This is a genomic window from Streptomyces sp. NPDC004752 (assembly GCF_053601275.1).
In genome coordinates this window covers 26293-82954 of the sequence record NZ_JBSGBN010000017.1, presented here as the reverse complement: position 1 = coordinate 82954, position 56662 = coordinate 26293, and the positions used below count along the sequence as shown (strand labels likewise).

Here is a 56662-nt window from a genome sequence, read left to right as displayed (position 1 = left end):
CTCATCGGGTGAAGGCGAGCACCACGTTGTGTCCGCCGAATCCGAACGATGTGGACAGGGCCGCCCGTGCGGTCGTTCGTCGCGGCCGGTCTGTCACCAGGTCCAGCTCGATTCCGTCCGCGGGCTTGTCCAGATTGCGGATCGGCGGGATCAGCCCGTGTTCCAGGGTCAGCGCGGTGAAGACCGCCTCGACCGCGCCGGAGGCACCGAGCAGATGTCCGGTGGCGGACTTGCAGGCCGTGACCGCCGGATGCGAGCCCACCGCCTTCCCCACGGCCCGCGCCTCGGTGACGTCCCCGACGGGGGTGCCGGTCGCGTGAGCGTTCACATGGCAGATGTCGGTCCTGGTGAGGTCGGCATCGCGCAACGCGGCCTTCATGGCCCGCACTTGGCCTTCGGTGTCGGGCAGTGTCACATCGAACGCGTCGGAGGTGACCCCGGCACCCGCGAGCGTCGCATGGACCGCGGCGCCGCGTGCCCGTGCGAACTCGGCACGTTCCAGTACGACCATGCCGGCCCCCTCGGACATGACGAAGCCGTCGCGCTCCTGGTCGAACGGTCTGGAGGCCAGGTCAGGGGCGTCGTTGCGCAGCGACAGGGCGCGCATGCGGGCGAACGCGCCGAGCGACAAGGGATGCAGACAGGCGTCCGTGCCTCCGGCGATCACCACATCGGCGCGGCCCGCCCGGATCAGCAGGGCACCGACCGCGAGCGCCTCGGCGCCGGACGCACAGGCGCTGGTGGGGGCATGGGTACCTGCCCTGGCCCCGACCAGCAGACCGACCGCCACGGCGCTGCCGTTGGGCATCAGCCTGGGCACCGTGTAGGGGGACAGGGCGCGCTGGCCCCGCGCCTCCATGCAGTCGTCCTGTTCCAGCATCGTGAGGGCGCCGCCCACGCCGGTGCCCACCACCACGGCGAGCCGTTCCGGTTCGACGTCGGGCTCACCGGCGTCGGACCAGGCTTCCTCGGCGGCCACGATTGCCGCCGCCTGACTGCGGTCCAGCCGCCGCAGTCGGACGCGGTCCAGCCGTCCGCCGGGATCCTCGTGCATGATTCCGGCGATACGGACGGGCAACTGCTCGGCCCAGGCGGTGCTCAGCCGGGACACGCCTGAGCGGCCGGACAACAGTGCTCGCCAGGTGGAGGCGACGTCGCCGCCCAGGGGAGTGGTCGCGCCGAGCCCGGTCACCAGCACTTCGGCCGCCGTGTGGGGGCCCTGGCCGTCGGGCCAGGTCGTGTCATCGGTCACGGGCAGCATGGCCGATTCCCTTCATGTGACCTTGCCGGCCGGCGCGTGGAGTCGACGGTCGCGGCGCAGCCGCTGCCGCCGTGTGCACCAGCGTGACGATGGACACCAGCAGTTCGCCGGTGGTGAGCAGACGGATCGCCCGATGGGCGCTGGAGAACTCTCGGGCGTCAGAGACGCCCCCGGTCTCTTCCACGGTGCCTCCTGGATTATTCCGAAACAGTGCCCAATTTCCGTTGACGGCGTTGAAACAGTCCGGATGATCGCCGTCGTTTCGGTAATTGACAATTTACTCGGGTGAGGGGTTCGGATCTTCACCCGTTCTCATGAATTACGCAGCCCGGCAATCAAGGCCAGGGCTCATACTTTCTGGTCAGCCGGGCAGTGCCTGACATTATGGTTGTATGACGATGTTTCTGGAGCGGTGTAGGTGATGGCCTTGTTGCGGGCGCAGCGGCGGCTGCTGCATAGTGAAAGTGAAATGGTGCTGGGCGGGCAATCGAGGATTTCAGCGGTGCTGAGGATTCGGATTCCCTGCCATTGGGAAAAGGGGAATTTTGTGCCGGAGTACGGCGCGGGGGAATTTTTCTCGGTCGGCGACGCTGTTCGTGTGGTGCGGTGGCCGGTCGAGATGAAGGAGTTGGAGGAGTTGCGCCGGCGCGGGATCCCTCGCCTTCTCGTGGTGGAGAACGGCGCCACGGCGCCGATACCGCCGGACTCGCGCGAGGACTGGGTGCGGGCGCCCGTGAGCAAGGCGGACTTCGCGGCGCGTATCGCGGCCCTTCGGGCCCGGGCCGACGTGCACCACGTCCCGATCCTGGACCAGGACGGGCTGCTGCGCCACGGCAGCGGGATGGTGGTGGTGTCGCCGACCGAGATGGACCTGTTGCAGCCGTTGGTCGAACGATTCGGCGGTCTCGTGGCCCGGTATCAATTGATCGCGCTGCTTCGCACGCGCCGCGGAAAGGCGAGCCAGAACGCGTTGGACCTACACATGATAAGAATGCGACGCAAGGTGGCCCGGGTCGGACTGTGCATCCGGACGGTCAGCGGTCGGGGATACCTTCTCGAATCGCATGACTGAGGCCCTTGAGCGTGTGAACGCCCCCTGAGACAGGCCCCGTTGGACGAATCGTCCAACGGGGCTCGTGCGTGGTGCGGAAGGCTCACTGGAGCACGGGCGGGGCAACTCGGGCCAGGCCGCCGACAGTTCACGCCCGTGCGCGACCCCAGAGCCTCACGGAACGTTGTCGCGGTGCCCGCGGCGCAGACTCGGGCATGGAGGCGGCATCAGGCCGCTTTGATAGGCGTGGATGACGGCGTGCACGCGATTGCGCAGGTTCAGTTTGTCCAGCAGACGCTGCACATGGGACTTCACGGTGTTCTCGCTGAGCACCAGCGCCACAGAGATTTCGGTATTGCTCAGGCCGTGGGCGAGCAGTTGGAACACCTCCCGCTCACGCCGGGTCAGCAGCCCGATCCCCGCACCGTCCTCTGCGGCGGCGCGAGGGGGGACCGCAGTCTCGGGAACCCCGTCGACGGCACGCCCCCACACCTCACTCCCGGCACAGAAGATGCGGTAACCGGCCGCCACGACATGGACCGCAGCCCGTAGCTGCCCCGGCGTGACCCGGTTGAGAATGATGCCGCCGGCTCCCGCCCGGAAGGCGTGCAGAGCCCATGCGCTGGGTTCATTGGTCATGAAGAGGACGTCCGGAGCCCTCCCGCGGGAGCGGACGGCGAGTTCGGCGACCAGGTCCGCGGTGTCCAGGGTGTGCGGCTGCACACCGGCCAGCAGCAGATGCGGAGCGAGGGCGCCTGCCCCGGCGACGGCATCGACCACATCGGACGTCTCCGCCACCACCTCGATGCCCGCGTCCTCGTCGAGGACGGACCGGATGCCGGCGCGCACGATCGCTCTGTCGTGCACCAGGAGAACCCTGATCGGTGAGCTCATCTCTCGTCCCTTGCTCGGACAGCACCTGCGCCTTCTCGACTGCTCGGACCGCACCTGCCGCCTTCTCGACTCGTCCGGCCACGGCCTCATCCGTGATCGTTCACGGACACCGGGACCGCCGCCCCGGGCGCCGGGGACCCATGGACGCGGGGCCGCCGGGGTGTCACCAGCACGGCGAGGACGCCGACCCCGATGAGGACGACACCGGTCCACACCGCGGGGACCATGCCGTCCGTGAACCGGTCGGCGGTGGTGAGGTCCCCGTGAGCGGAGAAGACGGAGGCGAGCACCGCGATACCGAGGACACCGCCCAATTCGCGCAAGGCGTTGATCGCCCCGGACGCCATCCCGCGGTCCTCGGCCTCGACCGCGCTCATCACCATGTTCGCGGTGGGGGAGAAGTAGAAGGTCATGCCCAGACCGCACAGGACCAGCGCGGGGATGAGCGAGGGATACGAGACCTGGGCAGACACCCGCCAGGCGATCCAGCCCAGCCCGCACGCCTGGAGCGCCAGGCCGGTCGAGACGATGACCCGGCCGCCGACACGGTCGGACAGCAGACCCACGAGCGGCGCCACGACGATGGGCACCGCCGTCCACGGCAGGATACGCAGCCCCGCCTCCAGCGGTGAGTAGCCCCTCGGGCCCTGGAAGAACTGAGTGAGCAGGAAGACCGAGCCGAACATGCCGGCGAACATCAGCAACCCGGCCGTGGTCATCGCGCCGAAGGTCCGGTTCCGGAACAACCGCATCGGGAACATGGGGATGTCGGTGCGCAACTCCCACAGGACGAAGGCCGCCAGGACGACGGCGCCACCGTTCAGCGAGACCAGCACCCGCGGGCTGCTCCAATGGTCCGCGTGGCCGTGGATGACGCCGAACACGATGCCGAAGAGTCCGATGCCGGCCAGTGCTGTCCCCACCAGGTCCAGCCGGGGCCTCGGCCCGTGACTCTCGGCCAGCTTCCAGCGGGCGAACGGCAGCACCACCGCCCCGATCGGCACATTGATCCAGAAGATCCACTGCCAGCTCAGGTGTTCCACCACCGCACCGCCGAGCAGGGGGCCCATGGCGATGGCGACACCCTCCACGGCGCTCATCGCGCCCAGCAGCGCCCCCCGCCGGTTCGCCGGCGCGGCCTCGGTGAGGAGCGTCAGGTTCAGCGGCATCAGCAGCGCGGCACCCAGGCCCTGCACGGCCCGGGCGGCGATCAGGGCGCCGATCCCCGGCGCGAGCGCCGCGCCGCCCGACGCCGCGGCGAACACGGCCATGCCGATGCCGAACATCCGGCGTCTGCCGAACCGGTCCCCGAGGGCGGCACCCGGCAGCATGAACACGGAGTAGGTGAGGGTGTAGGCATTGACGGTCCACTCAAGTTCCTGGATGTTCCCGCCGAGATCATTGCGAATCGCCGGCAGGGCGGTGATCACGACCAGGTTGTCGAGCGACACCATCGCCACGCCGAAACCACAGCAGAGGAACGTCCACAGCACGCTCCGCTTCGGAACAGTCATGTCCATCTCCATGATGGTGTGCCGCCCAGGGCGGCTGCGCCGGACGCGGCACCGAGACCCGAGGGCCGTCGGGAGCGCTGGCTCTGGCCCGCGGGGCTGTCGGTGCATGCGTCCTTGAGCCGTCCTGGGCGGGTCCGCGGTCAGGGGGGTCAGGGGGGTCAGGAAGGGGGATCGGTCCGCGGTCCACGGGCGTTCGCGGTCCGCGGTGTCCGATCGCCGGGATTCCGGATCATCCGGAGGAGCTCTGGCAGCAGCGCCCCCAGTTCCATCGGCCGGCGTGCGCGGGAGCGCCACTGCTCACCGAACGGCCTGACCTTCTGGTGGACGTCGAGGCGGATCTGTTTCCGCACCCGGTGCCCGGCGAGCAACCGGACCACCATGTGCGCGCTGATGACGCCGAACGCCATGGCCGTGTAGGCGACTTGGGGAAAGCTGTAGTCGTCCCGAGCGTGGTTGGCGCGGATCTCGGTGAGCATGTCGGTGGGCACGTATCGCAGCGGGACCGCACGGCGCAGGAGTTCCCACATGTCCAGCCGGGCGGCGTCCTCCTCGCGGATGGCACCCTCGAACGTTTCGCGCACCTTCCGGTAGTCGTAGCAGCGGACGTACTGGGTGCCGGCCATGTCCCATCCGGTGATGAGCGGAAGCCTCCTGTGCAGGGCGTGGCGGTGCAGAAGGTGTTTGGCCTGCCAGCCCTCCCGCGTGGTGACGTCCACCCCGTCGATGATCACCTGGCACGAAGCGGTCAGCGCGGGTACCGAGTGCGGGGTGACTCCGTCGGTGAACACCTCCACCGAGGCATGGGGGTTGATCTTTCGGATCCGGTCCCCGGCCACCGACGCCTTGTTCCGCTCGATGTCGATGACGCCCGCCGACTGCCGGTTGAGATTGTTCAGCTCGTACGTTCCCGGGTCCGCCAGGACGAAGTTCTGTGCGCCGAGCCGGGTCAGCGGCTCGACCGCCGCGCCCCCGATCGACCCGCAGCCGGCCACCAGGATGGTGGCCGCGCGGAGAGCCGCCTGATCGGACGATGCCACCACTCCGGTGTTGCGCGTGGTGAACTCGGTGTAGAAGTCGGAGCCCGTCCCGGGCCGCGCGGCTGCCCGAAGCGTCTGCTTGTCGCCGTCGGTCGTCACGTGTGGTCCTCCTGCTTCGCGCGCCGGGCCTGAAGCCGTCCGGTGTCCTTGCGCCGCCCGGCGAGGGCGGTGATGAGGGCCTTGGACGAGGCGAGGTCGCTCGTCCCTTCGAGATGGGAGCGAACGATGTCTCGCTGCCATGTGATGTTCTTCGGGACCGGGGCCGCGAATGGCTTGGCCACCACCGCCTGCCGGTAGATCGGCGCCATGGGATCGGCTGCGGACAGGCATGGTGACGAGTCGTCGACGATGTGCAGGTCGAAGCCGACGAGGCGCAGATGGCGCAGGGCCACATGCTCCTTGGCGTCGCCGAGTACGATGCGCACGGCGTCGCCCAGCGCGATCAACGCCTCGCCCATGCCCAGGATGAGATGCCAGGGAACACGGTCGTGCTGCTCCCCGCGTGGCATGGTCTGATCGCGCAGGAAACGTTTGAACTCGAAGGCGTGATGGGTGCCCACGCCGGCTGCGGCGTACTGACCGAGCAGATCGACACCGTGTGCCGCCTCCGTCGGGAACGGAACACGGCGCGGCGAGTCGAGAGGGAGGCTCTCCGCATCCGCGGAGCCCGCCATTCCCACGTATCCCCGGATCCTTCCGGTGTGCCGGCAGAGGGTGACAGTGTGCACGTTCTCCACGCCGCTCGGGCGGGGCAGCGGTTCGTGGAACGCGGCGATCCGGTGGACGATATCGGCGGAGATCCAGCGAAGCCGGAGATACTGCGCGAGACGGAACCCCAGAATGGCCTTGAGATACCGGGGAGGAAAGAGGCTGTCGCGGCCCGTGACGGTGATCAGCCCGCTGATCGGATCATCGATCAGGGACAGCGGTTCCCCCGTGAGTTCGGCGGGCAACTGCCGGTAGCTGAGCCGCTCGTGGAGCTTGATGATGTCCCTGGCATACCGCCGGGCCAGGCGCTCCGGCCGGCCGCCGGAGTCCGGCGTCGCCGGTTGCCGGAGCAAGTCCTCGGGGACGGTCGGCAGATCGGTGCTCACCACTCGCCCTCCTCGGCATAGAGGTGGTCGGTGACGGCGAGTGCCAGGACCTCGGGAGTGCCCTCGTAGATACGTGTGCCCAAGGCGTCGCGCATCATCTTCTCCACGCCGTAGGACCGCAGATAGCCGCGCGCGCCGATGAGCGAGAGGGCCGCGTCGGCGACGTCGATGGCCGCTCGGTCCGCGAACAACTTGGCCACCGCGGGTTCGTAGACCGGCGGTGGCAACTCGTTGTCCACCTTGTCCGCCGCCCGCAGGTACAGCAACCGAGCGGCGTCGACCTTCGCGGCCATGTCGGCGAGCTTCGCCGCCGTGAACTGCTGGTGCCGCAAGTGCAGCCCGCCTTGTACCCGTTCGCCGCACCAGGACGTGGCCCGCTCCAGCGCGGCGCGGGCCACCCCCGTGGAGATGCCGGCCACCGCGGCACGGGCCATATTGCTCTGCGCCATGTTGATGGCCATGCCCTCGCCCTCACCACCGATCATGTACTCGGCGGGCACCCGGACCTCGTGGAACTCCAACTCGCCGCCCAGGCAGGCGCGATACCCCATCTTGTCGGCCACGGGACCTCGCACCACGCCGGGCAGGTCCAGGGGGACGATGAAGGAGGTCAGCCCGGTGGCGCCCACACTGCCCTGCATGTTCGCGAAGACGGACGCGAACGCGGCGACCTTGGCGTTCGTGATGAACCGCTTCCGTCCCGTCAGCACATAGTGGTCGCCGTCCCGGCGGGCGGTGGTGACATTCCGCGCGTGCCGCGCCTGGGCGGGGATGATCAGGTCGCAGCCCGCGTCCTCCTCGGTGACCGCGTTGCATGCGAGTACCGGCTCGTCACCGGAGAACAGGGGCAGGAAACGGGCTTGCAGCCGGGGATCGCCGGACAACAGGATCGGCGCCTGGCCCAGCAGGGTGGCCCCGAAGATCAGCGCTGTCCCCGGGCAGACGGCGGCCACCTCCTCCAACGCGGTGGCCACCCCCAGCATTCCGACGCCCAGGCCACCGTATTCCCGTGGTACGGCCGCGCGGGTGAGGCCGATCCGATGGCCGCGCCCGACGAGATCCAGGTCGAAGTGGTCTGCCGGTGCCTGGTCCAGTTCCTGGACGCGTGGACGGACGTCGTGCTGGGCGAAGTTCTTCGCGGCATCCTTGAACTGCTGGACTTCGGGCGGCAGTACGGTGAAGTTCAGTCCCGCCATGGATTCGGACAAAGCGGTGTTCACGGGGTACGACACTCCTCACAGGTTGTTTCCCCGGGGCCCGGCGCTCCGCGGAGAGTCAGGCATCGACGCCGAAGCCGGCGGCGATGTCGGGGTAGCGGTCGAAGGCGGGTCGCAGCATCGGCACCAGTTCCAGCACCTTGGCGACCTTGCCGCGGATCCTGAGCCGGCCCGTGGCGATGGCGACGGGCACCATGAGCCGTCCCATCCACAGCGCATGAGCCGTGTCGCAGGACATCTTGAGAGTGATCGCCGCCGTCTGCGGGCCACCCTCGCCGACGATGACCTCGTCCGGCGACACATACAGTCGGCAGTCCGGCTTCGTGTGGACGAGACGGACGGTCAGCTGCTCCCGCCGGGCCCGCGTGACGAATTCCTCGTCCTTGAGCAGCACGGTAAATAATTGACCAAATACTTCTGCGGCCAATTCGCCGGAGGAAAAGGTTGACATTTTCCCTGGACCTTCCTGTTGTACACCCTCGGGTGCGGACGCTCGCTCGGTTCCTACAAGAAGAAGTTGGGCATTGCGGCCCCCGATACCCGCGAGGCGACATAAGGCTGAAGGAATCCGGAAAGGTACCGGAAAGGGCGACCGGTGCTTGCTCGAATATATCGGCGGTAATCGAAATCTCATCGAGTAAGAGCTCCGAACAGAATGGGAGTCCGATCAGCCGTGCGTGCCAGGCGTCGCGCGCCGGGCGCCCATTCTGTTCGGGGCTCTAAGGCCCTGTGGAGGCTGTTTCTGGAGTGGCTGAGGGGCGGCCGGGCGATTCCTTCGCTCCGCTCCGACAGGCTGATCGGCATGCGACGGCAGGGCGTGTCCGCAGGCCCTGCGCCCGCCTCGGAGGGGAGGCTTCACGCATGCACGCCGTACTGCACGCGCTGTCCATCGCCGGGTCCATGACCTGGGAGATCACCTGGGCGCTGATCCTGGGCTTCGCCCTGTCCGCCGTCGTTCAGGCCGTGGTCCGCAAGTCCACCGTCGTCTCCCTGCTCGGTGACGACCGGCCCCGTACCCTCGCCGTCTCCGCGGGCCTGGGTGTGGCGTCCTCGTCCTGCTCCTATGCCGCGGTGGCGCTGGCCCGTGCCCTGTTCCGCAGGGGCGCGAACTTCACCGCCGCGATGGCCTTCGAGATCGCCTCCACCAACCTCGTCGTGGAACTCGGCGTCATCCTGGCGTTGCTGATGGGCTGGCAGTTCACCGTCGCCGAATTCGTCGGCGGCCCCATCATGATCATCCTGCTGGCGGTACTGTTCCGGCTGTTCCTGCGTGACGAGTTGCTGCGCCGGGCCCGCCGACAGGCGGAACGGGGGCTTGCCGGGTCGATGGAGGGCCACGCCGCGATGGACATGTCCGTCCGGCGTGCGGGCTCCTTCACCCGCCGGCTGTTCTCCCGCGAGGGCTTCACCGCCACCAGTCACGTGTTCGTCATGGAATGGGCGGCGATCCTGCGCGACCTGGTCGCCGGCCTGCTCATCGCCGGCGCCATCGCCGCCTGGGTCCCGGACTCGTTCTGGCGCGCCTTCTTCTTCGAAGGGCACCCGCTCGCCGCCAAGCTGTGGGGACCCGTGGTCGGCCCGCTGGTGGCGATCGCCTCATTCGTGTGCTCCATCGGCAATGTGCCGCTGGCGGTGGTGCTGTGGACGGGAGGGATCAGCTTCGGCGGCGTGGTGGCGTTCATCTTCGCCGACCTGCTGATCCTGCCGATCCTCAACATCTACCGGAAGTACTACGGCGCCAGGACGGCCGCCTTCCTCCTCGGCACCTTCTACCTCGCGATGGTCATCGCCGGATATGTCGTGGAGTTCGCCTTCGGCGGCCTCGGCCTGATCCCGGACCAGGCGGCCGCGAAGGTCCCCATGGAAGGCGTCAGATGGAACTACACCACGTGGCTCAACATCGTCTTCCTCGTGCTGGCCGCCGTGCTGCTGGTGCGGTTCTCGCGGACCGGCGGGCCGACCATGCTCCGCATGATGGGCGGCTCACCCGAAACGGGCCCCGGCGACGCCGACCATGCACAGCACGGGCACCGCACGGGGGACGCCCCCAACGGACCCCACTGACCTGTCGGTGCTCTTGGCGTACGCGGGCGGCCTTGAACTCGGCGGAGGGCGACACAACGAAGAGTTGTGCCTTCCCGGGCGGTCGGTTGTTTGATCGGACGACCTGGTCCCCGCTTGGATGCCGATGGTCAGCGGGTGGTGTTCGGGTCGGAGAGAGGTGCGTGTGGGTATGCCGGGCGGGCGCTGGGGCGGCGGTTCCGGTGGTTGTGGGCGGCGTATGCGGTCAGCTCGTACGGCTCGGGGCTCGGGTTCGGCGCGTTTCCCCTGATCGCGGTTCTCGTGCTGCACTCCGGGCCGACCCAGGTGGCGGCGCTGTCTGCCGCGGGCCGGGCGGTGGGCGCCATGGTCGCGGTGCCGCTGGGGCCGTGGGTGGAGTTCCACCGCAAACGACCCGTCATGATAGCGATGGACCTGACCCGGTGCGCGGCGTTGATGAGCGTCCCGGCCGCGTTCGCGCTCGGCCGGCTCAGCTTCGCCCAACTCCTTGTCGTCTCCGTCGTCGTGGCCGCGGCCAATATCGCCTTCAACGCGGCCAGCGGTGCGTTTCTGAAGGCGCTGCTGCCGCCGGAGGACCTGCTCGTCGCCAACGGCCGGTTCGAGTCCACGACATGGAGCGCCACCATGGTCGGACCACCGCTCGGCGGCGCCGCGATCGGGCTGTTCGGCCCGGTGACGACCATGCTGGCCGACGGGGTCAGCCATCTGCTGTCGGCGCTGGGCATCCGCGCGATCGGCGGGAAGGAACCCTGCCCCGTGCGCACCGGTGCACCGCGGCTGCGGGCAGGCGATCTGCTCGAAGGCTGGCGCCACATCCTCACCCACCCCGGGCTGCGCCCGCTGTTCTTCAACACGATGACGGTCAACGGGCTGATCATGGCGTCGGAGCCGCTGCTCGCCGTACTTCTGCTGGGCCGGCTCGGGTTCGCTCCCTGGCAGTACGGTCTCGCGTTCGCGGTTCCTTGCGTCGGCGGCCTCATCGGCTCCCGGCTGGCACGCCGCCTCGTGGCACGGTTCGGGCAGCGCAAGGTGCTGCTCACGGCCGGGGTGCTGCGTGCGTGCTGGTCCGTCGGGTTGGCGTTCGTCCGGCCCGGTGTTCCCGGGCTCGTACTCATCATCGTCATCGAATTCGGGTTGGTGACCTGCTGTGGTCTGTTCAACCCGGTGCTGTCCACCTACCGGCTCGACCACACACCGGCGGACCGGGTCGCCCGCACGCTGTCCGCGTGGTCGGTCAGCACCAGCGCTGCCATCGCGGCCCTGACCGCCCTATGGGGGCTGCTGGCCGCCCTCAGCAGCCCGCGCATCGCGATCGCAGCCGCCGGAGTCCTCCTCCTGGCCACCCCGCTGCTGCTCCCATGCCGCGAGAACGCCCCCCAGAACACCGGGGAACCGGCCGCGAGCCTCCCCTGACGCACCGCCACCCGGCAGTGTTCGCTGCCGTCGGCCCGGATTCCTTCGGCTGCACCCCGGTCCGGGCGCTGCCGCCACGGCACGAGACCGGACGACTGACCGCGGCAGGAATCCGGCCGACGGCGACCACGCCGATCAGGTGAGCTGTACGCCGCCGTCGACGTCGACCACTGATCCGGTGGCATAGCCGTTGGTCATCAGGAACACCGCCGCCGAGGCGATGTCCTCGGGCAGGCCGACGCGTGCGACGGGCACGCTCGCCACGTACTGGTCCATCAAGCGCCGCCGCACATCCTCCGGCACATCCACGAAGGCGGGAGTCTCGACCAGACCGGGGGCGATGACATTGACCCGTATCGGTGCCAGGTCGACGGCGTTGGCCTTGCCGAACGCCTCCAGGGCGGCGTTGATCGCGGCCATCGTCGGGCGCCCGGGGCCGTGCTTGCGGCTTGCGATACCCCCGATCAGGACGATCGAGCCGTCCTTCGCGATACGGTCGGCCGCGGCCCGCACGCCCTCGTAGGCGCCCCAGAACTTGGTGTCCATGAACGCCCGTGCGGCGCCGGAGTCGAGTTCCCGCACGGTGCCGAGGGCCGTGGTACCCGCTGATATCACCAGGTGATCGAAGGCCCCGACACGTTCGAGCAGCGACTCGATCGAGGCCGCCGAGGTGATGTCGGCCTGCTCGGTCGCGATGTCGGCGGGCACGGTGCCCGCGGTACGCCCAGGGTTGCGGCTGGCCGCGGTGACCCGGGCCCCGGCGGCCAGGGCGCGCTCGGCGATGGCGAGGCCGATGCCGGAGGTGCCGCCGATGACGACCACGTGCTTGCCTGCCAAGGGGCTGAGGATGCTCATGGGCGATGTCCTGTTCTCGGGTGGGCGGTCATTCGGGCGGACGGTAGTTCCCCGCGCCTGCGGATCGGTTTAGCCCCGTCACGCCAGGCGGGCATGGTCGGGCCGTTCGGGCGGCGTCGGTCGGAATCGGGGAGTGTGGCGCGAAGAGCCTTTGTGACCGCGCCCCGCGGCATCCGGGCCTTCCTGGGGAAGGCCCGCGCCCTGCGGGTTCCATCGGACGCCATGCGTCGGGTCGGGGCGGGGCCATCCGGCAGCCTTGGTACCGACCTGGGTGGTGCTCACCACTCGAACCGCGCCGCACCTTGCCGGATGTAACACCTGCTACATTTCCCGGTGTGGTCGATGGTGATTCCGCTGGTCGCTGGCTTGTCCTCGTGCTGAGAGTCCCTGCCGAGCCGTCCCGACACCGGGTGGCGGTGTGGCGGGAGCTGCGCAAGATCGGTGCGCTGTCGGTGGGCCAGGGCGTATGGGCCGTGCCTGACGTGCCGGTCTTCGCCGACGGTGTCGCCCGGGCCATCGAACTGACCGAACAGGCCGACGGCCAGGCGCTGGCCCTGACCGCGGCCGGGCGCAGTCCCGAGGATGCCGCCCGCTTCCAGGCGCTGTTCACCGCCGCACGCTCCGCGGACTGGACGGAGTTCCTCGCCGACTGCGGCAAGTTCGAGGCCGAACTCGCCAAGGAGATCCGCATCGCCAAGTTCACCCTGGCGGAGCTGGAGGAAGAGGAGCAGTCACTGGAGCGGCTACGGCGCTGGCACCGCGACCTGACGGCGCGGGACGTGTTCGGCGCGCCGGAAGCCGCCGAGGCCGGTGAACGTCTGAGGCAGTGCACCGTCGCGTGCGAGGACTACGCGGAACGCGTCATCGCCGCGCTGCACGGGATGCCGGGAGAAGCCGGATGACCCGGGCGGCGGCGGTGCGGACGGCCCCGGCCCGTCAGATGTGGCCGCTGTATGCGGCGGGCTTCACGACTGCCTTCGGCGCGCACGGCATCGCCGCCAACCTCGGCGGATTCTCCGAGGACGCGGTCACCTCCCTGCTCGTGCTGGGCGGCCTGCTCGCCCTGTACGACGGCGCCGAGGTGCTGCTCAAGCCGGTGTTCGGCACCCTGGCCGACCGGATCGGCGCCCGACCGGTACTGCTGGGCGGTCTGATCGCCTTCGCGGCCGCGTCCGCGCTCTACGCCCTCGCGGACAGCCCGGGCTGGCTGTGGGCGGCCCGTCTGGGCCAGGGCGCTGCGGCTTCCGCGTTCTCCCCGTCGGCCTCCGCGCTGGTGGCGCGGCTCAACCCGGCGGCCAAACACGGTCGCGCGTACGGCAGTTACGGCTTCTACAAGTCGATCGGCTACACCCTCGGCCCGCTACTGGGCGGGGTGTTGGTCTGGGCCGGCGGCCTGCGGCTGCTGTTCGCGGTCCTGGCGGTGCTGGGCGCGGCCGTCGCGGTCTGGGCCGCGGTGGGCGTCCCTGTTGTTCAGCCGCTTCCCAAGGCCCGGCAGACGTTGCTGGATCTGGGCCGCCGCCTTGCCGATCCGGCCTTCCTCGCCCCGACCGCCGCGCTGGCCGCGGCCACCGCGGCGCTGTCGGTCGGCGTAGGCTTCCTGCCGGTGTCGGGCCGGGCCGCCCACCTCGGCACGGTCGCCACCGGGGCAGCGGTGTCCGTGCTCGCCGCGTGTGCCGCGGTGGTCCAGCCGAGGGCCGGACGCGCACTGGACGAGGGGCGCCTCACCACCCGTACCGGAATCGCGGTCGGACTGCTGATCACCGCGGCCGGGTCGGCGTGTGCCATGCTGCCGGGCCTGGCCGGTCTGCTGTCGGCCGCGGCGCTGATCGGCATGGGTACCGGCCTCATCACCCCGCTGGGCTTCGCCGCGCTTGCGGCGGGCACCCCCGCCGAGCGGCTGGGGCAGACCATGGGCGCCGCCGAACTCGGCCGCGAACTCGGCGATGCCGGAGGTCCCCTGCTCGTGGCCGGCATCGCCACCCTTGCCACCCTGACCTACGGCTATGCGGTCCTGGCGGCCCTGCTCGCCGTCGGACCGGTGATCGCCCTCCTTGGCCGGGGCGCACGGGCAACGGACGTGCCGGACTCCACGACGTGACTCGGGTTGACGTGAGGTGAAGTGCTCCGTCGCAGGCTGCGGGGCTGCGGGGCTGCGGGGCTGTGGGGCTGTGGGGCTGTGGGGCTGTGATGCGTGGTCCGTGGTTCGTGGTTCGTGGTCTGCCCGCCGGGCAGGTGGCACCCCGCAGGGTCGCGGTGGCGATGCGGTACCCAGGTATGACCTCGCATACAGGTCCCAGGTAGGACGCCGGTGGCCGGGCCATGCTTCTAGGCTGATCGGGCCATGAACGCCTCACCGCCGCGCACGGAGCCGCCCGAGGCGCGTCGCCGTGGCGTCCTCGCCCACTGGCTGCGCGCCGTCGTGCACGACCTCACCCGCCCCTCGCACCCCCCGACCGCACTGCTCTCCCACGCCCACCGCCCTTTCGTGCGCAGGACGCCTTACCTGGTGGCGATGGTACTCACCGTCATTCTGCTGCCGGTCACGGTGCAGGTGTTGTCCCAGGACTACGGCGTCGACGGAGCGGTCGCCGGTGCCCTGGCCATCGGGCAGACAGCGCCGTTGCTGTTGGCCGTGAGCCGCCCCCTGCGGGCGTGGCAGATCGTCTTCACGGCCGATGCCGTCGGCGCGTTGACGCTCCTCACGGTCCCTTTCCCCGCGATGGCGGAGCGTTCCTGGCCGTGGACACCCATGAGCGTGGTCGGCTACCTGCCGCTGATGGTCGCGCTCGGCCTGCGTGAGCGCCGCCGGACCCTGGTCGCCGTCTGGCTGCTCACCGGCGTCACCGGACTGGTCTTCGAGCTGGTGTCGCAGCAGCGCAGCGACGGCATTCATATCCTCTTGTTCGTGCTCAGCGGAGTGGCGCTGGCGTTCGGCGGAGTGCTGCGGGAGCGGCAGGAGACACGGCGGCGGCTCGCCGAGCAGGAGACCATCAGCGAGGCCGAGCGCGCCCGTCGCACGCTGCTGGAGGAACGCGCCCGGATCGCGCGCGAGTTGCACGACGTGGTCGCCCATCACATGTCGGTGATCACGGTCCAGGCGGACAGCGCCCCCTACCGGATCCAGGGGCTCCCGGCAGCGGCGGAGGGGGAGTTCGGGAGCATCGCGGCGACCGCCCGTTCCTCGTTGTCCGAGATGCGGCGCCTGTTGGGAGTGCTGCGCAACGAAAGCACGGACGGTGGCGATCTCGTCCCGCAGCCCGGGTTCGACGACATCCCGAAGCTCGTGGAAGCGACCGAACGAGCGGGGGTGCCGCTGGAGATGCGCGTCACCCGGGCCGGATACGCATTCCCGAGAGCCGTGGAGCTGTCCGTCTACCGCATCGTGCAGGAGGCCCTCGCAAACGTCGTACGGCACGCGCCAGGGGCTGCCACCCGCGTCCACGTCGGTCCGGACGGCTCAGGCGAATTGACGGTCTCTGTGGTGAACGACGTATCGCCGCTGCACTCGGCGCCCCTGGAGACCACGGGCACCGGGCACGGACTCGTCGGTCTGCGCGAGCGGGTGCGGCTGCTCGGCGGCACGCTCCAAGTCGGCCCGACGACAGGCGGCTTCGAGGTCCGTGCACGGTTCCCTCTGGACGAACTCACAGACAAGGATTTTCCCGGCGTATGACGATCCGCGTGCTCATCGTAAACGACCAGGCCATGGTGCGGGCGGGCTTCGCCGCCCTGCTCGCCGCGCAGCACGACATCGACGTGGTCGGGGAGGCGGGCGACGGCAGGCAGGGCGTCGAGATCGGCCGCCGCGTACAGCCGGATGTGGTGCTGATGGACGTACGGATGCCCGAGATGGACGGCTTGGCGGCCGCCCGGCAGCTGCTCGGGCCTGGCGCGCAGGACACGCACCGGCCCAAGGTGCTGATGCTCACCACCTTCGACGTGGACGACTATGTGTACGAGGCGCTGCGGGCGGGCGCGAGCGGTTTTCTGCTCAAGGACGCGCCGCCCGCGGATCTGATCTCCGCGGTACGTATCGTGGCGGCGGGCGATGCCCTGCTCGCGCCGTCCGTCACACGCCGGCTCATCGCGGACTTCGCGTTGCAGCGCCCCTCACCGCGCAAGGCGCCGCATCAGCGCCTGGGGCACCTCACGCCGCGCGAGACCGAGGTGCTTGAGTTGGTGGCACGGGGGCTTTCCAACGCGGAGATCGCGCGGGAGCTGGTGCTTGCCGAGCAGACCGTGAAGACCCATGTCGGACGGTTGCTCACCAAACTGTCCCTCCGTGACCGGGCACAGGCCGTGGTGTTCGCCTACGAGTCGGGCCTCGTCACACCCGGTGACCGGTAGGCACGCGGTTCTGCGCGAACCGACGCCCCGGCCCGGGGTCGCACGGCCACCGTCGCCTCCGTCCTGGACGCCATCGCGCCCGTCGCTCCACTCGGCTCCGGTTGCGACAGCGCCGATGAGTCGCTGAACTGTCTCAATGACGCCGACGCCATCACCGACAACGTCAGATGAACGCACTCAGGCGATCGCGGCCGACGAACTCAAAGACGTCTGCACGCCGTAACCCGGCCGGGCCGCCCCCCGTACCCACGGACAGCCTCCGGCACCGACTGGGGACCAGCACGAAGGAAGCGCCATGACCAGCAGCATCGCCCGCCGGACCTCCCTCGCACTCGCATCCGCGGCCGTCGCGGTGACGGCATTCCTCGCCACCGCAGGCTCCGCCTCGGCGGCGACGGCTACGCCGGGCAACGACTCTCCGGCCGTCTCCACCGCCGACCGCACCCCCGGGCCGCAGCACTGGGAAGAGATCTGCAAGCAGGTGAATCGGCTCGGGGGAGTCACGGTCGTCCCCCGTGCCGATCAACAGGGGCACGCGGGTGACACCGCCCGCATTCGCTGGATCTCGGACCAGATCGCATGGCTGTGCGCACACGTATGACCCCGGTAGATGTCCGGTGTGCCCGTCCGATGTGTCGGCATCGTCGCTCACGGTGAGCGGTGGCGGCGCCGTGCCGCCGCTTCAGGCCGTCCGGTCCGGGGCCATCAGTAGATTTCCCCGGTGGATCGTGCACATTGGAGTTATGGACGTCGCGCAGTACCTCGTCCGTGTGTGGCAGCGGCATTCCAGCCATGCGCTGGTGGCGATCCCCGTTGCCCTGATCGTGGTGATCACGTTTGCCGAAGTCCAGTCTCCGTACGGTGTCAGTCTCGGCCCGCTGCTCGTCGCGGCCCCTGCCATCACCACGTCGTTCGCCGGCCCCCGGCTGACCGGACTGATCGGAGCGCTGGCACTGGGCGCCCAGACCTTCCTGGCCGCACGGAGCGGCGGGGTGGCCACCTCGAACCACATCGCCCAGCTCACCGGACTCGCGGCCCTGTCGGTCTTCGCGGTCCTGGTGTGCTGGGTGCGTGAGCGTCACAAGGAGGAACTGGCCCAGGTGCGGTCGGTGTCCGAGGCCGCGCAACGGGCCCTGCTGCGTCCGCTGCCCGAGCGCCTGGGTCCGTTGCACATCGCCTCCTCATACCTGGCCGCGGAGAAGGAAGCCCACATCGGAGGCGACCTGTACGCGGTGGCCCGCACCGACGCACGAACCCGCGTGATCATCGGCGATGTCAGGGGGAAAGGACTCTCCGCCGTCGGGGAGGCGGCCATGCTACTGGGCGCGTTCCAGGAGGCCGCCCACCAGCACGCCACGCTGAACGTCCTGGCCGGCGCCCTGGACCGCAGCGTCCGCCGCTATCTCACGCAGGTCCCCGCAGCCGACGAGGAGGCCCAGGAGCACTTCATCACAGCGCTGCTGCTGGAGATCCCCGACCACAGCCCCGTCGCCCGCATGACCGTGTGCGGGCACCCCACGCCCCTGCTGATCAGACACGGCACGGTGATGACTGTGGCAAGCCCGCAGACCGCACCGCCCCTGGGCACCTGGGAGCTGGGGCCGGACGCCCGCGCCGTGCACGCCTTCTCGTTCCTGGCCGGAGACACCCTCCTCCTCTACACCGACGGCGTCGTGGAGGCCCGCGACACAAGCCGCACCTTCTACCCGCTGGAAGAGCGGGTCGCCCACTGCGCGAAGAGCAGCCCCACCGCACTCGTCCACCACGTCCAGCAGGACCTCCTCGCCCACGCGCACGGCACTCTCGACGACGACGCCGCCATCCTCGCCATCCAACGCGCACACGCCGCACCACTCAGCGGGCTCCACTTCGGCCATCTCATCCACGGCGCCAGCCGTCACGGACGAGCCCACGAAAGACACGAACAGGCCGTCTAGTACCCCGGCAGGCAACGTTTGCCCGTTGAGGAGCGGCGTCGTGGGGGTCCCCCTGCTCAAGCGGAGCCGAGAGCATGGGGGAGCGTGCCGGGCGTCGTGACGGGGCGAACGTTGCCTGTTGGGGCACTAGCTCAAGGGCCGGGCAGCCCGGGTTTCCCGGCTGAGTTCCGAGTGGTGCAGGCAGGGCAGAGGACTTGCGCATGCCGGCCGTACCGGTGGGTGAGCCCTTGGCAGCGCGGGCAGTAGCCGATCTCATCCGGTGAGCAGCCGAGCAGAATCGCGGCGGCAACCCGGTCCGTCGAGGGATCGATGCGCTCGGGCACCTCGTCCATGTGTCCGAATCTACGTCCGGTACCGCGCCCCGGCAGGACAAGGAGGCCGCGCCGCTCACGCCAGGTCGCTGCCCGAACCGGTCCCCGACCCTGGCCAGACGGGTCCCTCGGGCCGGCGGACTGCTCCCAGCGCCCGTGCTTCGGGTGGTGTCTGATCTACTGCCTGGACGAACCGGAGGCTGGGAGCAAAACGATGGGTGTTCTGACCGACTACTTCCGCGCGGCGGATGCCGCATCGGTGGTGCGGGCGCTGGAGCAGACGGACGGCGGGTCCCCACTCGTCGGCCCGGAACGTCCTGTCTTCGACGGAGTCGAAGCCAAGCGCGTGGACCCGGCCGTCATCCTGGCTCAGTTGATCGCTGCCATCCAGCAGATTCCCTGGCGCGTGGATCTGGTGGAGGAGACGACCGTCTGGCCGGCCTCCCCGGCCCCCGGCCCGGACGACCTTGAGGACGAGGACAACCCGTGGGTAACGGGGCCCTGGGTATCAGAACTCCATCCTCTGGCACGGGACATTCTGGCGGCAGTGCGCGACTCCGAAGTGCCCGCCATCGTTGCCAGGTGGGTGCAGGCAGAGGAACTGCACGGAACGCCCGCCGAAGAGATCCAGCCGCTGGCCGAAGAGCTCATCCTGCTCGCCAGGCGGGCTCGCGAAGCCGGCGAACAGCTCTACTGCTGGATGTCTCTGTGAGGCTGCCCGAGCCGGATGTCCGCGTCACCCCGGCCGAGCGGACTGTGTCCGCTGACGCTCCGTCACAGGACCTGGATGACGTGCTTCCCGCGTACGCCGCCCGCCTCCAGAGCGCGGTGTGCGTCCGCGATCCCGGACAGTGGATGAACGGAGTCCACGACGGGGCGCACGGCACCGCTCTCCACGTACCGGGTCAGATCGTCGAGCAGGTCGCTGCGCGGGTCGCCGCTGAAGAACCGTACCCGGCGTGATCCATGGACGGTGGATGCGAGCAGGTAGGAGACGAAGGGGAGGGCCTTCCTGGGGTCGAAGGAGATGGCCACCATCCGCCCGCCCGGCCTCAGCAGCCGCCGGTAGGCGGGGAGTTGTGTGCCGACCGTGTCGAGAACGACATCGAAGTCGCCCATGCCGGTGGGGTGGGTGGTGGTGTAGCTGAGGGCCTCGTCGGCGCCCAGCTCACGGATGAAGGCCAGGTTCGCGGGACCGGCGAGCCCGGTCACCTGAGCGCCGAGCGCCTTGCCGAGCTGGACGGCGACGTTGCCGACGCCGCCGCCGGCACCGCGTACCAGGAGACGTTCCCCCGGCTTCAACCGCGCTTTGCCGACCAGCGCGGTGAGCGCGGTCGTCCCCGTGACCGGGAGGGCGGCGGCCTGCACCAGGGATACGCCCTCGGGAGCGCGGGAGAGCTGCCGCGGCCGGACGGCCACGTACTCGGCCGCGCTGCCGAACCGGAAGCGCGGCAGGAGTCCCCACACCCGGTCGCCCTCCTGCAGCCCGGTCACGGGGGCATCCGCAGCCGAGGCGATCTCCCCGGCGAAGTCGATCCCGACTCGCTGGGGAAAACGACGGCCGGTCAGCAGACGGGCGTGTCCTGCCCTGCCGTGCAGGTCGCCCCCGTTGACGCCCGCGGCGTGGATCCGGACCAGGACCTCGTCCCGCCCCGGGGAGGGCACCGGGACCTTGCCCTCGTACAGAACCTCCGGAGGGCCGTAACGGTCGTAGAGAGCAGCGCGCATGTCGTTCATGAGGCCAGGCTAAGCACGTAACCGGATGACACCTTCCACTTACGCTAAAGTGAGAAACATGCCGGTTCAGCCCTCTCAGAAGGCATCCGTCGAGGTGTCGGGAAAGGCGCCGGACGATCCCTCCCGCGAACTGCGCTCCGACGCCCGGCGCAACCGCGACCGCATCCTCGCGGCCGCACGCGAGGCATTCGCCGCCCGCGGCATCGACGTACCCGTCACCACCATCGCCCGCCGGGCCGGTGTCGGGGTCGCCACCCTCTACCGGCGCTTTCCCACCCGTGCCTCGCTCGTCACCCAAGCCTTCGCCGAAGAGATCGCCGTCTGTGCCACGGTGCTCGACGAAGCCCTGGAGGACCCCGACCCCTGGCACGGGTTCTGCACGGTGATCCAGAAGGTCTCCGCGATGCAGGCGCGGGACCGCGGTTTCACGGCCGCGTTCCTGTCCCAGTTCCCCGACAACCCCGACTACGCCCGCGAACTGACCCGAACCGCACGGAACTTGGCCCGGCTGATCCAGCGGGCCAAAGACGCCGGCCGGCTCCGTGACGACTTCGACATCACCGACATCCCGCTCCTGCTGCGGGCCGTCGGCGGCCTTACCGACTGCTCCCCGGAGGTCTCCGCCCCCGCTGCGCGCCGTTTGGTCGCCTACCTTCTCCACTCCTTCCGCGCCGACACCGCCGACCACGCCGGGCCGCCGCTGCCGCCACCGGCGCCCCTGGGACTGGAGCAGATCTACCAACCGCCCGGGTGAGCAGTGGTCGTGAGGGAGCGGGAGCGGCCGGCATCACTAGTGCCGGGGCACTAGCCGAGTTCGCTGGTCCCTTGGCGGGACTGGGCGGGAATCCGCTCCAGGACCCCGCCCGCGAAGACGTCGTACAGGGGCAGTGTCTCCAGGTGGACATATCCGATGTGGCAGTCGCAGACGGCCAGCGGGCACACGCGGGGACGCAGTGCCCGCCGATAGGAACCGTCGTACAGGTTGCCCAGCTCCGACCGGACGAAGTGGCAGCGGCGCACCGTGCCCTCGCCGTCCACCGAAATCACGGACTCTCCGGTACGGCAGGGCAGGCCCGCGCTGCGGTGCGGGTGGCGGCTGTACGGGAAGAACGGGTCGAGGGCGGTCCACCGGTCGGCCTCGGCGTCGGTGTACGCGTGCCCCTCGGCGGCGTTGACCCACAGGTACACATGGGCGGGGAGGTCGGCACGCAGGCGGCGCGCGTGCTCCAGATGCTCGGGAAGGCCGACGACACCGACGCTGTGGCGGACACCGCGCCCGGCCAGGTCATGACACTTGGCCAGGAAACGGTCGTACGGCGTCTGCCCGGGGTGGAAGGTGCACCACAGGGCGAGGGTGTCCGGGTCGGCGGTGTCCAGCCAGTCCGTACGGCAGCTGAGGTTGGTCTGTATCGCCACTCGGCGGATGTGCGGCAGCCGGCTCAGTTCCGCGAGCGTACGCCGGTACCAGGACCGCACCAGGCCCTCGCCCCACGGCGTGAACAACAGGGAGAGCCGGTCGTCCCGCTGTGCGGCCGCCCAGGTGGCGAACCGCTCCAGCGCGGCGCGGTCCGCGGACAGTTGGGCGCGAGTGTCCCGGCGCTTGGCGAAGGGGCAGTACGGGCAGTCGTAGTCGCACGACGCCAGCGGGCCACGGTAGAGGATGGTCAGGTCCATGCGGACTCCGTCACTTCGGGTCGTAGGCGGCCATGCGCTCTCGCACGGCGACGGAGAACAACTCGGGACCCACCGCGTCGGAATGGGCCAGGCCCTCCGGGGAGAGCCGCAGCACCTGTGGGCCGGCGGAGTCGTCCAGCCAGCCCCGGTCGCGGAACCGGTCCAGCTCGGCGGCGAAGTCGTCGCCGGGCGCGCCGCCGAAGCGGGCCCGGTACTCCGCGACGCGCATGCCCTCGGCCTGTAGCAGGGACTGCAGCAGATGACGGCGCCGGGCCTCCTCCGCGGTCATCTCCCAGCCGTGGTCGGCCTGTCGGAAGTCATCGGCGGAGCGGGCGCAGTAGTCGTCGATGATCCCGCGTATGCGATGCATGTCCACCGCGTAGTCGAAGGAGTAGTGCAGCGTGGAGGTGTACGAGCGGGCGCCGCAGCCGAGGCCGACCATGCCGTCGGTCTGGCACGCGTAGTCCTCTTCGCCCGTGGCGGGGGCGCCGGTACGGCGGAACATACGCATCGACACCTGCTCGTAGCCCCGCGCGAGCAGGTGGTCGCGGCCGTGCCGGTACAGCCGCAGCCGCTGTTCGTCCCACTCGGCGTCGCCCTGCGCCCGGCCGGGATGTCGGCCGAGACCGGTGAGCGGGCGCACGTAGAGAGGGTAGAGATACAGCTCCTCCGGCTGCCAGGCGAGGGCGGCGTCGAGGGAACGACGCCAGGACTTCTCGGTCTGGCCGTCGATGCCGTAGATCAGATCGATGTTGAGGACGGGAATGCCGGCGTCGCGAATCCGGGCGAGGGCCGCTTCCACGTCCGCCCGGCGCTGCGGACGGACGGCCGTCCGCGCCTCGGCGTCGACGAAGCTCTGCACGCCCAGGCTCAGCCGCGTGGCGCCGCGCGCGGCCAGCACGGCCAACCGGTCGGCGGTCGCCGTGGCGGGCGACGCCTCCACCGACAGCGGGACGGCGGTCAGATCGGCGCCCAGGCCGCGCTCGGCGAGGTCGCACAGCCGTTCCAGCTCCGCGGCCTCCAGGAAGGTCGGAGTGCCGCCGCCGAAGGCCGCGTTGGCGAACCGCGCTGCGTCGCCCAGCGCCTCACGCACCGCGGTCGCCTGCCGCTCCAGCGCGTCCAGGTAGGCGGTGGCCAGGCCGTCCGGCGCCCCGATCCGGGTGAACAGATTGCAGAAGCCGCAGCGCACTTCGCAGAAGGGGATGTGGAAATACAGCGACAGGGCGTCCTTCGGCTCGTCCGCCCACATGTCACGCAGGGACGCGCGCTCCGGGGACAGCGGGCGGTACGCGGTCTTGTGCGGATAGGCGTAGACGTACTGCTGGTACGGGCGGACGGCGGGGGTGGCCGCCGCTTCGATGATGGTCATCGGGCCTCGTCGACGAAGAAGTGGGCATAGGGAACGGTCCAGACGACGTCATGGCCGATGCGGTGGCCGCGGTAGCCGTCCTCGCCGTACGCGGTGCCGTGATCGGAACAGACGATGGCGAAGCAGGGGCCGCGGCTCGCGGCGGCTGCCAGGAGCCGCCCGATGTGCCGGTCCACATACTCGAGCGCCGATGCGTGGGTGGCCCGGGTGTCGCCCGACTCGCGGGTGGCCCCGGCATGGTGGAACCAGTTGGGCTGGTGCAGGGCCGACACGTTCACGAAGAGGAACAGGCGCTGCTCACGGGGAAGTCCGGCGACGACCTTCGAGGCGCAGGCCACCTGCGCCTCGAACGAGGTGGGGGAGGCCACCCCGAACTCCGGCTCCCAGTGGCTCTCCTGGAACATCCCCGGGAGGACGGAGCCCAGCGGCCCGTGCTTGTTGAAGAAGCCCACGCCGCCGATGCAGACCGTGTGGTAGCCCACGGCGGCCAGACCCGAGATCAGATCGGGCGTGTCATGGACGAAGGTGCCGCTCGCGGTGGTCTCACTGCCCGCGAAGCGGGCGGCGAAGAGCCGCGGATGCGGACCCGGCGCGGCCGGTGTCGGCAGGAAACCCGCGAACATCGCCTGGTGCGAGGCGTAGGTGAAGCTGCCGGGAGCGTGCCGGCGCTCCCAGACGCCGCCGGGCAGATGCCGGGCCAGGTTGGGGATGCGTCCGGCCGCCGCCAACTCCTGTGCCACGTCGTAGCGCAGGGTGTCGAACGTGACCAGCAGCAGATCGTGGCTGCCCACGACCTCGTTCATGTCAAGCGGTGGTGTCATGGTGGTGCTCCTCGTGTTCCGCTCGCCGAACGGCCGCCGATGTCGCGGCGACCTGCGCGGCGTAGGTGTCCAGGCCCTCGGCGCCGCTGCCGGGCAGTCCGGTCAGGCGGGGCAGCAGATCCCCGAAGGCGTTCACCTCGCCGACGGTGAAACGGCGCCACCCGGTGGACGGCAGCACGTCGACCCCGACGCACAGCGTGCCCGGGAAACACGCTGCCGCCCGCTCGGCCACCTCCAGCACGTCGGCGAAGTCGCCTCCCGCGGCCCGGATCGCCACGCGTGCCGTGTCCAGGTCGCCGCGGGCGCCACCGAGATGCAGATTCGTCATGGGGTGCCGACTGGTCCGCACCACGGCATGCGTGGCCCGCCCCGCGACCACGACCACCCGCAGATCGGCGGCCCGGCCGCCCTGTGATGCCTTGGGCAGCCACCGCTCGACGTGGATCCCGTCCGGGACCAGGGCATCGACGAGGGCGGCGACCTCGGTCTCCGAGGTGTAGTGGCGCACGCGCAGGGAGTTGTACAGGCGGCCGTCGCAAGTGGTCTCCACGGACGTCGTCGCCCTGACCCGGCCGGGTCCCGCCACCGACAGTGCCACGACACCGGAGGCCGACGAGCCATGTGCCGGCTTCACGAACGCCCGTGAGATCCGGGCGGCCTTCAACTGCTCCCTGAGCCCGTCCCAGCCGCCGATCGGGCCGGTCAGGGCCGGGGGGACCGGTACGCCCGCGGCGGCGAGCCGGGCATGGCAGCGCCGCTTGTCGAACATGACCGCGACATCCTCCGGGTCGGCGGACGTCACCGCACCCGCGCGGTGCGCCGCGCCCGTCACCTCCCGGACCACAGCGGTGAAACGGCGGTGCCACAGAGCCGTTCCCTCGACCCGGGCGGGATCGTCGGTGCCCCGCAGCAGCCGGTCGACCTCGGCGTTCTCACCGGGGGAGTCGATCCGTACGAACTCGCCCGGCGTGAAGCTGTGACGTCCGCTCAGCACGTCCCGCCAGGCGAGCACGCGGGGCGGGGCGTGGCCGGCCGAGCCGACGGCGGCGGCGAACAGCGTCGTCCGCCGGTTCTCGGGATTGCCGACCACGGCGAACCGAAGGCCGCTACCGGGCGTCGGTCCGCGGCGGTCCGCACCGGGCGCCAGCCCGCGACGACCCGCACCGGGCGCCGGTCCGCGGCGGTCCGTATCGGGCGTCGGGCTACTCGGAGACAGCGACATAGCGCCACTCCTCGCCCTGCCAGCGGTGTGGAGTCTGACGGTCCGACAGGTCCACCTCGGTGCCGGCGGAGCCGAAGGCCGCATGGATCCGGTCGGCCATGGACTCGCTCAGGAAGTGATGGTGCAGGTCCAGCCGTTCGAGATGGGTCAGCGGCTGACCGTGGAGCAGGGCCTCGGCACCGGCGTCGGTGAGGGTACCCATGGACAGGCTCAGCGATTTCAGCTGTGCGACGACCGGCGCCGAGGCGACCGCCGCCGCGATCTCGTCCTGCAACTCGCTGTCCTTAAGCCCGAGATGACGCAGTGCCGGGAAGCGCCCCCGGGCCAGGACCGGCGCGAGGTCGGCCACCGTCGCGTCACCGCCGAAGTGGGACACGCCGAGCCACAGCTCCAGCCGCTCCAGAGCGGGCAGTTCGCACGCCCCGACCGCCCGTGCCACCTGCCCGGGCAGGCCACCCGACTCGAACCGCAGCACGCGCAGCGCGTCGTGGCGCACCGGACGCAGCGACAGGGGCTCCTCGCCCAGCCCGTGCGAGCTGCCGCCGCGCACGCCCAGCTCTTCCAACAGCGGGAAGCTCTCCAGGACGGGGGTGACATCGGTGAGCCGCAGCCAGGAGATCTCGCACTCCTCGCCGGTGACGTCGGCGAGGAACAGGGCGCGCAGCGCGGGGAAGCGCTCCGCGTCGGCCAGGATCAGCTCCAGCGCCGGACGCAGTTCGCTGTACTCGTCGTGCCACCAGGGCCCGATGACCAAGGCCCGTACGTCTGTGCTCGGCACCCGGTCCACAAAGCCCTGCCACAGTTCGGCGAACGGCGTCTCCCAGGAGCAGTCCAGCCGCCAGGCCACGTCGCCCGCGGCCGCAGGCGCTTCCTCCTGCGGCTCGGTGAAAGTGACGACGGGCAGCCCGTGAAAGGTCTCGAAGTGACTGGCGAAGGTCATGACGTTCTCACTCCGCGACGGCGGTGAAGCGGTGGACGACGCCGTCGTTCTCCCAGCTGTCGCCGGGCTCGGACAAGTCGACCTCGACGCCTGACGGCTCCAGCGCGGTCCGTATCCGCTGGGCCACCGGTTCGGTGACGAAGTTGTGGTGGAGATCGAGCCGGGTCAGGTGGGTGAGCGGCTGGCCGTCGAGCAGCGCCGTCACGCCCTCGTCGGTGAGCACTCCGAGGGACAGGTCGAGTGAGGCCAGTTGGGCGACGACCGGGGCTCCGGCGACGGCGGCGGCGATCTCGTCCTGGATCTCGCTGTTGCGCAGGCCGAGGTGGCGCAGCGCCGGGAAGCGTCCCCCGGCCAGGACCGGCGTGAGGTCGGCCACCGTCGCGTCGCCGCCGTACCCCTCCACGCCGAGCCACACGTCGAGGTGCTCCAGCGCGGGGAGTTCGCTGGCGGCGACACCGCGCACGACCTCGCCGGGCAGGCCACCGGCCTGGAAACGCAGCGTACGCAGGTGCTGGTGCTCGATGGCCGGGAAACGCAGTCCGGTGCCGCCGCGGACCCCGAACTCCTCCAGCAGCGGATAGGCGTTGAGAACCGGCGTGACATCGGACTGCTCGATCCAGGAGATCTCCGCCTCCTCCATTTCGAGATCGCCGATGAACACGGCCCGGAGAGCGGCCAGCCGGTCACGCGCGTCCACCAGAAGCCGCACGATGCAACCGGAGTCGTCGTCGTACACCTCACCCCACGGGCCCACGACGATCGCGCGGACACCGGCGGGATCCACGGCTTCGAGGAAGCGGTCCCACTGCTCACCGAACCCCTCCGAGGAGTCCCCGTAGGGATCGACGGCCAGCCGCCAGGCCACGGTGCCCGCCTGTGGCAACTCCTGCCGCTCCCCGGGGGCGGGGAAGTCGAAGGCCGGGAGACCGTTCAGTTCCTTCAGATGCTCGACATGGGACATGGGCGCTGGCCTCCTGGGACCTGGACATGAAGAAGTGATCGCGAAGAGTTGTACCAAGCCGCACTGACATCGTCGGCAACGGGCCGGGCTGTGGGCGGTCCGAGGGGCATTGTCAGACCCCCGGCGTAGCGTCGTGGTCATCGGTCGGCGAGGCGCCGACGGGGAAGGGAGACACATATGTATCGGCAGGGGGACGTCCTGATCGTGCCCGTCGCGGAGGCCGCCGTGCCGCCGGGCACCGACGGGCTGCCGCAGCAGCCGCGGGACGCGCGGGGGAGACTCGTGCTGGCGCTCGGCGAGGTCACCGGACACGCCCACGCGGTGGTCGGGCCCGGGACGCTGGTCCGCGAGGCCGGTTTGTTCGGAGCCTCCTACCTCCATCTCCCGGACGGCGGACGGGTGGTGCACGAGGAACACGCGGCGATACCGCTGCCCAAGGGCTGGTACCGAGTGGTGCGACAGCGTGAGTACGTGCCCGGCGCGGTCCGCGTCGTGGCGGACTGAGACGGCGGGAGAACGGAGCGGTGACGACACCTATGGATACCGTGCAGGCGGACACGACGGGGAAGTGGCGTGCGGTGGCGGCGGCGACCGGCCCCGCGGACCGCGCGGCTGCTGAGGAGGGTGTGCGCCTCGCCTACCGGCTGGGGGGCCTGCCCGAGCCGGAGCGCATCGTGTGGGTGGGCTCGCCCCACGAGGGCGTGGCAGCGGCCGCACGGCTCACGGCGGAGGGGACGGCCGGCCGCAGCGTCCGGGACGCGGTGCGCACCCGGCCGTGGGCCCTCGTCCGAAGTTGCGTCCTCGACCGGCTCGGGCCGGCCGGCTGGGCCGAGCACTGGGCCCTGACGGGCGCTCAGCTGTGGGACGGCACGGTCATGCTGACCGAGCGGATACGGACCGGCGTGGTCGAGGCATCGGCCGGTGCGGCGGGGGGTGAGCAGGCCGTCCGGCTCCTGCTGCTCGACGCGGTCCTGGGCCAGCACGACGCGGCCTGGCTGGCGGCCTTCGACGGCCAGGACGGCGGCGAGACGCTTGAGGGGATCGCCGCCGTCGCCGGCGCCGCGGGCTGGTGGTGGCCCTACGAGAAGACCGCGATCATCTCGGAACGCCCCGTGGAACTGCACCGGGACGAGGCGGGCAGGCTCGACCGCGGGGACGGACCGGCGCTCGCCTTCCCCGACGGATTCGCCCTGCACGCCTGGCGCGGTATGCCGGTCCCCGCCGAATTCCTCGGACAACTCGCCGGCCTGACCCCGCAGCGGATACGCGACGAGGAGAACGCCGAACTGCGCCGCGTGATGCTTGAGCATTACGGCTACGACCGCTACCTGGAGGAGTCCGGCGCCGAACCCCTCCAACGGGACGAGACGGGTGTGCTCTGGCGCATCGAACTGGAGGGGGATGAGCCGCTGGTGATGGTCGAAGTGGTCAACTCCACCCCGGAGCCGGACGGCATCCACCGCACGTACTGGCTGCGGGTGCCACCGCGCACCCGGACCGCACGGGAGGGCGTCGCCTGGACCTTCGGACTCGAAGCGGCCGAGTACGCACCGCAGAGGGAGACATGAGCAGACTCGGGCGGCCTCCGCGAGCCTGTGCAGGCGATCGGTCGGTTGTGAGCGCGGGGGCGGGGCCCGTCCGCGCTACCCGTCGTGGTTGTCGTGGGACAGCGCGTCCAGGTCTCCCATGAAGTCCTCGGCGTTCAGGAACAGCAGGTCCTGTGTGCCGGGCGGCCGGCCCGGGCGGTCGTTCGGGCCGAGCAGAGTCTGTTCGGTCCAGATGCACTTGCCTCTCGGCGTGTACCGCGCACCCCAGCGCTGGGACAGCTCTGTGACCAGTTGCAGCCCGCGGCCTCCCTCGTCGGTCTCCGTCGTGTGACGGATACGGGGCATCGTCAGGCTGCCGTCGAAGACCTCGCACACCAGCCCGGTGTCATGGAGCAGACGCAGCCGGACCGGGCCCTTCGCGTGCCGTACGACGTTGCCGACCAGCTCGCTGGCCAGGAGTTCCGTGGTGGGTGTCAGCTCGTCCAGGCCCCAGGTGGAGAGCTGTGCGCGGACATGGCGGCGGGCCTGACCGGCCGCCTTCGGGTCCTCGGGCAGCGGCCAGGAGGCCATTCTGTCGTCGGCAAGGGCGTGGAGGCGGGCGACGAGGATCGCCGCGTCGTCGGCCGCCGCGTGCTGGCCGGAGAGCAGTCCGGCGATCAGGGATTCGCACAGCGCCTCCAGGTTCGCGTCGACGCCCTCCTCGTGAGCCGTGCGCAGAATCCGGGCCAGGTCCGACATCCCCTGATCGGCCTCCCGGTTCGCGGATTCGATCAGACCGTCGGTGTAGAGCACGAGCAGGCTTCCGTCGGGCACGGTCAGCTCGACCGTCTGGAAAGGGGGCTTCGCCGCGCCGAGCGGCGGATCGGGGGCCGGCTCCGGGAAGTGCACGGTGCCGTCGGGGTACACCAGGGCCGGGGGAGGGTGCCCGGCACGGGCGACGGAGCAGACCTGGGTGGTGGAGTCGTAGAGCGCGTACAGGCAGGTGACGTACGAGTCCTCGCTCATGCCGCCGACGATGTCGTTGAGGTGACCCATGATTTCGTCGGGGGGCAGTTCGAGGTCGGCCAGGGTGTGGACGGCGGTCCGCAGGCGGCCCATGGTGGCCGCCTCGGGCAGGCCGTGGCCCATGACGTCGCCGACGACCAGGGCGACCCGGCCGCTGGAGAGCGGGATGACGTCGTACCAGTCGCCGCCCACGTCCATCCCCTGCCGGGCGGGGAGGTAGCACGCGGCGGCCGTGCACGCGCGCAGTTCGGGCAGGTCCCGGGGAAGCAGACTGCGCTGGAGCGCGCGGGACCGGGTGTGCTCGGCATCGTAGAGCCGGGCCCGTTCCAGGGCCTGTGCGACGAGGGCCCTGATCGTGGTCAGGAGCGTGCGTTCCTCCTCGGTGAAGTGGCGCGGCCGGTCGAAGGCCACGACGCACACGCCGAATGTGCGGCCGGACGCCGTCAGCGGGAGGAACGCCCGTGCCTGCAGCCCCGCGCGGGCGCTCAGCCGGGCCCGCCGCGGGGCACGCGCGGCGAACTCGTCCGCCGACGACAGGAACAAAGGGCTGCCGGACGTGATCGTTTCCCAGGCAGGCTCGCCCGGTGCCCGGAGCCGGCCGTCGAGGTCGGCGAGATAGTCGTCCGGGTAACCCACCGCTCCGACGTTGTGCAGCCGGTCGCCCTCGATGACCTGCACCAGGAGCCCGGTCGCGGCGAACAGCGGCAGCACCCGCCAGGCGACCGCGTCCACCACATCCCTGGAGGTCGTCGCCTTGGCGAGGGCCGCGGTCAGCTCCGTGATCTGGGCCGCCCGCTCGGACGCGGCACGGGCGGTAGCCTCGCGTTCTTCCTGCATACGCCGTTTCTCGGTGACGTCCGTCAGATAGATGGCCCGGCCGACGGGTCCCGGGACCAGCCGCAGCTGGTAGCGGCGCCCCGTGTCCTGTATCCGGACATCAAAGCTGGCGGGTGTCTCCTCGGCGGCGGCTCTCCGGCAGCGGCGCTCCAGGTCCGGGATCTGCTGCATGGCCGGCACGTCCCAGAGCGCACGCCCGGACAGTTGCTCCTGGGAGCGACCCAGCGTGCGTTCCGCTTCCAGGTTGACGAAGGTGATGCGCCACGCGGCGTCCACGGTCAGAAAGCCGTCGCTCATGTGGAGCAGTGCGCCGCTGAGCGCGTCACGGGCGGAAGGTGACTCGTTGTTCTCCCACCGCACGCCGATCATGCGCAGGGGTATACCCCGGTCGTCGTAGATCGTCTTGCCGCGGGCCCGCGTCCAGCCGTACGTGCCGTCCACGCGCCGTACCCGGTACGTGGCATCGTAGATCGAGTGCTCGCGGATCGCCCGCTGCGTCTCCGTCAGCGTCGCTGCCAGATCGTCGGGGTGGAGGGTCCGCATCCAGTCCTGGATCTTGCAGTCGTATTCGCCCGGTTTGTTGCCGTAGAACTCCATGACCGCCGCGTCCCAGAGCAGATCGTCGGTCTGGAGGTTCCAGTCCCACCATCCGATCCTGAGATCCGGCACGCTCCCCTGTTGCCGCTCGTCGTCGGACTCCGCCGGTTCGGGTGTCGTCGATCTCGGCGCCTGGACCATGCGCTCCTCGGTCCAGGCGACGACCGCTCGGAGGAAGTCCCACTCGTGCGGGGCGGGCTCGCCCCGGTCGCCCGTCAGTACGGTGAGGGTGCCCATGATGCGGCCCCCGGCGGACACCGGCAGGGCGGCGACGCCCGTGCCCGTGCCGGGCCATGGGGCTGCTGTTGCTTCTCCTGCTTGGGCGGCGGCTGACCCCGCGGGGTCGGTCCGACCGCCCTGTCCGTCCGTGGCGGCCGGGGCAGTGGGAGGCAGCGGCATCCATACGGCGCTGCCCTGGCGCAGGGCGCGCGCGGGGGCCGCCTGACTCTCCTGGTCGATGATCTCCCAGGAGTGGGGCATGTCCGGAGGCAGGCCGACGGTCGTCACCACGCACAGCGCGGATGTGGGTCCACAGAGGTGGACCATGCCACCCAGAGCGCAGAGTTCACCCGCGGCGTGCTGCAGCGCCAGCCGGACGACGTCGTTCTCCGGGAGACCGGGAGGCACCGCGCTGAGCAAAGTCAGCCGCGCATTCATAATAAAAATTCTATCATTACAGCATAAAGCTAGGATATACAATAGGTTGTATTCAGGTTGTATTCGCGACTCCGGGGTGACCCTATTCCGCTCGCGGGCCGCCTGCGAGAATCCGATGGCTCCATTCGAACACGCCGTGACAGCCTCCGCGCACTGACGACGCCGACCGCCTTGATCCACGGGCGTGACCTGCGCCAGGACGGCCGCGCCTCCGGCAGCGCCTGCTCGGGCGCGTCCGGGCCGCCGTCCCGGACGCGCCGAAGATCAGCCGAAGATCAAGCGACCAGGGCCTGCCAGGTGGCGGGTCCGACGACGCCGTCCGCGGCGAGGCCGTGCGCGGACTGGAACGAGCGCACCGCGGAGTCGGTCGCGGGTCCGAACGCGCCGTCCGCCGTCAACGCGGAACCATGCGCGTTGAGTTGGCCCTGCACCGCCTGGACCGCGGGTCCCGACGATCCCTGTCGTACGGTGACGATGAGGGCCTGCCAGGTGGCGGGTCCGACGACGCCGTCCGCGGCGAGGCCGTGCGCGGACTGGAACGAGCGCACCGCGGACTCCGTCCCGGATCCGAACGCGCCGTCCACCGTCACACCGGAACCGTCCGTTTTGAGCAGGTACTGCACGGTCTTGACCCGCTCACCGCTGGATCCCTGTCGCACGGTGGGCCAGCTACTGGTCGGCGGCGGGTTGGAGCCGCCTCCCTTGGCGAACGCCTGGAGGTCGGCGAGGGTGCCGTTGAAGGTGTTCTGGTCGCCGGGGAAGGTTCCCGAGTCGGCGTACTGCCAGATCGTCTGGGCCGACCAGCCCGCGGGCAGCGTGCCGGGGCTGCCGGCGTAACGGGCGATCCACAGCGGGTTGGTGGCCCCGAAGCTGCTGTTGTTGCCGGTGCAGGTGGTCCACCAGTCGGTGGTGGTGTAGATCGTCGGGTAGCGCCCGGTCTTGGCGTGTACCTGGTTGCTGAAGTCCCGGATCCAGGACACCATCGCGCTCTGGCTCAGCCCGTAGCAGGTGGCCCCGTAGGGGTTGTACTCGATGTCCAGGGCGGGCGGCAACGTCCTGCCGTCGGCGGTCCAGCCGCCGCCGTGGCTGACGAACCAGTCGGCCTGTGCGGCACCACTGGAGTTGCCGGGCAGCGCGAAGTGGTAGGCGCCGCGGATCAGCCCCACGCTCTCCGCGCCGTTGTACTGCTGGGAGAAGTAGGGGCTGGTGTAGGTGGTGCCTTCGGTGGCCTTGACGTAGGCGAAGGCGGCACCCTTGTTCTTGACGGACGTCCAGTCGACGTTGCCCTGGTGGCCGCTCACGTCGAGACCGGCCGGGCCCGAGGCGGCGGCTGCGGACATGGCGGCCGACGGTGATCCCGCGCCCAGGCGCTGGAGCCCGGATCCGGCGTGGTCCTGGTCCGGGTGCGTCATGCGCACCGGAGTCCCGCGGTCGTCGGCGGCCGTCGCCGAGGCGGTGCCGGGCAGGATCAGCAGGGTCAGGACGGTGGCCATCAGCCCGGCCGCACGGACGAACATCAGGCCACGCGCGGCACCGGTGTGACCGGATCTGAACCGCGAGAGGGTGGCTGCAGGCATGGTTCTCCCAGGGGTGTGTGGAGGGACTGCCGCGACGCGCTGCGGGACGGGACCGCCGTACTTGGGTCATCGGTGGTCGGCAGGTGCCGGGCGCGCCATCAACTCCTCAGCTCATCGCTCGTGTTGACGCGCGTAAACTTAAGGGATGGATTGACATGCTCGCAACACATTCGGGGCGGGTGGTTGAATCCCGGCGGGCCCCGGCGTCCCGCGTCGAGGCCGCTCCCTGTGTGAGCGGGCTGAGCCGCTGAGCCGCTGGGCTCTCCTGGTTCCCGTGGGTGCTCGGGGTCCGGAATGCCAGTGAGATTCTCGGGCGTCAGGGGATGGGGAGGCCGGTCCGTGCGGAGACCGGCCGTGTCGTCGCTTCCTGGGGGCATCAAGTCCATGAGTCTGCCCAGGTGTTGGAGGCGTTGGCCGTGTGTCGCGATCTCTAGCCGCGGTCGGCGGATGATGGGCGTGCCCGGAGCAGAGTGGTGCGAACCCGTCGAGATCGTCCGGCTCGTGAGCGGCGAGAGGAAACCCGGGCCGCAACGCCTCCGGTGTCGCCTACGCCAACACCAACGCCGGCGATCCTCTCCTGCGCCCATGAACTCCGGCGCCACGCCGGGCCCGGCATCGGTGTCCTGATGCTCGAACCCGGCTGGCTGCCCGGCACCGCACCGGGGCGGGGTATCCCCGGTCAGGCAGGCGATCGGACACCCCCGCTCTACTGCTGTCGGTGAACCGATCCCGGCGGTTGAACCTGTTCATTCCGTTCGGGGTTCTTCTCCGGCTGACCTCACGTCAACTGCCGTGCCCCGAGCGGCGATCTCCGCAGTCAGCCGGGTGCGCAGGCCGTCGACCAGCGCCGCGAGAGCGACCTCGAAGGCCAGGTCGGCGGCGGGCCGTCGCTGCGCGGCCGAGGCCGCGTCGCGGGCCCGCACCGCGGCGGCGAACCTGGGTACCTGGGGTGAGTCCGGTCCGGGGTCGAACATCGCGGACGGTGCCACCAGGTCCAGCGCCGAACCCAGGACGAACGACTCCACACCGACCATGACGGGGATGACCGATGCGGTCGGCCATCCGCCGCGCTCCAGACCGGCCACCACCGACTCGTACATCCGCAGGGTGCGGTGCGCACCGGACACCGGGAGGGTGGCCAGCAGCGAGATGGTCTGCGGATGTGCCGCGAAGGCCGCCCGGTAGAGCCTGGCCCAGCTCACCAGGGCCTCGTCCCAGGGGAGGGTGTCAAAGACACCCGCGTCGATCGGGTCGGCCACCAGTTCGCGCACACCGGCCAGGATGTCGTCCCTGCCCTTGACGTGGTTGTACAGCGATGACGGCCGCACTCGGAGCCGCCGAGCCAGCAGGGCCATGGAGAACCCCTCGGCGCCCACCTCGTCGATGATCTCGAGCGCACCGCGCACGATCACCTCGCGATCGAGTACGGGTGTGCTCGGCCGTCCCGTCCTGCGCGTCCCGGCGCTCATCCGGTTTCCCCGCCCCTCTTCCCAAACGTCGTCGCATGACTCTAACCTGCGTCCACTAAAACGAATGGCATTCGCTTTGGGAGTACGCATGTCCCTCACCGTTTTCCGTGACGTCACCGTGTGGACCGGTCTGCCCACACCGTCCGACGCCGGGCAGCCGCCGACCGCGCTGGCCGTGCGGGACGGCCGGGTCGAGGCGGTCGGCGCCGCGGCCGAGGCACTCGCCGGCGCCGCCGACGAGGTGCTGGACCTCGGTGGGGGCCTGCTCATGCCCGCGTTCGGAGACGGCCACTGCCACCCCGACCATGGTGGATTCGAAGCGCTCGGGCCGAGTATCAGGGCCTGTACCAGCGTGGACGAGCTGGTCGCGGAGGTCGGGCGGTACGCCGCCGAGCACCCGCAGGCCGAGTGGATCCTCGGCGGCAGCTACGACGCCACGCTCGCCCCCGACGGCCTCTTCGACGCCCGCTGGCTGGACGCTGCCGTGCCCGACCGCCCCGTTGCCCTGCGGGCCTGGGATTACCACACGCTGTGGTGCAACACCGAGGCGATGCGCCGGGCCGGACTCGACGACTCCGTGCAGGACAGCGAGCGGGGCCTGTTCCCACGCCGTCCCGACGGCAGCCTGCTGGGCACCATGGTCGAGTGGGACGCGGTCGACGCGGTCCTCGGCGCCGCACCCGCGAGGAGCCTGGACGAACGGGTACGGGCCCTGGCCACCGCCACCCGTACCTACGCCGCGGCCGGGGTCACCTGGATCCAGGACGCCTGGGTGGAGCACGAGGCCATCGACGCCTATCTGACGGCGGCCGGGCAGGGCCTCCTGGCCACCCGGGTGAACCTCGCGCTGCGCGCCGACCCGTCGCGGTGGCGCGAGCAGCTCGCCGAGTTCGCGGCCGACCGCGACCGGATCGAGGCCGCGGGGTTCGACCGACTGACCGTTCACACGGTCAAGTTCTTCGTCGACGGCATCATCGAGAACCGCACCGCGGCGCTGCTCGAACCGTACGCCGATGATCCCTGCACCCGGGGCATGCCGCTCTGGGCCGACGAGCTGCGCGAGGCCCTGGTGGAGATCGACCGGCTGGGACTGCAGCCGCATCTGCACGCCATCGGCGACGCCGGCGTCCGCACCGCCCTGGACGCCGTCGCGCACCTCACCGAGGTGCGCGGTCCCCGTGACCGCCGTCCGGTGATCGCCCATGTGCAGATGGTCGACCCCGAGGACCTGCCCCGTTTCGCCGAACTGGGTGTGATCGCCAATATCGAGCCGCTGTGGCTGCAGGCCGACCCGGTGATGACCGACCTCACCGTGCCCCGCCTGGGCGAGGCCCGGTCCCGGCAGCAGTATCCGCTGGGGTCGCTGCTGAGCTGCGGCGCCCGGGTCTCCTTCGGCAGCGACTGGCCGGTCACCGACCACCGGCCGCTGACCGGCCTTCCGGTCTCGGTGACCCGGCAGACGCAGGAGCGCCGCCCCGAGGGCGGTTGGCTGCCACAGGAACGGATCGACATCGAGACCGCGATGTCCTGCTACACGGCCGGCGTCGCCCACCAGGCGATGGCCGACGACCGTGGTGTTCTGGCCCCAGGACATGTCGCCGACCTCGTCTGGCTCGACCGTGACCCCCGCGACTGCGACCCGCACGACGTGCCCGGCATCACCGTGCTCGGCACCTGGCTGGCCGGCGAGCGCACCCACGGCACCCACGGGTGACGGCGGGCGGTGGCGGGGGGACACCGTACGCCCCGCCACCGCCAGTTGCCGGATCACCCGGCAATCCGCAACTCTCTTCGCGGAAGGAACGGTTCATGACGGCGACAGACACCCCCGGGCAATCCGGGCTCAAACGGGTCCTCGGGCTGCCCGGTCTCACTCTCTTCGGTCTCACCTACCTCGCTCCGGTGGCCGTGTTCACCACCTACGGGGCAGTCGTCGGCGTGACCAACGGCCATCTGCCGGCCGCCTATGTGATCGCCTTGGTGGTGATGCTCTTCACGGCCGTCAGCTACGGGCGAATGGTGCGGGCGTTCCCGAGCGCAGGGTCGGCGTACACCTATACCCAGCAGTCCTTCGGCGGGCATGTCGGCTTCATGGTCGGCTGGACTCTGATGCTGGACTATCTCTTCCTGCCGATGATCAACTTCCTGCTGATCGGTATCTATCTGCACAGCCAGTTCCCGTCGGTTCCCGCGCAGGTGTTCGTGCTCGCCGCGCTGCTGCTCTCCCTGCTCGTCAATGTGCTGGGCGTGAACTTCATCAGCCGGCTCAGCACTCTGGTGGTGGGCCTCGCGGGGGTGCTCGTGGCGGTCTTCGTCACCCTGTCCGTCCATCACACACTCGACCACGGTGCCTCCGCGCCGTTCGCCTCGTTCCTGCCGGGCGGCTCCGGAGCATCGGCGGCGTTCTCCGGGGCCGCGATCGTCGCGCTGAGCTTCCTCGGCTTCGACGCGGTCTCCACCATGTCGGAGGAGGCCAGGAACCCGCGGCGCACCATTCCCCGCGCCATAGTGCTGACCACGGTCCTCGGCGGCCTGCTGTTCATCCTGGTGTCCTGGATGGGCGCGCTGGTGCACCCGGGCACCACCTTCCGCGACGCCGACAGCGCGGGCCTCGACATCATGCGGACGCTCGGCGGCTCCGCCTTCACCTCGTTCTTCGTGGCCGTCTATGTCGCGGGTGCCTTCGGCTCCGGGGTCACCACACAGGCCGGTGTGTCCCGGATTCTCTACTCGATGGGGCGCGACGGCGTGCTCCCCAGGCGGGTGTTCGGCCATCTCCACCCGCGCTTCCGCACCCCGGCGATCGCGACCGGCCTGGTGTCCGCCGTCTCGCTGGTCGCCCTGTTCATCAGCCTCGACAACGCCGTGGTGATGGTCAACTTCGGTGCCCTGATCGCCTTCTCGCTGGTCAACCTGAGCGTGGTCAAGCACTACCTGGTCGACCAGGGCCGACGAAGCGGTCGCGATCTGCTCTCCTATGGACTACTGCCGCTCATCGGCTTCGCCCTGACTCTCTGGCTGTGGACCAGCCTGGAGGGCATCACCTTCAAAGTCGGGCTCTGCTGGATGCTGGCCGGGTTCCTGTATCTGCTGTTCCTGACCCGGATGTTCCGTCGGAAGCCTCCGGTGGTGAGCTTCAGCGAGGACCCGGCGGGGGCCATGGCCGCTCCGCCCCGCGATGAGTCTGCCGCAGCAGCGGAGGCGGCGGTGCCGCACGACGTCCCGCGCTCCTGAGAGGTGTTCTCCGACGGCCGCCGGAGAACACCCCAGCGGCATTCCCGGGGCGCCCGCATCCCATGGTGGCATCGCTCATGAGCGCGATGTGGTCATCGAGTTCGTCGCGCATCGCTTCAAGGTGATCGCTTCGATGTAGTCGCTTCCATGCGGCGGAGGCCGGGCCAGTAGCCCGGAGCGTCCGTCGGCGGGGCCGGGGGGAGTTGGCCTCGCCCGTTGACATGGCAAGCAGAAGCGACCTAGGTTTTGCATATGCTGCTACAGCGTTGCAAATGTTGCAACATGATCGTTTGGGTGGGCGGCGGCTCACCCGAACCCCACCGCAGCATCGAGAAAGCGGTTGGCAGTGAACAACACACAGACCATGCAGGCCATCGTCACTGACGTACTCACCGTCGGCGAGACCATGGTGATGGTCACCCCGCAGGAAGGCGGCCGACTCGATGCGGAGTCCAGCTTCGTCCTGCGGCCCGGCGGCGCCGAGTCCAACGTCGCCGCTCTCCTCGCCGAACTCGGCCACCGCACGCACTGGGCCGGCGCCCTGGGCCTTGACCGGCTGGGTGACATCGTCACCACCATGCTGTCCGGCCACGGCGTGGACACCTCGCTGGTACGCCGCGACCCCGACCGGCCCACCGGCGTCTACTTCAAGGACCCCACGCCGCACGGCACCGAAGTGGCCTACTACCGCGCCGGCTCGGCAGCCACAGGCATGGACACCGCGGACCTCGACACCTGGACTCAGGTCGCCCCGCGCCTCGTACACCTCTCCGGCGTACTGCCCGCCCTGTCCCCGAGCTGCTCAACCCTCACGCACCGGATGGTGTTCGACCGTCCCTGGGGCCGGGCTCCCGTCAGTTTCGATGTCAACCACCGACCGGTGCTGTGGCAGCGGATCAGCGACGGACATACGGACCCCCACCGGCAGGCGGCAGACACCCTGCTCGATCTTGCCCAGCACTGCGACATCGTCTTCGTGGGACGAGACGAGGCGGCCGCGCTCTGGGGGACCACCGACGCCGAGAGCGTACGCACCCTGATCGACAAGCCGGCACACCTCGTTGTGAAGGATGCCGCCATCGAGGCGGTCTCCTTCACCCGGACCGGCACCGCCCGCGTGCCCTCCCGGCGGGTGCACGTCCTCGACCCGGTCGGCGCCGGAGACGCCTTCGCGGCCGGCTGGCTCAGCGGATGGCTCCACGGACAGGACGACACCCTGCGTCTGCGGCTCGGACACTACGCGGCAGCGCAGGTCCTCGCCTCCGCCTCCGATCTGGCGCCCCTTCCATCGGCACGTGAGGTGATCGCCTTGCTGGAGGACGAGGACACCAGCATCTCCCAGGTCAGCAACTAAGGACTCACCCCATGTCGCAAACAGTCGCCCGCGCCATCGACATCATCGGCTTTGTCTCCCAACAGCCGCGCTCCCTGGGCGAGGTGGCCGAACGCATCGGGGTGCACAAGTCGACGGCTCTGCGACTCCTGCAGACCCTGGAGGAGGCCGGATTCGTCCGCAAGGACGCCCGCGGGCACTACGCGATGGGCTTCCAGCTCATCGCCTACGGCCAGCTCGCACTCGATCAAGTCGAGGCCCGTTCGCTCGCGCATCCCGTCCTGCAAAAGCTGGCCGAGCGTCACGGCCACACCGTCCACCTAGGTGAACTCGTCGGCGACCGCATCGTCTACGTCGACAAGGTCGACGGCCGGGGCAGCGTCGCCATGGGCTCCCGCATCGGCCTCCAGGCCCAGACCCATACCGCGGGCGTAGCCAAAGTGATCACCGCGTACCAGGATCCGGCGACCCAGGAACGCATCCTCGACAAGGCCACGTTCGAGCGCTACACCGACACCACACACACCAGCCGCGCATCCCTCGACCAGGATCTGCGCCGGACCCGGGCCCGCGGCTGGGCCGAGGACGACGGCGAACACGAGGGCTACATCAACTGCATCGCCCTGCCCGTCCTTGACGCCCGTGGAAAGGTCACCCACGGCATCTCCATCACCGAACTGTCCGCCGTCGCCCCGCTCACCGAACTCCGCTCCCGCCTCGACGAATTCCGCAAAGCCGCCCAGGAGATCAGTGCCGAACTGGGCTGGAAGGGAAACACCCCATGACTCCCGCCGACCGCAGCAACGACTTCTTCGCCCGGCACCTGGCCGCGACCCCCGTCATCGGCATCTTCCGCGGCCACGGCCCGTCCACCACCGTCGAACTGTGCCGACGCGCCTGGGACTTCGGTGTCGACCTCGTTGAAATCCCCGTCCAGTCCGCATCCGCCCTGCCCTCACTTGAGGCGGCGGTCGAGGCGGCCCGCGCCCACGGCAAGCACGTCGGGGCCGGTACGGTGACCACCGCGGAGCGGCTGCAAGCGGTCAGGGACATGGGTGCCGCCTTCACCGTGGCCCCAGGACTGCACCCGGAAGTCGTCGACGCCTCCGCGGATGCCGGTCTTCCCCATCTGCCGGGCGTCGCCACCGCCACTGACATCGCCAACGCTCTCGCCCTGGGTCACACCTGGCTCAAGGCGTTCCCCGCCCAACAGCTCGGAGCCGACTGGATCACTGCGCACCTCGCGCCTTTCCCGGACGTGCACTTCATCGCCACCGGCGGAATCAGCGCCCACAACGCCGCTGAGTACCTGTCAGCCGGATGCGCCGCGGTCGCGGTGGGTTCAGCCCTGGCCGACCCGGCCACGCTCCCTCTCCTGCGGGAGGCGGTGCACCCCGTGCACTGACCTGTGCCCGGGCAGTTGGCAGTCGTTACCGTGGGTCCATCGGGGAGCGGTCCTCGGGAGTTGCGGATGCTGTGGCGGAACGCCCGGCCCCTGCCGCATCGTCGGCTCCGTATCGGCGCAGCAACCACGCGCCGTACAGGGCATGGAAGACATACACGCTCACCTGCCACCAGTCCGGCGCCGCCCCGGGAGAACGTATCTGGAAGAAGTCGTCCAGGCCATGGACCACGACCATCGGCCAGACGGAACCGATCGCGTAACGCAGTGCGGCACAGGTGAAGCCGAACAGCCCCGCGGACAGCATCTGCCAGAGCGTGTTGTCCAACGGGGCGTCGAAGAAGAAGTAGTTCTGGATGTGTCCGGAGCCGAAGAGGAGACCGACCAGTAGTGACGCGCGGGCCGCGCCCATCGGGGCCAGGGTCTGCTGCACGAGTCCGCGACTGTAGATCTCCTCGTTGACACCGACCCACAGCAGGGAGACGAGCCCGCTCGTGACAACGGTCGTGCTGCCGTCGAGCCCGGCGACGGTGTAGGAGCAGGCTATGAACAGCAGGGGCGCCGCCAGCCACCACCTCCGTGCCCGGCCCCAGGTGGCCGTTCCTGATGCGCGCAGCCATCCCCACCGCCACATCACGAAGACGACGCCCGCGCAACAGACCATGTTGACCACGGTCGGTCCGAGGGCGGGGAACCACGCTGGGGCCAGCGGCGGCAGCAGGACCTTCGCCGTCAGCAACAGCACAGTGTGCCAGGCGACGGTCAACTCCAGGGCACCCCACAGTGGGTGACGTACTACGTGGCGCTTCCAGTGTTCCATCACGAGCCCAACACTGTAGCGGGGGAGGATGTCTGAATCACCGGTTGGGGAAGACGGCCGTGTGAGACGGGAGTTACCGAAGTCGGCCAGGCGCAGGGGCCGGCCGACACGGACGCCTGCCCTCTGCCCCAGGCCCTCGACGACCACGCTTTGCCCTTCCGGGAAAGGGCATCAGCGGCGTCGGGCCCAGAACAGAGCGTGCCCGCCCTCGCCTTCGGGCACGTACTCCTCCTGCTCGACCGTCAGCCCGGCTTGAGTGATCCATGCCCGATTCGTGGCAGCGTCCGCGTGACTCCACCACATGGCAGTCCCGCCGCCCAGCCAGTCCTCATCGACACCGGTCCAGGCCCGATGGCCGGTGGTACCCAGGAACCAACCGCCAGGTCGCAGCCATCCGGCGACCTTCCGCAGCAACGGAAGCTGTTCGTCGAGCGGGATGTGGATCAGTGCGTAGAAGGAGACGACCGCGTCGAAGGAAGCCGACGCGAAGTCCACGGCCGTGGCGTCGGCGCGGATGAACTCGGCCTGCGGCACCAGCTCCCGGGCCCTGCGGATCTGCACCTCACTGATGTCGACACCGGTGACACGGTGACCTGTTGTCGCGAACGCGCGGGCGACGGGAACCCCGCTTCCGCACCCAAGATCCAGCACCGTACCGCCGACCGGGATACGACCGGACAGTTCGCTGATCCACGGCTGGTACTTCGTCTCGGCGCCATACGCCTCGTCGTAGCGGAGGGACAGCGCGTCGTACCCATGCCGGACCAGCTCTTTGGGATCTCCAATGTCCACGCCGGTGCATGTTAGCCGCCCACGATGAGAAGCTCCCAACGGTTTTCCCCGGCCATGCCCGACGGCGACGGCACAACGGCCGATGCCGACCTTCGAGTACGTCGACCCCGAACACCGCCGGTGGGCGCCCGCGAGCGGTACGGGATCGTCGCAGGCACGACATGCGTGTCCGACCCAGCGAGTGCGCCCGGCACCGCACCGGCGCAGGCTGGACGCATGACCACTTGACCCATCGGTGTACGACGGGAGATACCCCATGAAGATCGCAGTGATCGGCGGAACAGGACTGATCGGGTCGCAGGTCGTGAAGAAGCTGGACGCGGCCGGACACGAGGCCGAACCGCACTCCATGTCCACCGGTGTCGACGTGATCACCGGCAAGGGAGTGGAGGAGGCGGTGGCCGGCGCCGCCGTAGTCGTCAACCTGACGAATTCCCCGACCTTCGACGACGCCTCCCCGGCGTTCTTCCGGACGTCGATGGACAATATCCTCGCCGCCGCTCAGAAGGGCGGGGTCGGGCATCTCGTCATCCTGTCGATCCTCGGCGCGGAACGTGTGCCCGATGCCGTCTACTACCGGGCCAAGGTCCTTCAGGAGGACATCCTCAAGGCCGGGCCGATCCCCTACTCGATCGTCCGCGCCACCCAGTTCATGGAGTTCATCGACGCGGTCCTGTCCTGGACCACCGAGGGCGACATCGTCCGCCTGCCCACCACCCCGCTGCAACCGATCGCCGCCCAGGACGTCTCCGACGCCGTCGCCGAAGTCGCCGTCGGCACCCCGTTGAACGGCGCCCTCGGCATCGCCGGACCCGAGGTATTCCCCCTCGACGACCTCGGCCGGATCACCCTTGACGCCCACCCCGACGGCCGTACCGTCGTCACCGACGACACCGCCGGCATCTTCGCCGCCGTCCGCGGCGAGGCCCTCATAGCCCGGGGCGACGCCCGTATCGCGCCCACCCACTACCGCGACTGGCTCTCCTGAACCACGCCTGCGGCGGGAGCCCGCACACGCCTTGACCTCCCTTGGCCCCACCCCGATCTTCGCGACGCGGGTCTCCGGCCAGGTGGGCACGGCTCGTCGGACGGGCGCATGCTGGAGTCGGAGCGAGCTGCGCACGCCGCCCCGACCGTGACTCGATGCAGCGGCATTCCGGGCCGGTGCGGTGGCACGTGGTGCCAGGAGCCCACTCGGGAGTGACCATGCGACTTTCCTTCCTCGAACCTCTGTACAAGCAGCCCGGTCCTTACGCGTCCGTCTATCTGGACACCTCTCGCGATGCCGCCATCGACGACCCGGATGCCGCCATAGAGCTGCGCCGGCGACATCTGCGGGACGCTCTGGCGGCCGAGGGAGCGGACCAGGACTCCATCACCGCGGTCGCGGACATCGTCGGCAGCGACACGGAGATCCCCGGCACCCACGGGCAGGCGGTGTTCGCCGCGCACGGGCACCTGGCGCTGTCGGACGAGCTGCCCGCGCCGCCCCCACGGGACACCGCGCACTTCGGAACCCTGCCGGACACCATGCCGCTGATCGTCCAGCACGCGCCCGGCATCCCGTACCTGGTCATTTACGTCCGGTACAGCGGCCGTCACGCCACGGATGCCGTCGGCACCGTACGGATCGACGCCGAAGCCGGCACCTGGCCCCTGACCCGGGTCACGCCCGGACACCGTTTCCACGAGGAGATCCCGGTGACCGACTGGCTGAACGCCGCCGGAGCGGCGGGCCGGGAGTTGGCGGGCCACGCACGGCGCATCGACGTCGAGACGGTGGTCGTCGCGGGTGACGTCTGGGCCCGCGGCATCCTCGTCCGTCGGCTTCCGGTTCCGCTGCGCGGGCAGGTCGCGACGGTCGAACGCACGGGTGAGCCCCAAACCGGGCGGGCACTGCTCGAGCAGCAGCTCGACGGCCTCTTCAGAGGGCGCATGGCGGTGCGCGACCGCGCGCTGCTCAGCGCTTTCCTCGCCGAGCGAGCCCATGACAAAGCGGCCGTGGAAGGGCTTGCCGCCGCCGTGTCGGCACTGCAACGCGGCAGGGTCAAGGCCCTCTTCCTCAACAACCACCCCGAGTCGCAGCTCCGCCTGTGGGTCGGCCCGGAACCCGGCCAACTCGCCCTCACCGAAGAGGAACTGCGTTCCTACGGGATACCGGAGGTCGACGAAGAACGGGCCGACTCGGCCCTGGCCCGCGCCCTCGTCGGTACGGGAGCCGAACTGGTCGTGGTGCCCGAGCGGGAGCTACGGCTGAGGGAGGGCGTGGGTGTGCTGCTGCGCTACGGCGAGCCAGCGTCCCGCGCATGACCAGACATGCGGGCAGCGGCGAAACGCCGGTTCCGGCCCGTGTTCAAGACGCGTTCCCGTCAGGGTGATCCACGGGGATGTGCCGCTGTACCGGAGCCGCTGTACCGGAGTCCCGTACCGAAGCCGCTGTACCGGAGCCGCCGTACTGGAGTCGCTGTTACTGGACCTCCACGTCGGCCCGTTCGTCGTCCCACGTCGTGTGCCGTCTTCTGACAGCGTCCCTGCCCTTCAGCCTCTGCCGGGGAGGTTTCGCTGGCCGAAGGGGCCGCAGCGCGTCCGGCAGGTCCGGGCGGATGATCTTCTTTGCCCCGGACATCGCGCTCGCGCCTCACCTCAGTGCTCGGTTGGTGATGGTCCCGCCTGTCACCGGCGAAAGCGTGCGGTCCACAGCGGTTCCACCAGGTCCCATTCGGCGTCCCACCGCGCGTACCTTCTCCGGTCCAGGGCGAGGCGCATGCCCGCCCGCGCCGCGTAGCAGCCGGCGGCCACGCCGATTCCCGCCATCCCGCCCACGAACCAGCCGTTGGACCTCGCGGCCAGCGTGTTCATCGGGGGGCCGGTGATCCGTCCGTCGCGGTCCACCCACACGCGTACGGTGGCGCCTTTGGGTGTTCCCGATTCGACCAGGGTGGTTCCCGCCCGCACCCGGCCGCTCATGTCGGTCCAGTGGACGAGCGCGGGTTGCCTCCCCATCGTGGGATCGCCCTGGATGCTCGATGCCAGGCGAGTCGTGATCTCCTGCCGTGCGGCCACCTGCGCTCGTACGGTGCGCATCGACGACTCGTAAGCTGCCTGTCCCGCGCTGATCGCGGCCAAGGGCACGCCGAGGACGAGGAGGACCATCAGGACGCGGCGGAACCAGGATTCGAGCCGGTCGGACGTGCGTTTGAGGGGGTTCGCCTCCCGAGATGCCCGCTGTCTGCGTGGCGGAGGCGGACCGGACGTGTACGGCGAATCCGGTGTGCTCATGTGTCGGCCTCCAGCACGTCACTGGTCCGTTCACCCACTTGGTACAACCGTCGGACGGCGGCACACTCCGGTCACAGGGCCGAACGTCCCTGCGCGGCCGACGTCCGGCCCCGACACGTCCGGCCCCGACCGGGACCGTCCCGGCCGGTGACGGTGATGTCCGGGAAACGACCGCGACAGGACACGGCACGGGCGGCAGCGCGCATGGTGGTCGGCCGAGCCGCGGCCTGCGATGCGCCTGCCGGCTCACCCGCCGAAGAACCGGCCGCCGAGTCCGCTTTCGCCACGTCCCGAGCCGACGGGGATCGCGCCCGTCGCACCCGCATGGGTCGAACGGCCCCCGAACGGGGCTGGACGGCTCAGGCCCACGGTTACCGCGCGTGGCCCGTCAGTGATGCGGCTGGGAGTTGAGCCGGGCGGCCTGGCGTGTCAGGTGGTCGCGCTCGGCGAGATTGGATGCCTTCTGGGCCGCCTCGGCGTACAGCCGTGCCGCCGTCACCAGGTCGCCGTCGCGCTCGTGGAGGTACGCGGCCACCGCGGCGTGACGGGGCAGCGAGGCGTCCAGCGCCGCGAGCGCCGTCAGGCCGGCGCGCGGTCCGTCGGCCTCCCCGACGGCGACTGCGCGGTTGAGCCGGACGACCGGGCTGTCGGTGAGGCGTGTGAGCTCGTCGTACCACTCGACGATCTGCACCCAGTCGGTCTCCTCGGCGGTGAGCGCGTCGGCGTGGAGTGCCGCGATGGCGGCCTGGGCCTGGAACTCGCCCAGCCGGTCGCGGGCGAGGGCCGCTTGCAGGATCTCGATGCCCTCGGCGATCGACCCGGTGTCCCACCGGGCGCGGTCCTGCTGGGCGAGCGGTACCAGGCTGCCGTCGGGCGCGGTCCGGGTGGCGCGCCGGGCGTGGTGGAGCAGCATGAGGGCGAGCAGCCCCGCCACCTCGGGGTGATCGACCGAGGCCGCGAGCTGCCGGGTGAGCCGGATGGCCTCGGCGGCCAGGTCGACATCGCCGGAGTAGCCCTCGTTGAACACCAGGTAGAGGACGCGCAGCACGGTGGCGACGTCGCCGGGCTGGTCGAACCGTACGCCGGAGACGGTGCGCTTGGCACGGCTGATGCGCTGCGCCATGGTCGCCTCGGGCACCAGGTAGGCGTGGGCGATCTGGCGGGTGGTCAGCCCGCCAACGGCGCGCAGCGTGAGTGCGACGGCGGACGACGGTGTCAGCGACGGGTGGGCGCACAGGAAGTAGAGCTGGAGCGTGTCGTCCACCGCGGGCGCGGGCCCGGGCGCCGGTTCCTCGTTGACGACGTCCTCACGCCGGCGGCGGGCGGCGTCCGCCCGGGTCGCGTCGAGGAACCGGCGCCAGGCCACGGTGACCAGCCAGCCCTTCGGGTCCCGCATGGGGTATCCCGTGTCCGAAGAGCTTGAGGAGGGGTCGGCCGACCAGGCCCGGACCGCCTCGACCAGCGCTTCCTGCACGGCGTCCTCGGCCGCCGCGAAGTCGGCTCCGCGGCGGACGAGGATGGCGAGCACGCTCGGCGTGAGGCTCCTCAGCAGGGCCTCGTTCATCAATGGCACTCGGTGATGGTGGGCGGAGCGGCCAGGAACGGGCGCACCTCAAGCCACTCGTGGATCGGCTTCCCGCCCGCACCGGGGGCGGCCGACAGCTCCCCGGCCAGCTCGACGGCGCGCTCATAGGTGTCGACGTCGATCACCATCCAGCCCGCGATGAGGTCCTTGGTCTCGGCGAACGGGCCGTCGGTGACCGGCGGGCGCCCTTCACCGTCGTACCGGACCCAGGCCCCCTCGGGGGCGAGTGCCTGACCGTCGACGAATTCGCCGGTCTTCTCAAGCCGGGCCGCGAAGTCCTGCATGTACTGCACGTGCGCCGAGATCTCTTCCGGTGTCCACCGGTCCATGGGCACGTCGTTGACCGCTGCCGGGGCGCCGCGGTAGTGCTTGAGCAGCAAGTACTTGGCCATCGTGGTTCTCCTCGGTACTGGTGCGACCCATTGTGGTCACGTTCACCCCTGGGACGGAGCCGGTCACGGGATCTCGACATCGGCGGCCGGATTTTTTTCCGGAGTTCTCGCGGATCGGCCTGGGCGAGCCGTCTCGCGGTGTCCGGGCCGAGCGGGCAGCGTTCGTCCAGCTCCTGAAGGAACTGGACTGCCGCCGCCCCATGACGTGCGGGCGAGCCGCGTCGCCGCACGTGTGTTCCCGGCTCGGCGCCCGGCCCGGCACGCTCCATCGGTGGGCCCCGTTCACCGAGCACTGGGGTGGCGGTGGTCGCGGCGGGGCGACCACCGACCGATCTGCCACTCCACCTGCTGATACCGCTCCTGGGCTCCTGCGCTGGCTGTGTGCGGCCGTGTGGGGTAGCATTTTTGGATGGCTATGTGACTGAATAGTCGAGATTTCGCACTCATCCTGAAAAGCAGGAAGATTTCATTCGGGTCAGAATTCGACCAGACGTGCCGATCCCGGACTTGCGGCGTTAGCACCTTGACGTTCGACCAGTAATGGGACTCACATGGGCTGGCTCACCTTCGGATACTTCGTCTCGTATATTCCCTACGCCATGCTGGTCAAGGCGCTGTCCAGCGGTGTGACTCCGCTGTCGTCCCAGCCGGTCGGCGGCTACGAGATGCTGCCCGCAGCGGTCTTCGGTCAGCTCGCCGCGATGACGGTCTTCCTGGGCGTGTCCGGTCGGTGGCGGTACATGCGCCGGAGCGGGATGGGCGGAAGCCGGATTCCGACGGTGGGGCGGGAGACACTGGCGGCCGGCTTCTTCACCTCGCTGATCATCGGCGCCACCACGATGAACTACAGCTTCGCGGGTGTCTCGATCCTCTTCATGCTGTTGTTGATGAGGGGCGGAGTTCTCATTCTCTCCCCATTGATCGACGTGGCCGGTAAGCGGCCGGTTATGAAAAATTCGTGGTTGGCGCTGTTTCTCAGTCTGATAGCGGTCTCGGTGGCTCTCGGTGACGTGAACAGCTACCACCTCACTCTGGCCGCCGTGCTGAGCGTCCTCATTTACCTCGTGGGCTACCTCGGCCGGTTCAAAATAATGGGCCGCGCCGCCAAGAACGGTGTTGTCGCAACGAATCGGCGATTCTTCGTGGAGGAGCATGTCGCGGCACCGGTGTGGCTGGCCGTGCTGCTGGGCACCGGGGCGCTGGCCGGACAACCACAGCTGCGCGCGGGTTTCACCACGTTCCTCGGCACACCGGTCGCGTGGGAGGCGGCCGGGATAGGAGTGGCCTACGAGGTGCTGTTCGTCTTCGCCTCGCTGATCTACCTCGACCGGCGCGAATACACCTGGGGCGTGTCGGCCTGGGCGTTCGCCAGCCTGATGTCCGGCCTGGTCGCCTCGTACGCGCTCGCCTGGGCCGGGCTCGCGGCTCCGGGGAGCAGCCAGCTGATCGCGCTCGTGTTCGGCGTCGGCGCGGCCGCGGCCCTGTCCTGGCCGTCGGTCGCCCTCTGGTGGCGAACGCGCGGCACCGGTACGGCGGCATGCCGGGTGCTGTTCATCTGCGGTGGGAACACGTCCCGCTCGCCCATGGCGGAGGTCATCGCGTGGGCCCAGGCCGCGGAGGCCGGCGTCGCACACCTCTTCCGGTTCTCCAGCGCGGGTGTCGCGACACCGCTGCCCGCGCGCCCGATGGCTCCCGGCGCCCGGTCCGCACTGGCCGAACTCGGCCTGCAACGGGTGCCGGGCCGGGGAAATCCCCGCCGTCACCGCGCCCGCCCGGTCACCTTGGAACTGTGCCGGGTCAGCTCCGTCATCTACTGCATGACCCGAGCCCATCGCGACAGGGTGATCGCCATGGTGCCCGAAGCCGAGGACCGTACCCTCCGGCTGGACCCGCACGGTGACATCCCCGACCCGGACGGGCAGTCACCGGAGGCGTACCGGCGGTGCGCCCAGCACATCCAGCGCTCCGTCGGTGTCCGCCTGTGCGAGCTCGCCGAGTCCTACGGCCCTGGCCGCAGCACCTCGGGACGGGGGTGAGGCAGGGATGACACGCGGGCTCCGCGACGGCCTGTGCTTGATCACCTCCCGCCACTGCAAGAGGGCCTTTGCGGACCGGGGGGTACCGAGGGATGCCCTGGCGGAGGTGTTCCTCGCCGCCGGGCATGCGCCGTCGAGCCGCAACACCCAGATGTGGCAGGTGACGGTGGTGACCGGCGGCGCCCTCAAGGCGTTGGTGGACGCCCTGTGCGAGGCGTTCGACCGTGGTGACCCACCCCACCCGGACTACACCCATCGGCCGCCGTCGCTCGACGAAATCGTCGAGCGCCGCGCCGAGCAGGCCGTGACGGGGGTGCTGGCGGCCAAGGGGCACACCACAGCGGACCGCGCAGCCGCCCGTGCGCACTTCCGTGACAACCTGCGTTTCTACGGTGCTCCGACCGCTCTGGTCTGTCATCTGCCCGGGAACGCGGTGCCGGGCACTTTTCTGGAGATGGGCCTGTTCCTGCAGAACGTCATGCTCGGCCTGGTGGCCAGGGGGCTCAGCAGCTGTCCGCAGTTCAGCGTCGCCGGTTACGGAGACGTGCTCCGAGCGAACCTGGGAATCTCCGCCGACCGGATCGTCGTATGCACTATGGCTGTCGGATACGCGGACGAGACAGCCCCGGTCAATCGGTTCGTCCCACGGCGAGCCGGTCTGGAGGAATACGTCCAGTGGCGCGAGTGACGAGCGGATACGGTGCCGCCGTCGGGCGTCGGGCCCGGCGGGTGGCGGTGGCCGCCGAACCGGAGGACCTCACCCCCCGTGCGCTGCGTGGCCTCGCAGGAGCGGCGGACGAGCTGGAGATCCGGGCCGACCTGGTCGGCGATCCCGACCCGTCCCGGCTGCGTCGGCACTTCAGGGGTCAGCTGACGTACAGCCTGCGCTCCGAGCGGCATGGCGGCCGCTCGGCTGCCGGCCCGATGGCACGGCGCACCCGGCTCCTGCGCGCGGCGGACCACTATGAACTGGTCGATCTCGAGGCGATGGACGACATACAGCCGGAGCTGCTGGCGGCCATCCCCGCCCGACAGCGGCGGGTCTCCTGGCATGCGTCCGGGCCTTCGAGCAGGGCCGAGGGCGGCTGCCGAGCCGGGCTGCTGGACGCATCGGGCAGGCTCCGGGAACGGTTCGCCGCGATGTCCGCCGTGCCGGCGGCGCTGTACCTCCTCGTGCCGCAGTCGGGCGCCCAGTACGGATCCGCCGCGCCGCTGCTGCTCACCGGGCTCGGACGTACCGACGTGACGGCGTTCGCGTCCGGTCCGGCCGGCATATGGACCCGGGTGTTGGCACCGTGGCTGGGGGCGCCTGTCGTCTACGGCCGGGTCGGTGCGCCGGGGCAGGACGGAATGCCGAGGGTGGACCGGCTCCGCACCGACTACGGCCTGCCCGCGTTGCCGCCGCTCAGCGGACTGCTCGGTATCGCCGGGCGGGCCCCGGGCAGATCGCCGTCGCCCCGGCTGCACAACGCCGCGTTGCGGGAACTGCGGTTGCCCGCGCTGTATCTGCCCTTTCAGGTGGACGGGTTCTCCCGCTTCTGGCAGTGGTGCCGCGACTTCGGTTCGCTCGGTGGGCCGCCCCTGCGCGGGCTGACCGTGACCGCCCCGCACAAGGAGAGCGCGCTCCAGGTGGCCGACGTCGCCGACCCGGAGGCGTTGGGCTGCGGTGCGGCCAATCTGCTGTGGCTCGACGCCGGGCGCTGGCGGGCGGCCACCACCGACGGCGTCGGTGCCCTGCGCGCCCTTGCCCTGGGCGGAGTCGACCCGAGCGGCCGCACGGCCGCCGTCCTCGGTTGCGGCGGCGCCGGACGGGCCGTCGCCCGGGCCCTGCGCGAGGCCGGAGCCGGGGTGACCCTGGTCAACCGGGGGATCGCACACGGTCTGGAAGCCTCCTCGCGGCTAGGGCTCCCCTATGTGCCGCTGTCCCGGTTCTCCCCGGCGGGATACGACCTGATCGCGCATGCCACGCCCCTGGTGGAGCGGGAGCCGTTCCCGGTTGCCGCGGCCGACTGGGGCGCCGTGGTGCTGGAGATGGCCTACCGCGATCCGCCGACCGCGCTCACGCGCGCCACCCGTGCTCGCGGGCTGCTCGGCATCGACGGCTGGCAGGTCCTGTTCGTTGAAGCACGCGAGCAGTTCCGGCTGATGACAGGCCATCCGATGCCCGAGACGCCGCCCCTGCGCTCCCTCTGCCGCGGATGGGCCGAGCACGCCGCTGTCAACGATCTCACCGCAGCAGACGGACCGGCGGCGACACCTCGCACAAGGCGGGAGGCACCATGACGAGCCGTTCGACGTCCCCGTCCGGACCGCCCCCACCCCGTCCGCCCGAAACACCGGATGCCTCGGCGCTGCTGGGCGAGTGGGCCAACACCGACCAGCACAGTTCGAAGGGTGCCCGCCGACTGAGCGTGACGTGGCACGAAGAGGGCATGTTCGTGAGGGCTTTCGGCACCGGCCACCCACAGCCGAGCGACTGGGGTGAGGCCCCGGCGGTCCTGTACACCCCGCCACAAACACCATCGGTCGCCTGGTCGTTCTCCGTGGTCTACGACTTCGGCTCGCTGCGCACCGTCGTATGCGCCTACCACAAGACGGGCATTCTGATCGCCACCACGGCCACCGTCCTCAGCGGCGACGGCGCAGGCGCCGACCACTGGGCCCGCTCGTTCTTCCACCGGACAAGGGGGCGGGCATGACGCAACACACGGTCGATCCGGCGCCGCTGGCAGGCGACTGGGTCAATTTCGACACCGCCGCCACCGGCATCGATCTGGTCGATGCCGCGGTCGACGGCGGCCGACTCATGCTGCGGATCACTGAGCGAGGCGATCCGACGTCCTCACCAGGGACACCCGAGCCGCCCGCCGTCACCGTCACCGGCGCCACCCTGCCCGCGGTCCCGCTGGCCGATGACATCAACGCTACCGAGGCCGTCGCCTTCCTCGCCGAGGGCCCGCTCGGCTCCCGGCAGGTCATCCTCGTCGGATACCTCAACCGCGGCCTGCTGACCATCGACGTCCACACCGTCCACCCCACCGAGGCGCGGATGCCGAACCTGATGTACCGCGCCCACTTCTACCGCTCGGAAGGGGCCACCCCCACATGACCGACGACCTGTCCCGAACCATCGGATCGGCCCGCGGTCCGGCGGTCGGAGACGACCAGGCCGTTCTCGTCACCGTGGCGAAACTCGCCGCGGACAGATTCGCCCCCCGCGCCGAGGAGTACGACCGCAAGGCCGTCTTCCCCACCGAGGACTTCGACGATCTGTTCTCCAACGGCCTGCTGGGCGTCACCGTGCCCCGGGAATACGGAGGTCTGGGCTACGGCCCTCAGCAGCGCCACACCCTGCCCCTGTGGGAGATGACCACCACGCTGGCCAAGGCCGATCTGTCACTGGCCCGCTGCTGGGAAGGGCACGCCAACGCGCTGGTCGTCATCGACGCCCTGGCCACCCCGGAGCAGAAGCGACGCTGGTTCGCCGGTGTGGTGGAACATGGGGAGAAGTGGGCCGCATGGAGCGGCGAACCCCAGGCCCCGAAGCCGGGCGAGAGCCTTCGCTTCGGCACCACACTGGTCCCCGTCCCGGGCGGCTGGGTCCTCCATGGCAGCAAGGCGTTCGCCACCAGTGCCACCGGAGCCCAGTGGGCGATTCTGCTCGTCGATCCGGACACCCCCGGCGGAGCCCGGCCGACCCGAGAGGTCCACGGCAGGCTCCTGCTCCTCGCCTGCGACCTGTCCGATCCGACCGTGACCGTGGACGCTTCGTGGTGGGATCCCGTCGGCATGCGCGCGACGGTCAGCCACGCGGTCCGCTTCCACGAGACCTTCATACCGCGCGACCATCTCATCGGCGGTCCCGGCAGCTACTTCGACGGGCAGTGGCAGACCGCTTTCGTGCCGCATTACGCGGCCAGCTTCCTCGGCGGCGCCCTCGCCGCCTATGAATACGGGCTCGGGTATCTGAAGCGGCAGGGCAAGGGCGGTGACCCCTATGTGCAGCAGCGGGTGGGCAGCATGGCGGTCAATGTCGAAACCGCCCGTCTCTGGCTGCGCCATGTCGCCGGTCTGTGGGACGAGTCAAGGCGCGACGAGGCCCGGATCGCCGGCGACAGAGCCTGGTATGTGATCGCGCAACTGGCACGGGAGACGGTGCATCACGTCATCCACGCGTGCGGCGCCCGCAGCCTGATCCGCCCGAGCCCGGTGGAGCGGATCCTGCGTGATCTGACGCTGTATCAGCTCCATGACAACGACGATCACGTGCTGGCCACCCTGGGCCGAGCCGTGCTCGGCGAGCAGTACGACGCGTCTTTCCACAGGCTCTGAGATTCAGAAACTCTGAGACGAGACGCCGGTCACCGGTAGGCAGGCCGGAGCCGTGAGGCGCCTTCCTGAACCCCTTCCCGAACCGCCTTCCCGGACCGCCTGGATCAGCGTCGTCGCCGTCCGTCCGGCGATGACGAGGCCGAGGGATCACGGTTGTCGGATGTGTCCGCCGTCCTCGTCTCCGTGCGGTCGCCCCGGCCGTCATGCCCGAGCGTCGGCGGACCGCCCACGTCGGGGGCGGTCCGTGCCACCATCTCGGCGAGTCGCCTGCATGCCTGCTCGATCTTTTCGTGGGCCTCGTTGCGCTCGGTGATCGCGGCGGCGAGCAACAACGCGGTCAGTGCGACGGTGCCGTTGAACGCCTGCAAGGCGATCATGTTGATGAGCAGGTCATGTCCGGTGAAGGGGCCTGCCCTGCGGGCGGCGGCGAGGATGGTGAAGGTGGACAGGGCCAGTGCACAGGGGGCCGCACCGCTGCGCTGAAAGCGGAACGCGGCCCAGATGAGCACCGGGAAGGCGAGGAAGAGCAGCGGTGCGGGGGATGACACAAGGTAACCGACGGCGGCGGTGGCCACCGCGAGCAGAGAGCCCTCCACCCACCGGGACCGTGGCACGTCCTTCGGCAGGCGCGCCGAGCGGAGGATGAGGAGCACCGGGGTGACCATGAGGACGCCCATCGCGTCCCCGGTCCACCAGACCCACCATGTCAGCCAGAATCTGTTGTCGGGCAGCACTCCGGCGAGGTGGAGGGTGCCGCTGCCCACCGTCGCGCTGATGAGCATCCCGGTGAACGCGCCGAGGAAGATCAGCCCGAAGGCGTCCCGCAAGCGGTTGATCCCGGTGTGGAATCCGGCATGACGAAGCAGCGCAGCGGAGCACAGAGGCGCGAGTGTGTTGCCCGTCGTGATCGCGAGCACGGCCGGGAGCGACGGCCCGAGCGAGATGTTGATCAGGAACGCGCCGAGTGCGATCCCCGGCCAGACCCGCTGCCCGAGGAGGAGCAGTCCGGCCAGCGCGACGCCCGTCGGAGGCCACAACGGTGTGACCTGGCCGCGCACGAGTTGCTGGAGCAGGCCCAGCCTGCCCGAGGCGTAATACAGCGCGAAGACCGCGCAGATCTCCAGCGCGGCGATGCCACTGCGCCGGAGCCTGTCACGGGATGCGACGGTCATCGGGAGGTCACTCCCTCCGCCTGGCCACGTAGTTCATCATCCGCCGGTCACCCCGGATGCACCACCGCGCCACTCGGCCGCGTAATCTCCGCTCAGCGCGCGGCCGGGATGTCGCCGAGCGGCTGGTTCTGCCCGGTGCCGTGTGCCGGCGGCCGAGGCGCCCGCGGGGCCGGTTCAGCGTGGGGTACGCAGGGCGAGGATCGCCATGTCGTCGTGCCCGTCACTGGGGTGGTGGTCGGCCAGAGTCTGCACGAAGTCTTTCAGGGGTAGGGCGGCGTGCGCGGTGGCGAGCAGGGCGAGCTCGTCCAGGCTTTCGTCGACGGGATGGTCGGGGTGTTCGATGAGCCCGTCGGTGAAGAAGACCACGGTGGCGCCCGGAGGCAGGGGACGGCTGTGGTCGGGGCGAGGCTGCGAGCTGTTGACGTTGAGCGGCAGTCCGGGTTCGGCGAACAGGTATTCCGCCCGCCCGTCGGGGCCGATCAGCAGCGGGGGGAGATGGCCCGCGGTGCTCCAGAGCAGCCGCCAGGCGGGCCCTGCCGGTTCGATGCGAGCGAGGCTGATGGTGGTGACGGGGCTGTCGGTGATGGACTCAAGGGTGCGGTCGAGCTGGGCGAGGCACGCGCTGGGCGGAGTGCGCCGCTCGAACAACAGGGCGAGCAGCATGTTCCGGGTGGAGGCCATGGCTGCCGCGGCTTGCAGATCGTGGCCGACCACATCGCCGATGACGATCGCCACCGCCCCGTCGGGCAGCAGGATCGCGTCGTACCAGTCGCGGGCCCGCCGGGGGGGGGGGGGGGGGGCGCGGGAGATGGCGGGGGGCGCGAAGGGCCGAAAGGGCCGGGTGGGGAGCAACAGCCGCGGGAAAAGCACGGGTACCGTG

At 70.2% G+C, this 56662-nt stretch carries 51 protein-coding genes and 1 pseudogene; 26 read left to right on the top strand and 26 right to left on the bottom strand.

Annotated elements, in window-relative coordinates; translation table 11 throughout:
* Position 1 precedes the first annotated feature (1 nt).
* A complete protein-coding gene (locus tag ACWEKM_RS10125; protein WP_451620689.1) occupies positions 2-1261 on the bottom strand; it encodes a beta-ketoacyl-[acyl-carrier-protein] synthase family protein in 1260 nt (419 codons plus the stop codon).
* 421 nt (positions 1262-1682) lie between these two features.
* Here ACWEKM_RS10125 and ACWEKM_RS10120 point away from each other — a divergent pair, with 421 nt between their 5' ends.
* On the top strand, positions 1683-2333 hold the full coding sequence (locus ACWEKM_RS10120; protein WP_451620716.1) for a helix-turn-helix domain-containing protein: 651 nt from the start codon (positions 1683-1685) through the stop codon (positions 2331-2333).
* A 153-nt stretch (positions 2334-2486) separates the two neighbouring features.
* Here the strand turns inward: ACWEKM_RS10120 and ACWEKM_RS10115 are convergent, their stop codons facing one another.
* The 6 genes from ACWEKM_RS10115 to ACWEKM_RS10090 form a co-directional block, all read right to left on the bottom strand.
* Complete coding sequence (locus tag ACWEKM_RS10115; protein WP_451620688.1) at positions 2487-3206, bottom strand: LuxR C-terminal-related transcriptional regulator; 720 nt, start codon at positions 3204-3206, stop codon at positions 2487-2489.
* Positions 3207-3292: 86 nt separating this feature from the next.
* Positions 3293-4720: an MFS transporter gene (locus tag ACWEKM_RS10110; RefSeq protein WP_451620687.1), complete on the bottom strand. Its 1428-nt coding sequence runs from the start codon at positions 4718-4720 to the stop codon at positions 3293-3295.
* Positions 4721-4878: 158 nt separating this feature from the next.
* The gene (locus ACWEKM_RS10105) at positions 4879-5856 is read right to left on the bottom strand and encodes a HesA/MoeB/ThiF family protein (RefSeq protein WP_451620686.1); all 978 of its coding nucleotides are present in this window, start codon (positions 5854-5856) and stop codon (positions 4879-4881) included.
* Positions 5853-6851, bottom strand: coding sequence for a hypothetical protein (locus ACWEKM_RS10100; protein ID WP_451620685.1), 999 nt, complete (start codon positions 6849-6851; stop codon positions 5853-5855). Before ACWEKM_RS10100 ends, ACWEKM_RS10105 begins: the two co-directional genes overlap by 4 nt.
* Positions 6848-8071, bottom strand: coding sequence for an acyl-CoA dehydrogenase family protein (locus tag ACWEKM_RS10095; protein WP_451620684.1), 1224 nt, complete (start codon positions 8069-8071; stop codon positions 6848-6850). The genes ACWEKM_RS10100 and ACWEKM_RS10095 overlap by 4 nt, the downstream gene beginning before the upstream one ends.
* 55 nt (positions 8072-8126) lie before the next feature.
* Positions 8127-8519, bottom strand: a complete 393-nt coding sequence (locus ACWEKM_RS10090; RefSeq protein ID WP_451620683.1) for a hypothetical protein — start codon at positions 8517-8519, stop codon at positions 8127-8129.
* A 410-nt stretch (positions 8520-8929) separates the two neighbouring features.
* Here ACWEKM_RS10090 and ACWEKM_RS10085 point away from each other — a divergent pair, with 410 nt between their 5' ends.
* Together ACWEKM_RS10085 and ACWEKM_RS10080 are read left to right on the top strand one after the other, a co-directional pair.
* The gene (locus ACWEKM_RS10085; protein WP_451620682.1) at positions 8930-10132 is read left to right on the top strand and encodes a permease; all 1203 of its coding nucleotides are present in this window, start codon (positions 8930-8932) and stop codon (positions 10130-10132) included.
* A gap of 204 nt (positions 10133-10336) precedes the next feature.
* Positions 10337-11542, top strand: a complete 1206-nt coding sequence (locus ACWEKM_RS10080) for an MFS transporter (protein WP_451620681.1) — start codon at positions 10337-10339, stop codon at positions 11540-11542.
* A 135-nt stretch (positions 11543-11677) separates the two neighbouring features.
* On the opposite strand, the gene ACWEKM_RS10075 is transcribed toward ACWEKM_RS10080, so the two are convergent.
* Positions 11678-12397, bottom strand: a complete 720-nt coding sequence (locus tag ACWEKM_RS10075; protein WP_451620680.1) for an SDR family oxidoreductase — start codon at positions 12395-12397, stop codon at positions 11678-11680.
* 374 nt (positions 12398-12771) lie between these two features.
* Between ACWEKM_RS10075 and ACWEKM_RS10070 the strand changes: the two genes are divergently transcribed.
* From ACWEKM_RS10070 to ACWEKM_RS10040, 7 genes are all read left to right on the top strand, one after another.
* Positions 12772-13299 (top strand): Chromate resistance protein ChrB, encoded by a 528-nt coding sequence (locus tag ACWEKM_RS10070; protein ID WP_451620679.1) that lies wholly within the window; start codon positions 12772-12774, stop codon positions 13297-13299.
* 38 nt (positions 13300-13337) lie between these two features.
* The gene (locus tag ACWEKM_RS10065; protein WP_451620715.1) at positions 13338-14495 is read left to right on the top strand and encodes an MFS transporter; all 1158 of its coding nucleotides are present in this window, start codon (positions 13338-13340) and stop codon (positions 14493-14495) included.
* 243 nt (positions 14496-14738) lie between these two features.
* Positions 14739-16070: a sensor histidine kinase gene (locus tag ACWEKM_RS10060; protein WP_451620678.1), complete on the top strand. Its 1332-nt coding sequence runs from the start codon at positions 14739-14741 to the stop codon at positions 16068-16070.
* Positions 16067-16744 carry a response regulator gene (locus ACWEKM_RS10055; RefSeq protein WP_451620677.1) on the top strand — a complete coding sequence of 226 codons (678 nt, stop codon included), beginning with the start codon at positions 16067-16069 and terminating at the stop codon, positions 16742-16744. The genes ACWEKM_RS10060 and ACWEKM_RS10055 overlap by 4 nt, the downstream gene beginning before the upstream one ends.
* 295 nt (positions 16745-17039) lie before the next feature.
* The gene (locus ACWEKM_RS10050; RefSeq protein ID WP_451620676.1) at positions 17040-17345 is read left to right on the top strand and encodes a hypothetical protein; all 306 of its coding nucleotides are present in this window, start codon (positions 17040-17042) and stop codon (positions 17343-17345) included.
* A 142-nt stretch (positions 17346-17487) separates the two neighbouring features.
* A complete protein-coding gene (locus ACWEKM_RS10045; RefSeq protein WP_451620675.1) occupies positions 17488-18681 on the top strand; it encodes a PP2C family protein-serine/threonine phosphatase in 1194 nt (397 codons plus the stop codon).
* A 525-nt stretch (positions 18682-19206) separates the two neighbouring features.
* On the top strand, positions 19207-19704 hold the full coding sequence (locus ACWEKM_RS10040) for a hypothetical protein (RefSeq protein WP_451620674.1): 498 nt from the start codon (positions 19207-19209) through the stop codon (positions 19702-19704).
* A 62-nt stretch (positions 19705-19766) separates the two neighbouring features.
* Here ACWEKM_RS10040 and ACWEKM_RS10035 read toward each other — a convergent pair whose 3' ends face one another.
* Positions 19767-20729, bottom strand: coding sequence for an NAD(P)-dependent alcohol dehydrogenase (locus ACWEKM_RS10035; protein ID WP_451620673.1), 963 nt, complete (start codon positions 20727-20729; stop codon positions 19767-19769).
* A gap of 58 nt (positions 20730-20787) precedes the next feature.
* On the opposite strand from ACWEKM_RS10035, the gene ACWEKM_RS10030 reads away from it, so the two are divergent.
* Positions 20788-21483, top strand: coding sequence for a TetR/AcrR family transcriptional regulator (locus tag ACWEKM_RS10030; protein ID WP_451620672.1), 696 nt, complete (start codon positions 20788-20790; stop codon positions 21481-21483).
* Positions 21484-21533: 50 nt separating this feature from the next.
* On the opposite strand, the gene ACWEKM_RS10025 is transcribed toward ACWEKM_RS10030, so the two are convergent.
* From ACWEKM_RS10025 to ACWEKM_RS10000, 6 genes are all read right to left on the bottom strand, one after another.
* Complete coding sequence (locus ACWEKM_RS10025; RefSeq protein ID WP_451620671.1) at positions 21534-22403, bottom strand: STM4011 family radical SAM protein; 870 nt, start codon at positions 22401-22403, stop codon at positions 21534-21536.
* A 10-nt stretch (positions 22404-22413) separates the two neighbouring features.
* Positions 22414-23772 carry an STM4012 family radical SAM protein gene (locus ACWEKM_RS10020; RefSeq protein ID WP_451620670.1) on the bottom strand — a complete coding sequence of 453 codons (1359 nt, stop codon included), beginning with the start codon at positions 23770-23772 and terminating at the stop codon, positions 22414-22416.
* Positions 23769-24575 (bottom strand): STM4013/SEN3800 family hydrolase, encoded by an 807-nt coding sequence (locus ACWEKM_RS10015; protein WP_451620714.1) that lies wholly within the window; start codon positions 24573-24575, stop codon positions 23769-23771. Before ACWEKM_RS10015 ends, ACWEKM_RS10020 begins: the two co-directional genes overlap by 4 nt.
* Before the next feature lies 1 nt (position 24576).
* Positions 24577-25683: an STM4014 family protein gene (locus ACWEKM_RS10010; RefSeq protein ID WP_451620669.1), complete on the bottom strand. Its 1107-nt coding sequence runs from the start codon at positions 25681-25683 to the stop codon at positions 24577-24579.
* 112 nt (positions 25684-25795) lie between these two features.
* Positions 25796-26755 carry an STM4015 family protein gene (locus ACWEKM_RS10005; RefSeq protein WP_451620668.1) on the bottom strand — a complete coding sequence of 320 codons (960 nt, stop codon included), beginning with the start codon at positions 26753-26755 and terminating at the stop codon, positions 25796-25798.
* Between the two features lie 7 nt (positions 26756-26762).
* Positions 26763-27716 carry an STM4015 family protein gene (locus ACWEKM_RS10000; RefSeq protein WP_451620667.1) on the bottom strand — a complete coding sequence of 318 codons (954 nt, stop codon included), beginning with the start codon at positions 27714-27716 and terminating at the stop codon, positions 26763-26765.
* Between the two features lie 177 nt (positions 27717-27893).
* Here ACWEKM_RS10000 and ACWEKM_RS09995 point away from each other — a divergent pair, with 177 nt between their 5' ends.
* Together ACWEKM_RS09995 and ACWEKM_RS09990 are read left to right on the top strand one after the other, a co-directional pair.
* Positions 27894-28220 (top strand): hypothetical protein, encoded by a 327-nt coding sequence (locus ACWEKM_RS09995; RefSeq protein ID WP_451620666.1) that lies wholly within the window; start codon positions 27894-27896, stop codon positions 28218-28220.
* A 32-nt stretch (positions 28221-28252) separates the two neighbouring features.
* The gene (locus ACWEKM_RS09990; protein WP_451620665.1) at positions 28253-29284 is read left to right on the top strand and encodes a DUF6745 domain-containing protein; all 1032 of its coding nucleotides are present in this window, start codon (positions 28253-28255) and stop codon (positions 29282-29284) included.
* Positions 29285-29359: 75 nt separating this feature from the next.
* Here the strand turns inward: ACWEKM_RS09990 and ACWEKM_RS09985 are convergent, their stop codons facing one another.
* The 4 genes and pseudogenes from ACWEKM_RS09985 to ACWEKM_RS09970 all read right to left on the bottom strand — a co-directional run bounded on the left by ACWEKM_RS09985 (position 29360) and on the right by ACWEKM_RS09970 (position 35405).
* Positions 29360-32359: a SpoIIE family protein phosphatase gene (locus tag ACWEKM_RS09985; protein ID WP_451620664.1), complete on the bottom strand. Its 3000-nt coding sequence runs from the start codon at positions 32357-32359 to the stop codon at positions 29360-29362.
* A gap of 275 nt (positions 32360-32634) precedes the next feature.
* Positions 32635-33018: a peptidoglycan-binding domain-containing protein gene (locus ACWEKM_RS09980; protein WP_451620713.1), complete on the bottom strand. Its 384-nt coding sequence runs from the start codon at positions 33016-33018 to the stop codon at positions 32635-32637.
* Between the two features lie 39 nt (positions 33019-33057).
* Positions 33058-33936: pseudogene (locus ACWEKM_RS09975) on the bottom strand (lysozyme); the annotation flags it as partial.
* Positions 33937-34682: 746 nt separating this feature from the next.
* Positions 34683-35405, bottom strand: a complete 723-nt coding sequence (locus ACWEKM_RS09970; RefSeq protein WP_451620663.1) for a TetR/AcrR family transcriptional regulator — start codon at positions 35403-35405, stop codon at positions 34683-34685.
* 88 nt (positions 35406-35493) lie between these two features.
* Here ACWEKM_RS09970 and ACWEKM_RS09965 point away from each other — a divergent pair, with 88 nt between their 5' ends.
* The 5 genes from ACWEKM_RS09965 to ACWEKM_RS09945 all read left to right on the top strand — a co-directional run bounded on the left by ACWEKM_RS09965 (position 35494) and on the right by ACWEKM_RS09945 (position 41377).
* The gene (locus tag ACWEKM_RS09965) at positions 35494-37119 is read left to right on the top strand and encodes an amidohydrolase (RefSeq protein WP_451620662.1); all 1626 of its coding nucleotides are present in this window, start codon (positions 35494-35496) and stop codon (positions 37117-37119) included.
* Positions 37120-37214: 95 nt separating this feature from the next.
* Positions 37215-38639 carry an APC family permease gene (locus tag ACWEKM_RS09960; protein WP_451620661.1) on the top strand — a complete coding sequence of 475 codons (1425 nt, stop codon included), beginning with the start codon at positions 37215-37217 and terminating at the stop codon, positions 38637-38639.
* 346 nt (positions 38640-38985) lie between these two features.
* The gene (locus ACWEKM_RS09955) at positions 38986-39993 is read left to right on the top strand and encodes a sugar kinase (protein ID WP_451620660.1); all 1008 of its coding nucleotides are present in this window, start codon (positions 38986-38988) and stop codon (positions 39991-39993) included.
* 11 nt (positions 39994-40004) lie between these two features.
* A complete protein-coding gene (locus ACWEKM_RS09950; protein ID WP_451620659.1) occupies positions 40005-40757 on the top strand; it encodes an IclR family transcriptional regulator in 753 nt (250 codons plus the stop codon).
* Positions 40754-41377, top strand: a complete 624-nt coding sequence (locus ACWEKM_RS09945; protein ID WP_451620658.1) for a bifunctional 4-hydroxy-2-oxoglutarate aldolase/2-dehydro-3-deoxy-phosphogluconate aldolase — start codon at positions 40754-40756, stop codon at positions 41375-41377. The genes ACWEKM_RS09950 and ACWEKM_RS09945 overlap by 4 nt, the downstream gene beginning before the upstream one ends.
* A 25-nt stretch (positions 41378-41402) precedes the next feature.
* On the opposite strand, the gene ACWEKM_RS09940 is transcribed toward ACWEKM_RS09945, so the two are convergent.
* Both ACWEKM_RS09940 and ACWEKM_RS09935 read right to left on the bottom strand, forming a co-directional pair.
* Positions 41403-42194 carry a CPBP family intramembrane glutamic endopeptidase gene (locus ACWEKM_RS09940; protein ID WP_451620657.1) on the bottom strand — a complete coding sequence of 264 codons (792 nt, stop codon included), beginning with the start codon at positions 42192-42194 and terminating at the stop codon, positions 41403-41405.
* Positions 42195-42365: 171 nt separating this feature from the next.
* Positions 42366-42986: a class I SAM-dependent methyltransferase gene (locus ACWEKM_RS09935; RefSeq protein ID WP_451620656.1), complete on the bottom strand. Its 621-nt coding sequence runs from the start codon at positions 42984-42986 to the stop codon at positions 42366-42368.
* Between the two features lie 256 nt (positions 42987-43242).
* Here ACWEKM_RS09935 and ACWEKM_RS09930 point away from each other — a divergent pair, with 256 nt between their 5' ends.
* Positions 43243-43974 (top strand): SDR family oxidoreductase, encoded by a 732-nt coding sequence (locus ACWEKM_RS09930; RefSeq protein WP_451620655.1) that lies wholly within the window; start codon positions 43243-43245, stop codon positions 43972-43974.
* A gap of 218 nt (positions 43975-44192) precedes the next feature.
* Positions 44193-45296 carry a baeRF2 domain-containing protein gene (locus tag ACWEKM_RS09925; RefSeq protein WP_451620712.1) on the top strand — a complete coding sequence of 368 codons (1104 nt, stop codon included), beginning with the start codon at positions 44193-44195 and terminating at the stop codon, positions 45294-45296.
* 363 nt (positions 45297-45659) lie between these two features.
* On the opposite strand, the gene ACWEKM_RS09920 is transcribed toward ACWEKM_RS09925, so the two are convergent.
* From ACWEKM_RS09920 to ACWEKM_RS09910, 3 genes are all read right to left on the bottom strand, one after another.
* Entirely contained in the window at positions 45660-46265 is a 606-nt protein-coding gene (locus ACWEKM_RS09920) for an Rv1733c family protein (RefSeq protein WP_451620654.1), read from the bottom strand.
* Positions 46266-46653: 388 nt separating this feature from the next.
* Positions 46654-47829, bottom strand: a complete 1176-nt coding sequence (locus tag ACWEKM_RS09915) for an RNA polymerase sigma factor (protein ID WP_451620711.1) — start codon at positions 47827-47829, stop codon at positions 46654-46656.
* On the bottom strand, positions 47829-48242 hold the full coding sequence (locus ACWEKM_RS09910; protein ID WP_451620653.1) for a YciI family protein: 414 nt from the start codon (positions 48240-48242) through the stop codon (positions 47829-47831). The genes ACWEKM_RS09915 and ACWEKM_RS09910 overlap by 1 nt, the downstream gene beginning before the upstream one ends.
* A 551-nt stretch (positions 48243-48793) precedes the next feature.
* Here ACWEKM_RS09910 and ACWEKM_RS09905 point away from each other — a divergent pair.
* Genes ACWEKM_RS09905 through ACWEKM_RS09880 form a run of 6 tightly spaced genes read left to right on the top strand, consistent with a single transcriptional unit; the run spans position 48794 to position 54610 of the window.
* On the top strand, positions 48794-50278 hold the full coding sequence (locus tag ACWEKM_RS09905) for an arsenate reductase/protein-tyrosine-phosphatase family protein (RefSeq protein WP_451620652.1): 1485 nt from the start codon (positions 48794-48796) through the stop codon (positions 50276-50278).
* A gap of 7 nt (positions 50279-50285) precedes the next feature.
* On the top strand, positions 50286-50966 hold the full coding sequence (locus ACWEKM_RS09900; RefSeq protein WP_451620651.1) for a nitroreductase: 681 nt from the start codon (positions 50286-50288) through the stop codon (positions 50964-50966).
* Positions 50963-52561, top strand: a complete 1599-nt coding sequence (locus ACWEKM_RS09895; protein ID WP_451620650.1) for a hypothetical protein — start codon at positions 50963-50965, stop codon at positions 52559-52561. The genes ACWEKM_RS09900 and ACWEKM_RS09895 overlap by 4 nt, the downstream gene beginning before the upstream one ends.
* Positions 52558-52977, top strand: a complete 420-nt coding sequence (locus ACWEKM_RS09890; RefSeq protein ID WP_451620649.1) for a hypothetical protein — start codon at positions 52558-52560, stop codon at positions 52975-52977. The genes ACWEKM_RS09895 and ACWEKM_RS09890 overlap by 4 nt, the downstream gene beginning before the upstream one ends.
* Complete coding sequence (locus ACWEKM_RS09885) at positions 52974-53387, top strand: hypothetical protein (protein WP_451620648.1); 414 nt, start codon at positions 52974-52976, stop codon at positions 53385-53387. The genes ACWEKM_RS09890 and ACWEKM_RS09885 overlap by 4 nt, the downstream gene beginning before the upstream one ends.
* The gene (locus tag ACWEKM_RS09880; protein WP_451620647.1) at positions 53384-54610 is read left to right on the top strand and encodes an acyl-CoA dehydrogenase family protein; all 1227 of its coding nucleotides are present in this window, start codon (positions 53384-53386) and stop codon (positions 54608-54610) included. The genes ACWEKM_RS09885 and ACWEKM_RS09880 overlap by 4 nt, the downstream gene beginning before the upstream one ends.
* A 104-nt stretch (positions 54611-54714) precedes the next feature.
* On the opposite strand, the gene ACWEKM_RS09875 is transcribed toward ACWEKM_RS09880, so the two are convergent.
* Positions 54715-55782, bottom strand: coding sequence for an MASE1 domain-containing protein (locus ACWEKM_RS09875; RefSeq protein WP_451620646.1), 1068 nt, complete (start codon positions 55780-55782; stop codon positions 54715-54717).
* Positions 55783-55956: 174 nt separating this feature from the next.
* On the bottom strand, positions 55957-56662 hold a 706-nt coding region (locus ACWEKM_RS09870), incomplete at its 5' end, for a PP2C family protein-serine/threonine phosphatase (RefSeq protein WP_451620645.1).

Bases quoted from the DNA above. Each gene is read 5' to 3' on its own strand.
- ACWEKM_RS10055 (WP_451620677.1), top strand. From the start codon at position 16,067: ATGACGATCCGCGTGCTCATCGTAAACGACCAGGCCATGGTGCGGGCG.
- ACWEKM_RS10015 (WP_451620714.1), bottom strand. From the start codon at position 24,575: ATGAACGAGGTCGTGGGCAGCCACGATCTGCTGCTGGTCACGTTCGAC.
- ACWEKM_RS10030 (WP_451620672.1), top strand. From the start codon at position 20,788: ATGCCGGTTCAGCCCTCTCAGAAGGCATCCGTCGAGGTGTCGGGAAAG.
- ACWEKM_RS09915 (WP_451620711.1), bottom strand. From the start codon at position 47,829: ATGAACGAGGCCCTGCTGAGGAGCCTCACGCCGAGCGTGCTCGCCATC.
- ACWEKM_RS10045 (WP_451620675.1), top strand. From the start codon at position 17,488: ATGGACGTCGCGCAGTACCTCGTCCGTGTGTGGCAGCGGCATTCCAGC.
- ACWEKM_RS10075 (WP_451620680.1), bottom strand. From the start codon at position 12,397: ATGAGCATCCTCAGCCCCTTGGCAGGCAAGCACGTGGTCGTCATCGGC.
- ACWEKM_RS10065 (WP_451620715.1), top strand. From the start codon at position 13,338: ATGTGGCCGCTGTATGCGGCGGGCTTCACGACTGCCTTCGGCGCGCAC.
- ACWEKM_RS10060 (WP_451620678.1), top strand. From the start codon at position 14,739: ATGAACGCCTCACCGCCGCGCACGGAGCCGCCCGAGGCGCGTCGCCGT.
- ACWEKM_RS09970 (WP_451620663.1), bottom strand. From the start codon at position 35,405: ATGAGCGCCGGGACGCGCAGGACGGGACGGCCGAGCACACCCGTACTC.
- ACWEKM_RS09925 (WP_451620712.1), top strand. From the start codon at position 44,193: ATGCGACTTTCCTTCCTCGAACCTCTGTACAAGCAGCCCGGTCCTTAC.
- ACWEKM_RS09905 (WP_451620652.1), top strand. From the start codon at position 48,794: ATGGGCTGGCTCACCTTCGGATACTTCGTCTCGTATATTCCCTACGCC.
- ACWEKM_RS09945 (WP_451620658.1), top strand. From the start codon at position 40,754: ATGACTCCCGCCGACCGCAGCAACGACTTCTTCGCCCGGCACCTGGCC.
- ACWEKM_RS09985 (WP_451620664.1), bottom strand. From the start codon at position 32,359: ATGAATGCGCGGCTGACTTTGCTCAGCGCGGTGCCTCCCGGTCTCCCG.
- ACWEKM_RS09990 (WP_451620665.1), top strand. From the start codon at position 28,253: ATGGATACCGTGCAGGCGGACACGACGGGGAAGTGGCGTGCGGTGGCG.
- ACWEKM_RS10085 (WP_451620682.1), top strand. From the start codon at position 8,930: ATGCACGCCGTACTGCACGCGCTGTCCATCGCCGGGTCCATGACCTGG.
- ACWEKM_RS09960 (WP_451620661.1), top strand. From the start codon at position 37,215: ATGACGGCGACAGACACCCCCGGGCAATCCGGGCTCAAACGGGTCCTC.
- ACWEKM_RS10120 (WP_451620716.1), top strand. From the start codon at position 1,683: ATGGCCTTGTTGCGGGCGCAGCGGCGGCTGCTGCATAGTGAAAGTGAA.
- ACWEKM_RS09940 (WP_451620657.1), bottom strand. From the start codon at position 42,194: ATGGAACACTGGAAGCGCCACGTAGTACGTCACCCACTGTGGGGTGCC.
- ACWEKM_RS10040 (WP_451620674.1), top strand. From the start codon at position 19,207: ATGGGTGTTCTGACCGACTACTTCCGCGCGGCGGATGCCGCATCGGTG.
- ACWEKM_RS10110 (WP_451620687.1), bottom strand. From the start codon at position 4,720: ATGACTGTTCCGAAGCGGAGCGTGCTGTGGACGTTCCTCTGCTGTGGT.
- ACWEKM_RS10025 (WP_451620671.1), bottom strand. From the start codon at position 22,403: ATGGACCTGACCATCCTCTACCGTGGCCCGCTGGCGTCGTGCGACTAC.
- ACWEKM_RS09995 (WP_451620666.1), top strand. From the start codon at position 27,894: ATGTATCGGCAGGGGGACGTCCTGATCGTGCCCGTCGCGGAGGCCGCC.
- ACWEKM_RS09890 (WP_451620649.1), top strand. From the start codon at position 52,558: ATGACGAGCCGTTCGACGTCCCCGTCCGGACCGCCCCCACCCCGTCCG.
- ACWEKM_RS09965 (WP_451620662.1), top strand. From the start codon at position 35,494: ATGTCCCTCACCGTTTTCCGTGACGTCACCGTGTGGACCGGTCTGCCC.
- ACWEKM_RS09875 (WP_451620646.1), bottom strand. From the start codon at position 55,782: ATGACCGTCGCATCCCGTGACAGGCTCCGGCGCAGTGGCATCGCCGCG.
- ACWEKM_RS09910 (WP_451620653.1), bottom strand. From the start codon at position 48,242: ATGGCCAAGTACTTGCTGCTCAAGCACTACCGCGGCGCCCCGGCAGCG.
- ACWEKM_RS10035 (WP_451620673.1), bottom strand. From the start codon at position 20,729: ATGAACGACATGCGCGCTGCTCTCTACGACCGTTACGGCCCTCCGGAG.
- ACWEKM_RS09900 (WP_451620651.1), top strand. From the start codon at position 50,286: ATGACACGCGGGCTCCGCGACGGCCTGTGCTTGATCACCTCCCGCCAC.
- ACWEKM_RS10050 (WP_451620676.1), top strand. From the start codon at position 17,040: ATGACCAGCAGCATCGCCCGCCGGACCTCCCTCGCACTCGCATCCGCG.
- ACWEKM_RS10020 (WP_451620670.1), bottom strand. From the start codon at position 23,772: ATGACCATCATCGAAGCGGCGGCCACCCCCGCCGTCCGCCCGTACCAG.
- ACWEKM_RS09880 (WP_451620647.1), top strand. From the start codon at position 53,384: ATGACCGACGACCTGTCCCGAACCATCGGATCGGCCCGCGGTCCGGCG.
- ACWEKM_RS09920 (WP_451620654.1), bottom strand. From the start codon at position 46,265: ATGAGCACACCGGATTCGCCGTACACGTCCGGTCCGCCTCCGCCACGC.
- ACWEKM_RS10000 (WP_451620667.1), bottom strand. From the start codon at position 27,716: ATGTCCCATGTCGAGCATCTGAAGGAACTGAACGGTCTCCCGGCCTTC.
- ACWEKM_RS10005 (WP_451620668.1), bottom strand. From the start codon at position 26,755: ATGACCTTCGCCAGTCACTTCGAGACCTTTCACGGGCTGCCCGTCGTC.
- ACWEKM_RS10090 (WP_451620683.1), bottom strand. From the start codon at position 8,519: ATGTCAACCTTTTCCTCCGGCGAATTGGCCGCAGAAGTATTTGGTCAA.
- ACWEKM_RS10125 (WP_451620689.1), bottom strand. From the start codon at position 1,261: ATGCTGCCCGTGACCGATGACACGACCTGGCCCGACGGCCAGGGCCCC.
- ACWEKM_RS09885 (WP_451620648.1), top strand. From the start codon at position 52,974: ATGACGCAACACACGGTCGATCCGGCGCCGCTGGCAGGCGACTGGGTC.
- ACWEKM_RS09950 (WP_451620659.1), top strand. From the start codon at position 40,005: ATGTCGCAAACAGTCGCCCGCGCCATCGACATCATCGGCTTTGTCTCC.
- ACWEKM_RS10115 (WP_451620688.1), bottom strand. From the start codon at position 3,206: ATGAGCTCACCGATCAGGGTTCTCCTGGTGCACGACAGAGCGATCGTG.
- ACWEKM_RS09930 (WP_451620655.1), top strand. From the start codon at position 43,243: ATGAAGATCGCAGTGATCGGCGGAACAGGACTGATCGGGTCGCAGGTC.